The following is a 55,609-nucleotide window of genomic DNA, read 5'->3' on the forward strand; positions in this document are numbered from 1 at the left end:
GACGCCGACGGCCATCGCATCGAGGCTGGTGGCAATGGCGGTGGTCACCAACAGCCAGAAACCGTGGCGACGCTGCGGCTCTTCATCTTCATCACCGTTATCACGGAAACCTTCGATTATCATTCGTCCACCGAGAAAAATCAGCAGGATGAAGGCAATCCAGTGGTTCCACTCGAGTACGAATTTACTCGCCAGCATGCCCATACCCCAACCAATCAGCGGGGTCAGCGTTTCGACAGCGCCGAAAATTAAGCCAGTGCGCAGAGCTTCAGAGAATTTAGGTTTGTGTAGCGTAGCACCTTTACCAATTGATGCGGCGAATGCATCCATCGACATGCCGAAAGCGAGAAGAACAGTAGCGGTGAGATTCATAACAGCGTCCTGACCGGGGTATCCATTAAACACATCACTGCCCCCAGTAACCATGCACGCCCGAACACGCAGTTCAGGAGACATGCATTGCAGTTGATGTGTCTATGGTCTCGCCTGACTGTATGTTTACAGTCCGTACGCGCCACGCCTTGCGACGAGTATGTTGACACGTACATTTCCGGAGTCTGGAAATCGGCTACTCCCCAATGACGGGCGCAACCTTAACATATTTTGAGAATATAAAACAAGAAACGGGTGGATATTATTTGACTTCTAATTGAAAACGATTTTCATTTAGATTTAATTGTCGATAATGCGTTAAATTAAATAACAAAAAGAGAACGTGAATATAGCCTGTGCTATGTTTGTTATACGTCAATATACAAATAACATAGTTCAGGCTATGTTTCTATATCATTGATTTGATATGAGAAGTTTATATATTCTCTCAAGGTCGTCTATATTTCGTACGCGGATCAGCAATCGCCGATGTTCTAATTGCATCACCAGTACGCCATCTTCCGACAAATTCATCTCTTTAATCCGGCTATATTCCACCCAAACATTGGCGAAGAAAAACCCTTTCTGTTTAAAGATGATTTTTGGCGTGCGGATCCAGAACAAATATATTCCCATCAATATCAGCGCACACAATAACCAGGTAGTGAATTGCGCCCCATGGCTGGTGACGTTGTTGTAGATGAGAATCGCGATCAATCCAATGAAGATAACGCTATCGACACGACTACGGGGCAGCAGGGGAACAGCAAGCAGAGTAGGGCCATTACGGCGGGGCATGATGAACTGATCGTAGATGGCAAACGCCAGCAGCGACAGGATAAAAAGAACCAGCACCAGGTCCGTGATAGTCATGAATCCTTAACCCTCTAAATAGAAAAACCGGGAGCAGAGCCCCCGGTATGGTATAGCAGTCTTACAGGCCGAGCAGGCCGACAGCGTAACCCGCGATACCGATGACGAAGAAGCCAACGATAATCCACAGAGCGTTCACTTTCTTACGCAGCAGCCACATACAGGCGAAGGTCAGCAGCAGCGGTACCAGGCCCGGCATCAGCTGGTCAAGGATGGTCTGCACGGTGGTTACGCGAGTCTGACCATCCTGACCGGTGATGGTGGAAACCACCAGCGGGATGTTCACGTGCGTCCACTTATTCACCAAGGCCCCCATGACAAACAGGCCAAGGATTGACGCCCCCTCAGTCAGTTTCTGTAGGAAGCCGCCGCCCATATCTTTAACGATATCGACACCTTTACGATAACCGTAGGCCACACCGTAGTAGCGTGTTGCCAGACGTACCGCGTTGAACAAGATGAAGAACAACAGTGGGCCTAGCAGGCTGCCACTCATCGCGATACCCGCACCGAGGGCGGCAAATACCGGACGCACGGTACCCCAGAAGATCGGGTCACCTACGCCTGCCAGCGGACCCATCAGACCGACTTTGATACCGTTGATGGCACCATCGTCAATCTCTGCACCGTTAGCACGCTGTTCTTCCATCGCCAGCGTTACGCCAAGAACCGGTGCCGCAACATAAGGATGGGTGTTAAAGAATTCCAGGTGACGCTTAATAGCCTGCTTACGCGCGTCGTTGTTCTCCGGGTACAAACGGCGAATTGCCGGTATCATGGAGAAGCAAAAACCCAGCGCCTGCATACGTTCGAAGTTCCATGAACCCTGGAACAGGTTAGAACGAAGGAACACGCCACGAATGTCACTCGGAGTGAGTTTTTTCTCGGTGGTAGTTTTAGTCATATCAACCATTTCGCTCACCTGCTAGTCCAGTTCGTTATCAAGGTCATTGTTGCCAGCAGCTTGCGCTGGCGCACCCGCTACGCGGTTATATTTCGGGCTCAGCTGAATGTAGAGGATGGCCATAACTGCGCCAATCACACCCAGTGCAACCAGGTTAAAGTTGGTAAATGCCGCGGTGACGAAACCGAGGTAGAAGAACGGCATCAGGTAGCCTGCGCGCATCATGTTGATGACCATCGCATAACCCACGACGACGATCATACCGCCCGCGATGTTCAGGCCGCCGGTGACCACTTCAGGGATGGCGTTGAGCAGGCCCTGGACTTCACTGGTGCCGACAGAAATCGCCACGATAACCGCAGGGATCGCGATACGCATTGCTTGCAGGAACAGCGAGGACACATGCAGCCAGGAGAGCGCCGTCAAGTTGCCGCTCTCAGCAGCCTTATCCGCAGCGTGCTGGAAGGCGACGGTGATGGTACGAACGATGATAGTCAGAACCTGGCCAGCTGCTGCCAGCGGGATAGCCAGCGCGATACCGGCACCGATGCTTTGGTGACCTGCGATAACCAGAACGGTAGAAATAATTGAGGCCAGTGCGGCATCTGGTGCAACGGCGGCACCGATGTTCATCCAACCCAGCGCGATCATTTCCAGGGTACCACCGATGATAATACCGGTTTTCATGTCCCCGAGAACGGCGCCAATCAGCGTACAGGCCACCAACGGACGGTGGAACTGAAATTCATCGAGTACCGACTCCATACCCGCGATACATGCGACGATGAACACCAGCACAATCTGAAGAGTGGTAATCTCCATTGTACTTCTCCTATTGCTATACAGACTTAAGTGTGAAAACTAAGTAAATGCCAGCGGGTTATTTCGCTTTGGCAATCAAATCCATCATTTTCAGTTTCTGATCGGTAGAAACCTTACGGGCTTCGAGTTCAATGCCGCGTGCGTTGAGTTTCTTGAAGGCTTCGATGTCTTTTTCATCAACGGAAATCGCGTTGTTAACCTGCGTTTTACCCTGACGGAAAGCCATGCCACCAATGTTTACCGAGGTGATTTTTACGCCACCTTCCACGACACGTTCAACATCGGTCGGGTTGGTGAACAGCAGCATCACACGATCGCCTGCATATTTCGGGTTGTTGTAGACGCGGATCATTTTCGCGACATCCACCACGTGCGCCGTTACGCCTGGAGGCGCAACCTGCGTCAACAGCGTTTTACGCACCGTATCTGCGGCAACTTCATCGCTGACGACGATAATGCGCGTGACGTTGGTTTCTTTGGTCCAGCGGGTGGCTACCTGACCGTGGATTAAGCGGTCATCGATGCGTGCGAGGCCGATGTGCATATAATCGTTCGGACCCATCGGTTTAGCCGGTGCCGCTGCTTTTGCTGCAGCAACTGGGGCCGGAGCGGCTTTTTCTACCGGTTTTGCTTTCAGCGCTTTCACGCCTTCGCTACCGGTTTCTACTGCCAGTGCGACTAATTCATCAAAGCTTGGGTTGTCATCACGCGCCATAAAGGTTTCGACCAGCATGGGAATGTTCACGCCAGCGATCACTTCGTAATGCTCTTTGTCGACGACAATGCGGCTCGCAGCGTTGAACGGGCTGCCTCCCCATGTATCAACGAGAAATAGCACGCCTTTACTGGTATCGAGTTTTGCCAACTGAGCGTTGTACTTTTCGATCAGCGTTTCAGCATTTTCGCCTGGAACGAAATCGATCCAGCCGACGTTTTCCTGCTCGCCTAACAGCATTTCTGCTGTTTTAAGTAACTGCTCTGCAGCCCAACCATGTGTGCCTATTACAATAGCAATGGTCACTTGCTACCTCCTTTATTATCGTTAACACATCGACAACGAGATGTATTTTGAATCGTCGTCCGCAAGCGAATCGATTCAGATAAGGGTTACAATGAAAAACCTATGATTTTCGTGAATTATTTTAGATATCGAAAAAAATAATTTATGTGATGAAGATCCGTAATTTAACTTCCGATTAAAAGAAATTTCGAAGAGTAAAATATCTCCGACACAACTTATTGCAAAGGAAGGTAAATCTTTGCTAAAAACCGGTTGTGTCTGTTATGTTTAGCATATATTTAATTAATCAGGAGTATAGGGCAGTAGCCCACCGTATGGATCGTCACCGACGTCATTTCACCTCGAGGCCGCTTAGCGCCTGTCAGTTTGGCACTTTTTGCCACACACTTTATCTGCATATTGCTTCAACGCCTGAGATGTCCAGGGCGCAGTTTAGCCATTCTTTGAGCAGGAGCTTGTCATGGAATTCTTAATGGACCCGCAGATTTGGGTGGGTTTGCTCACGCTTGTTGTTCTCGAAATTGTTCTGGGTATTGATAACCTGGTCTTTATTGCGATTCTGGCCGATAAGCTGCCGCCTAAACAGCGGGATAAAGCGCGTCTGATCGGGTTGTCGCTGGCGCTGATTATGCGTTTGGCACTGCTGTCCGTGATCTCGTGGATGGTGACGCTGACGAAACCGCTGTTCACGGTGATGGACTATTCGTTCTCGGGGCGTGACCTGATTATGCTGCTGGGAGGTATCTTCCTGTTGTTCAAGGCTACCACCGAACTGCATGAGCGGCTGGAAAACCGTGAGCATGATACCGGCCAGTCAAAAGGCTATGCGAGCTTTTGGGTTGTCGTGACGCAGATTGTGATCCTCGATGCGGTCTTCTCCCTGGATGCGGTGATTACAGCCGTCGGTATGGTGAACCACCTGCCGGTAATGATGGCGGCGGTGGTGATTGCGATGGCGGTGATGCTGTTGGCGTCCAAGCCACTGACGCGATTCGTGAACCAACATCCGACGGTCGTGGTGCTGTGTCTGAGCTTCTTGTTGATGATCGGTTTGAGCCTGGTAGCCGAAGGGTTTGGCTTCCACATTCCGAAAGGTTATCTGTACGCTGCGATCGGCTTCTCGATTATTATCGAACTGTTTAACCAGATTGCTCGTCGTAACTTTATTCGCCACCAGTCGACGCTGCCGCTGCGTGCACGTACCGCCGAGGCCATTGTGCGCCTGATGGGCGGTAAACGTCAGGCCGGTGTGCAGATGGAGTCTGATAACCCGGTGCCGGTACCCGTTCCGGAAGGGGCATTTGTTGAAGAAGAACGCTATATGATCAACGGCGTGCTGTCGCTGGCCTCACGTTCTTTGCGCGGCATTATGACGCCGCGTGGCGAAATCAGCTGGGTGGATGCAGATCTGAGCGTGGCAGAAATTCGTGAACAGCTGCTCTCTTCCCCACACAGCCTGTTCCCGGTGTGTCGTGGTGAACTGGACGAAATTATCGGTATCGTGCGGGCAAAAGAACTGTTGGTGGCCCTCGAAGACGGCGTAGATGTGGCAGCAATTGCCTCAGCGTCACCGGCCATCGTGGTCCCAGAAACGCTGGATCCGATTAATCTGTTGGGCGTGTTGCGTCGTGCCCGTGGCAGCTTCGTTATCGTTACTAACGAATTTGGCGTTGTTCAGGGTCTGGTGACCCCGCTGGATGTTCTGGAAGCCATTGCCGGTGAGTTCCCGGATGCTGATGAAACACCGGAAATCATCGCCGATGCGGGTGGCTGGCTGGTTAAAGGCGGCACCGATCTGCACGCTCTGCAGCAGGCGCTTGACGTTGATACGCTGGTGGACGAAGACGAAGACATTGCGACGGTGGCGGGGCTGGTTATCGCGGCTAACGGTCACATTCCGCGTGTTGGCGATGTGATTGAGGTTGCACCGCTAAGCATCACCATTGTCGAAGCGAACGACTATCGTGTGGATCTCGTTCGTATTGTTAAAGAGCAATCCGCTCACCACGAAGACGAATAATTTGACCTACCGAAACGGCATAGCAGGCATGATATGCCCGTTATGCCGGGCGGGTGGTGGTGTACTACTGCCCGCCAGCCATTGAGGAAAATCGCGCAGCGGCATCGGCTTGGCATACAGAAATCCCTGCAATACATTCACGCCATGTCGCCGTAAATGCTGGGCCTGCGCCTGCGTTTCAACCCCTTCAGCTACCAGTTCAATATTCAGTTTTTTCCCCAGTGCGATGATGATGTCAGTAACGGTCGAATTGACGGCATCAGTCCCGATCGCAGAGGTAAAGGATTTATCAATCTTCAGTACATCCGGGCGCAACTTTTCCAGCCACGAGAGCGAGCTGTTGCCGGTACCGAAATCGTCAATGGCCAGTTTTACCCCCAGCCGGTGAAGTTCATGCACCAGTCGATAATCGACATCCAGTAGTGCGTCGCGCTCGGTCAGTTCAATCACCAGTTGCTGGATGGGATGCTGACTGAACCAGTACTGATTAAGGTCTTTTAACAACATACCGTCACGAAAATGGCTGGCGGCGACGTTGATACCGATATGAAACTGGCTGCTCATTGGGAAAACGTGCCGTTGCTGAATGGTTTCTGCGATGACGTGACGAGTCAGGGGGACAATCAGATTGTGCTCTTCCGCGATAGGGATGAACACTTCAGGTGAAATCCAGCCTTGGCGCGGGTTATTCCAGCGTAAGAGAATTTCAACGCCCGTACACTGCTGGGTGCTGGCGTTCAGTAGTGGCTGGCAAAATAGCTCAAACTCCCGCTCGGCGAGGGCCAGATTAATCTCCCAAGAAAAACTCATTCTGTTAGCGGTCGCCAGCCAGGCCAGATACCCGACTAATAAGCTGAGCATGACCGCTAACGGTAACTGGGTGGGCAGGTGTCTTAACGCCAGTTCGCTGGCTCCTGGTCCGCTGACGCTGATGGCAAAGGGGAAATGTTGTGATGAAAGTTGGTAGCGTTGTTCGCCGTCACTCTCCGGTAGCTTGTCGACGACGCCTTGTCCGTACAGCAGATGCCGCTTACCGATGGTTAAACTGGCATGTGTAATTTGCGGAGGCTGTGGTTCAAGCAGCATGCCCGACAATAATTCAATATTGACGATCTCCAGCACCCCATCTTCGCCATTGGCAGACGACGGATACCATTGCGTCAGAATAGGGCTACCCTTAATGAGCGAATGATCGGTGGATAACAGTAGCTGTGGCTCGCGGCTGGGCAATTCAGGTTGCAACTGCTTGATGGGCACATTGCGATAGCCAAATATACTCGAACAATAGAGGATGCCACCCTGAACCAGGTTAATAGAGCGCACGGTTTGCAGTCTGGCGGCATGCTTGCTCAGGGCTAAACGCGCCACCGAGCAGGGCAGGCCAATTAACGGCAGCAGCACATCGCGTCCGGTCCGCAACGGCAGCAGGATATCATCCAGCTGTTCTACAGCATGGTTAGCGAACGTGACGGTGGAGTGATGATTTAAATTACGCTCCGAAATAAATCGGACAGATAATGTAAGAATGAGCGTCAGTAGTGCACAAACTGTGCAGACGATTAAGCGATTACGGCGATAATTTTTGATGATCCGTTGTGCTGTTTGCATGCGGGCCGCCCGATAAGCCGTTGGTCACAGAAGCCAACAGCAACAGAGCAAGTGTAGTGGGGAAAATTACCGTAGACGAGGGAGGGGAAGCAAATTCGCCCATCCGTCGCAGATGGGCGAAAATTAAGTATTAGTCACACTGAACTTTGATCGCCAGGCCGCCGCGGGAGGTTTCGCGGTATTTGGCGTTCATGTCCTTGCCGGTTTCGTACATGGTCTCGATGACTTTATCCAGCGAGACGCGCGGGGCGCTGGTACGACGCATGGCCATACGTGCCGCGTTGATCGCCTTCACGGAAGCAATGGCGTTACGCTCAATGCACGGCACCTGGACCTGTCCGGCAACCGGATCGCAGGTTAAGCCGAGGTTGTGTTCCATACCGATTTCGGCAGCCACACATACCTGCTCCGGGCTCGCACCCAGTAACTCTGCCAGACCTGCTGCGGCCATAGAACATGCCACACCGACTTCGCCCTGGCAGCCCACTTCTGCGCCAGAGATAGAGGCATTCATTTTGTACAGCGCGCCAATTGCACCGGCCGCCAGGAAATAGCGGGTATAGATATCCGGGCTGACGGGCTCAATGAAGTGATCGTAATAAGCCAGAACCGCAGGCACGATGCCGCAAGCACCGTTGGTCGGCGCTGTCACAACGCGACCACCCGCAGCGTTCTCTTCGTTTACGGCCAGCGCAAACATGTTCACCCAGTCGATCACGTTCATCGGATCGTTGGAGAGTTTGTCGCTGGAGACCAGCATACGACGCAGGGCAGAGGCACGACGAGGCACGCGCAGCGGCCCCGGCAGAATGCCTTCGGTGTTCATCCCACGATCGATACAGGCCTGCATGGTTTGCCAGACGTTACCAAAATACTCTTCAATTTCTTTTTTGCTGTGCAGCGCAAGTTCGTTCTGCATCACCATGCCAGAAAGCGACAGACCGGTGCTGTTGCAGTACTCCAGCATTTCAGCGGCAGATTTGAACGGATAAGGTACGCTGACCTCATTCGCCGCGTCCTGACCAAAGTGTTCTTCATCAACGATGAAACCACCGCCAATGGAATAATATGTTTTGCTGTAAACAACGGTGTCACCGTTGTAGGCATGAATTTGCATACCGTTTTCATGCAGCGACAGGTTGCTGTTGCGAAAACGCATGCCGTCGTTTTGCGGGAAGTCGACTTCGTGTTGGCCCTGCGCAAGCAGCAGGCGTCCACGCGTTTCTACATCGCGAATAAATCCGGGAATGCTGTCGATGTCCACGGTCGCAGGCTCATAGCCTGCCAGACCCATAATAATGGCGATATCGGTGTGGTGACCTTTACCCGTGAGCGACAGTGAACCATACACGTCGACGGCGACACGAGTAACGTTGTCCAGTAATCCTTTTTCGACCAGGTCATCGACGAACTGTTTACCCGCCTTCATAGGCCCTACGGTATGGGAAGATGAGGGACCGATCCCCACCTTAAACATGTCGAATAGACTAATCACGATAATACTCCTACAGGGCGACTGGGCTTTCCAGTAACGATGTTATAACTGCGCATAGTGTAAGAGGGAACGCGGCGATCGGCTTAACTATTCACATGAATTAAACTAATAGATAACCGCGGTTTTACTAATGTTGTGACCGGCGTTTCAGGTTGTGTCTGCGGTGCGTAAAGATAAGTATAGTCAGGGCTTCACGCCAATTTGCAGCGCCAGCTCACGAATTATCCCGGCGGTCATTCCCCAGACGAAATAATGCTCATACCAGGAAAGCCAGACGCGATGCGAGTCACCCCGGCGGTAGATATCTAAGGGGTGATAACGACCCAGATGCAACGCCTGCGCCAGCGGCATTTCGAATACTGCAGAGACTTCATCTTCACTTGCACGATAGGGCAGATTAGGTGGGATAATACCCACCACTGGCGTGACCTGAAAACCGGTGACGCTATCCACCGGCGGCAGGACGCCAATCACCTCAACGCACGAAGGGGGAATGGCCACTTCCTCCTCGGCTTCTCGTAGCGCGGCGGCAACCAGCGACGCGTCGCTGCTGTCTACAGCTCCGCCCGGGAAGGCAACCTGTCCGGCGTGTTTACGCAAATGCACCGAGCGTTGGGTTAACAGCAATCCCGGCTGTGGGCGGCGAACGACCGGGATCAGCACGGCGGCCTGGCGCTGGTTTAACGCTTCATGATTGACCTGCGGGCGCAGGAGAAGAAAGCGCGATAAAAAGTCATCAAGCGTCAGGCTGCTGTTTTCCACGGTTCAGTTCTCCAGTTGGTGCAAAATACGGTTCACTTTATCAAACGTTTCCTGATATTCAGCGTCTTCCTGACTGTCCGCAACAACCCCACCGCCAGCCGAACAGTAAAGCTGTCCGTCGGTGGCCGTCAGGGTGCGGATGGTAATACTGGTATCCATATTGCCGCAAAAGCTCAGATAGCCGACGCTGCCGCACCAGGCGTTACGTCTGTGCGGTTCCAGTTCGTCAATAATTTCCATCGCCCGCACCTTTGGCGCGCCGGTAATGGAACCACCAGGGAAGGCGGCGCGCAGCAGATCCGTGGCGTGCAGCGATTCCGGCAAACGCGCCGTAATGGTGCTGACCAGATGGTGCACGGCAGGGAAGGGTTCGACAACAAACAGTTCGGGAACCTTGACCGAACCCGGCACGGCAACGCGACCAATGTCGTTACGCATCAGATCCACGATCATCAGGTTTTCAGCACGATCTTTAGGTGAGTTTGCCAGTCTTTGCGCCTGCTGACGATCTGCATCTGGCGAGTCCAGTCGCGGCAGGGTGCCCTTGATGGGACGCGTCTGGATCTGCCGATTTTCCAACTGAATAAACCGCTCTGGCGACAGGCTGAGGATTGCGCCTTCCTCAAGGCGGATAAACGCACTGAACGGGGCGCGGTTGGCCTGGTTGAGTCGCTCAAAGGCGAGCCACTCATCCCCCTGATACTGCGCCTGAAAACGCTGGGCAAGGTTGACCTGATAGCAGTCCCCGCTGTGCAGATAGCGCTGTACCTGGCGAAACTTTTCGCCGTACTGCGCGCGGCTCATATTGGATTGCCACGCTGACGTTAACATAAAAGGCTCACGTGTTGGCGCGCGCTGGCTTTCCAGCCAGTGGCGGCGGGCCTGCAGATCACCGTGGCTGAGCAGCGACACGGTTTGCCGCTGGTGGTCGACAATCAGTGCCCAATCGTAAATGCCAACCGCCATATCCGGCAGGGTGATATCACGTTCAGCGACATTTGGCAGCGCTTCGAAGCGTCGGCCCAAATCGTAGCCAAACAGGCCCAGCGCCCCTCCCTGGAAGGGAAGAACGGGATTATAATCGGGCCGTATTGCCAGTGAAGTTAGCGCCGAGCGTAACACCGTCATCGGGTCATCAGGCGTGTGCGTGATTCCGTCTTTGTCATGCACTGCGGTGTCTGCATCTCGCGTGACCAGCGTCATCACAGGATCGGCGACCAGAATATCAAAGCGATTATGCGGGTGGTCGGCGTGCCCCGAATGTAGCAGCATCGCCCACGGCAGATGGCTTAAGGTCGAGAAATAGCGTTCAGCGGCGTCCTGACGCCAGGGTAATGTAATTACTGCGGGAGATAACGTTTTCATCAGTCCTGACTCGTTACTACTTTACTGGCTTACTGCCCGGTAGCATGGGATAATTAGCGCAGACAATCTAGCAGGAGTTAACAATGTTTGCAGGTTTACCTTCACTCAGTCATGAACAGCAGCAAAAAGCAGTCGAGCGTATTCACGAACTGATGTCACAGGGGATGAGCAGCGGCGAAGCGATCACTCAGGTCGCGGCTGAAATTCGCGCCACTCATACCGGCGAACGGATCGTGGCGCGTTTTGAAGACGAGGACGAAGACGAGTAACGCTCGTTACACTGCGGCGATAATCTTGATCTCGACTTTGTATTTCGGGTTCATCAACCCGGCCTGTACGGTACAACGCACGGGCGCGTGACCGGCAACGACCCACGCGTCCCAGGCTTTGTTCATGGCGGCGAAGTCGCTTTTGTCCGTCAGGAAAATGGTCGCGTCAAGAATACGTGACTTGTTGCTGCCCTGTTTTTCCAGTACCGCATCAATTTGTGCCAGCGTGTTGGCCGTTTGTTCAAACGCGTCAGCATCCAGGTTTTCCGGTACGCCGGTGTAATACAACGTGTTGTTGTGAATCACCACGTCTGACCAACGATCCTCGGCATCAATGCGCACGATAGTCATAAATTATTCCTCATTTACGTTTTTATTTAATCGGTTTCTGCTGGCGACAAGACTGCCATAATGTTGTGCCCTCGTCACCTCTTCAACTGGCGAAAGACCCGCTGGCCTGACATAATCCCTGTTCAAATGAACAGGGGGTAGTGTGACGGACGATTTTGCAGCAGACGGTAAATTGGCTAAAGCGATACCGGGTTTTAAACCGCGTGAACCACAGCGACAGATGGCCGTCGCCGTCTCGCATGCCATTGAAAAATCACAGCCGCTTGTCGTCGAAGCCGGGACCGGGACCGGGAAAACTTACGCCTACCTTGCGCCTGCACTGCGCGCCGGTAAGAAAGTGATCATTTCTACCGGATCGAAAGCGCTGCAGGATCAACTCTACAGCCGCGATCTCCCTACCGTGGCAAAAGCGCTGAAATTTACCGGCAAACTGGCGTTGCTGAAAGGGCGCTCTAACTACCTGTGTCTGGAACGCCTTGAACAACAGGCGCTGGCGGGCGGTGACCTGCCGGTGCAAACCTTAAGCGACGTGATCCTGCTGCGCTCGTGGTCGAATCAAACCGTTGATGGCGATATCAGCACCTGCGTCAGCGTGGCGGAAGACTCGCACGCATGGCCGCTGGTGACCAGTACCAACGACAACTGTCTGGGCAGCGACTGCCCACTGTATAAAGACTGTTTTGTCGTTAAAGCGCGTAAAAAAGCCATGGATGCTGATGTGGTGGTAGTTAACCATCATCTGTTTCTTGCTGATATGGTGGTGAAAGAGAGCGGGTTCGGGGAGCTGATCCCGGAGGCAGACGTGATGATCTTCGATGAAGCCCATCAGCTACCGGATATCGCCAGCCAGTATTTTGGTCAGTCGCTTTCCAGTCGGCAACTGCTCGATCTGGCCAAAGACATTACCATTGCCTATCGCACCGAGCTAAAAGATACCCAGCAACTACAAAAGTGCGCTGACCGTCTGGCGCAAAGCGCGCAGGATTTCCGCCTGCAGCTGGGCGAGCCGGGCTATCGCGGTAACCTGCGTGAATTGCTGGCCGATCAGCGCGTCCAGCGGGCATTTTTGCTGCTCGATGACACGCTGGAACTGTGCTACGACGTAGCGAAGCTGTCGCTCGGACGTTCGGCGCTGCTGGATGCCGCGTTCGAGCGCGCCACTCTGTATCGCGCCCGCTTGAAACGCCTGAAGGAGATCAACCAACCGGGATTCAGCTACTGGTATGAATGCACTTCACGGCATTTTACGCTGGCGCTGACGCCACTCACCGTAGCGGATAAATTCAAAGAGGTGATGGACCAAAAGCCGGGCTGCTGGATTTTTACTTCCGCTACGCTGTCGGTCAACGACGATCTCCGCCACTTTACCGCGCGACTGGGCATTGAACAGGCTGAATCAATGTTGTTGCCGAGCCCCTTTGACTACACGCGACAGGCGCTGCTGTGCGTGCCACGCAATCTCCCGCAAACTAACCAGCCGGGGGCGGCGCGTCAGCTGGCCGCCATGTTGCGCCCCATTATTGAAGCTAACAATGGGCGCTGCTTTATGCTGTGTACCTCGCACGCAATGATGCGCGACCTGGCGGAACAGTTTCGTGCCACCATGACGCTCCCGGTCCTGCTGCAGGGGGAGACCAGCAAAGGGCAGCTATTGCAGCAGTTTGTCAGTGCGGGCAATGCCCTGCTGGTGGCGACCAGCAGCTTCTGGGAAGGTGTGGACGTACGAGGTGACACGCTATCGCTGGTTATTATCGACAAGCTGCCGTTTACCTCGCCGGACGATCCGCTGTTAAAAGCGCGTATGGAAGACTGCCGGCTGCGCGGCGGCGACCCGTTTGACGAAGTCCAGCTCCCGGATGCCGTGATCACGCTTAAGCAGGGGGTGGGGCGCTTGATTCGTGACGCTGACGATCGCGGCGTCCTGGTGATTTGTGATAACCGGCTGGTCATGCGACCTTACGGTGCGACATTCCTGGCCAGCCTACCACCGGCGCCTCGCACGCGTGACATTGCCCGCGCGGTTCGCTTTCTTGCCATACCAACGACTGAGTAATTTGTTACAGACTGTGCTAAGATACGCGCCAAATTTATTGATCTGATCACGAAGACCCATGCGAATTCTGGCTATCGATACCGCCACAGAGGCGTGCTCTGTCGCCCTGTGGAATGACGGTAATATCACATCTCATTTCGAGCTTTGCCCTCGAGAGCATACCCAACGCATCCTGCCGCTGGTTCAGGATATCCTGACTGCTGGCAATGTCACATTAACGGATATCGACGCTCTGGCGTTTGGCCGAGGTCCCGGTAGTTTCACCGGCGTGCGTATTGGTATTGGTATTGCTCAGGGGTTGGCGTTAGGGGCGAACTTGCCAATGATCGGCGTGTCCACGCTGGCAACTATGGCGCAGGGGGCCTGGCGCAAAAACGGCGCAACGCGCGTGCTGGCTGCAATTGATGCGCGCATGGGTGAAGTCTACTGGGCCGAATACCAGCGTGATGAGAACGGTATCTGGCACGGCGAAGACACCGAAGCGGTATTAACTCCGGAACAGGTTCATGAGCGACTGCTGCAGCTTTCCGGTGATTGGGTAACGGTCGGCACGGGCTGGCCTGCATGGCCTGAACTCGGTAAAGACAGTGGCCTGATGCTGCGCGATGGCGACGTTTTGCTTCCGGCTGCTGAAGATATGTTGCCTCTCGCCACCCAACTGTTCGCCTCTGGAAAGACGGTAGCGGTTGAACATGCTGAACCGGTTTATTTACGTAACACCGTGGCGTGGAAGAAACTTCCCGGAAAAGAATGAATCTTAGTAGTACATCCCCCGATGCTTTCAAACGGGCTCAACGCGATGAATGCGCAGCAGTTTGAAACTCACCGGGGACAGGCGCTGAGATAAGGGAGTCGCAACATGGCGGTTCAAAAATGGGTATTAAAAGGCGTGTTGACGGGCGCATTGGCGTTCATGCTAAGCGGTTGCGTTACCATTCCTGATGCGATTAAAGGTTCAAGCCCAACGCCGCAACAGGATCTGGTACGGGTCATGAATGCGCCGCAACTGTACGTCGGACAGGAAGCTCGCTTTGGCGGCAAAGTGGTGGACATTCAGAATCAGCAGGGGAAATCCCGACTGGAAATTGCCACCGTGCCTCTCGACAGCGGCGCGCGTCCGATTTTGGGTGAAGCCTCACGCGGGCGTATTTATGCCGATGTTAATGGCTTTCTCGATCCGGTGGATTTCCGCGGACAACTGGTCACCGTCGTAGGGTCTATTAGCGGCACGGTGGACGGTAAAATTGGCAGTACGCCGTATAAGTTCATGCTGATGCAGGTAACCGGTTATAAACGCTGGCATATTACTCAGCAGATCGTGATGCCTCCGCAGCCCATCGATCCCTGGTTCTACGGTGCGCGTGGCTGGCCATACGGCGGCTACGGCGGATGGGGATGGTACAATCCAGGTCCGGCACAGGTTCAGACGATAGTTACGGAATAACTCTTTGATTTATATGTAAAAGAAGCAGCGGCGTGTCCGCTGTTTCTGCATTTATGTGGCTATAAGAAAAATAAATAGTGACGTGCTTCGCAACCTTGTCGTTGTGTAATAAACAAACTGGTACGCTGAGTTAATATTATGTTAACAGTTTGTTTATTGTCTGGGGTTGTGATGACGACGAATACGCATTTTAGAGGTGATGTATTGAAAAAGGTTTGGCTTAACCGTTATCCCGCAGGTGTTCCCGCGGAGATCAATCCTGACCGTTATCAATCCCTGGTGGAACTGTTTGAACATTCAGTCAGGCGCTATGCCGATCAGCCCGCGTTTGTGAATATGGGGGAGGTGATGACCTTCCGCAAACTCGAAGAGCGTAGCCGCGCATTTGCGGCATATTTGCAAGAAGGGCTGGGGTTGAAAAAGGGCGATCGTGTCGCACTGATGATGCCGAACCTGCTGCAGTATCCGGTGGCGCTGTTTGGCATTCTGCGTGCCGGCATGATTGTGGTAAACGTGAACCCATTGTACACACCGCGTGAACTGGAGCATCAGCTTAATGACAGCGGCGCGGCAGCGATTGTGATCGTGTCCAACTTTGCCCACACGCTGGAGAAAGTGGTCGATAAAACATCGGTTCAGCACGTGATCCTGACGCGAATGGGCGATCAGCTCTCAACCGCCAAAGGAACGCTGGTTAACTTTGTTGTGAAGTACATTAAGCGGCTGGTACCGAAATATCACCTGCCTGATGCCATCTCGTTTCGCAGTGCGTTACAAAACGGGTATCGCATGCAGTATGTGAAGCCTGAAGTGGTCTCTGAAGATCTGGCCTTCCTGCAATACACCGGGGGGACAACCGGTGTGGCAAAAGGTGCAATGCTCACCCACCGCAATATGCTGGCGAACCTCGAGCAGGTCCATGCTACTTACGGTCCGTTGCTGCATCCGGGTAAAGAGCTGGTGATCACCGCGCTACCGCTGTATCACATTTTTGCTTTAACGATGAACTGCCTGCTGTTTATTGAGCTTGGCGGTCAAAACGTACTGATCACTAACCCACGAGATATTCCGGGCCTGGTAAAAGAGCTGGCGAAATACCCGTTTACCGCCATGACCGGCGTCAATACGCTGTTCAACGCCTTGTTGAATAACAAAGACTTCCAGCAACTGGATTTCTCGTCGCTGCATCTTTCTGCAGGGGGGGGTATGCCCGTCCAGCAGGCGGTTGCAGAACGTTGGGTGAAGCTGACCGGCCAATATCTGCTGGAAGGATATGGCCTGACCGAGTGTTCGCCGCTGGTGAGCGTCAATCCGCATGATATCGACTATCACAGCGGCAGTATTGGCCTGCCGGTTCCCTCCACTGAGGTTAAGCTGGTGGATGATGACGATAACGAAGTCCCGCCGGGCGAGCCGGGTGAACTGTGCGTGAAAGGCCCGCAGGTGATGCTGGGTTACTGGCAGCGCCCGGATGCGACCGATGAAATTGTTAAAGATGGTTGGCTGCACACCGGGGATATTGCGGTGATGGACGACGAAGGCTTCCTACGTATCGTCGATCGCAAAAAAGATATGATCCTGGTCTCCGGTTTTAACGTTTATCCGAACGAAATTGAAGATGTGGTGATGCAACATCCTGGCGTTCAGGAAGTAGCCGCGGTGGGCGTGCCCTCGGGCAGCAGCGGTGAAGCGGTGAAGATTTTTGTCGTGAAGAAAGACGCGTCACTCACCGATGAAGCGCTGATTACGTTCTGCCGCCGTCAGTTGACCGGCTACAAGGTCCCGAAGCTGGTGGAATTCCGTGATGAGTTACCAAAATCTAACGTCGGCAAAATTTTGCGACGAGAATTGCGTGACGAAGCCCGTAGCAAAGTGGACAATAAAGGCTGAGCGTTAAGTCAGTCATCAGAAAGCGCCGGTTAATCCGGCGTTTTTTTTGGCGCAAACCTGAGAGAGCACGATTTGAATTACCAAATGATTACCACGGACGACGCGTTGGCCACGCTGTGCGAAGCCGTTCGTGAGTTTCCGGCGATTGCCCTGGATACTGAATTTGTTCGCACGCGTACCTATTATCCGCAGCTGGGACTCATTCAGCTGTTTGACGGCAAACACGTTGCTCTGATTGATCCGCTGGGGATCACCGACTGGTCGCCGCTGCGCGACATTTTATGCGACACCACGATAACCAAATTCCTGCACGCGGGAAGTGAAGACCTGGAAGTGTTTCTCAACACCTTTGGCGAACTTCCGCAGCCGCTGATTGATACGCAAATTCTGGCCGCGTTTTGCGGTCGCCCGCTGTCGTGGGGATTTGCCGCGATGGTGGAAGAGTTTACGGGGGTGGCGCTGGACAAAAGCGAATCCCGTACGGACTGGCTGGCCCGACCGCTGACTGAGCGTCAGTGTGAGTATGCTGCCGCGGACGTCTGGTATTTATTACCGATCACCGCAAAACTGATGGCTGAAACCGATGCCTCTGGCTGGCTACCGGCCGCGCTGGATGAGTGTCGTTTAATGCAGCAGCGTCGCCAGGAAGTACTGGCGCCTGAGGACGCGTGGCGTGACATTACCAACGCCTGGCAGCTGCGTACCCGTCAGCTTGCCTGCCTGCAACTGCTGGCTGACTGGCGACTGCGTAAAGCGCGTGAACGCGATCTGGCGGTGAATTTCGTGGTACGCGAAGAGCACCTGTGGTCAGTGGCGCGCTATATGCCGGGTAGTCTGGGTGAGCTGGACAGCCTCGGTCTTTCCGGGAGCGAAATTCGCTTCCATGGCAAGACACTGATTTCATTGGTAGAAAAAGCGCAGGCCCTGCCGGAAGCATCGTTGCCTGAACCACTGCTGAACCTGATGGATATGCCGGGCTACCGTAAAGCCTTCAAAGCCATTAAGGCGTTGGTGGCTGACGTGAGCGCGGAACACAATCTCAGCGTGGAGCTGCTGGCCTCCCGCCGTCAGATAAATCAGTTGCTTAACTGGCACTGGAAATTAAAGCCGAAGTCTTCCTTGCCGGAGCTTATTTCCGGCTGGCGTGGCGAGCTGATGGCCGAGCGACTTAACGCCCTGTTGCTGGAATATCCACAATAAGCGAGTGTCTGGTGGTTATTCTGGAACCCTATCTACTGTTTACTCGGTAATAACGCTATTCAGGACGGGTCACTGAAAATAAAAAAGGCAGAATATTCTGCCTTTTTTCGACCACAACTTTTTTACCAAAGCGCTTATTTCGACTCTTCTGCTTCTGGTAATGTCACGTTAAGTTCGAGGATAGAAATATCGCCGTCTTTTTGTTCAAGTTGTACAGTGACCATCTCTGGATCGATTTGTACATACTTACAGATAACGTCGAGAATATCTTTCCTCAACTGCGGTAAATAATGCGGTTCGGCGTCACTACGACGACGTTCCGCAACAATGATCTGCAGTCGCTCTTTAGCGATGTTTGCTGTGCTCTTTTTCCGCGAGAGAAAAAAATCCAGTAATGCCATAACTTATCCTCCGAACAGGCGTTTGAGGAAACCTTTCTTCTCTTCTTCAACGAAGCGGAAAGGACGTTCTTCTCCCAACAGACGGTCTACGGTATCTGCATAAGCTTTGCCAGCATCCGCATTGATGTCGAGGATCACCGGCTCACCCTGGTTAGATGCGCGCAGGACTGACTGATCTTCCGGAATCACACCAACCAGTTTGATGCGCAGAATTTCCAGTACGTCTTCCATGCTGAGCATGTCGCCTCTGTTTACGCGGCCAGGGTTGTAGCGCGTAAGCAGCAGATGCTCTTTAATCGGATCTTCACCATTTTCCGCGCGACGAGATTTCGACGCCAGAATGCCCAGAATACGGTCAGAGTCACGTACTGAAGACACTTCCGGGTTGGTGGTAATAATCGCTTCATCGGCAAAATACAGTGCCATTAGCGCACCGGTTTCAATACCGGCCGGGGAGTCGCAGACGATGAAGTCGAAGTCCATCGATTTCAGATCATCCAGAACTTTTGCGACGCCTTCACGCGTCAGCGCGTCTTTATCGCGAGTCTGTGAGGCCGGAAGAATAAAGAGATTTTCAGTACGCTTATCTTTGATTAACGCCTGATTTAACGACGCATCGCCCTGAATAACGTTGACGAAGTCGTAAACGACGCGGCGTTCGCAACCCATGATTAAATCGAGGTTACGCAGGCCGATATCAAAATCAATAACGACAGTTTTCTTTCCCTTCTGGGCCAAACCTGTAGCGATGGCCGCGCTGGAGGTGGTTTTGCCAACGCCCCCTTTACCCGAAGTAACAACAATAATGCGTGCCATAGAAATTCCTTGTTAAAAAGGGATCAATTCAACGGTTGAACTGTCAAAGCGTTCTCTGCTAATTGCAGACGCGCCGCTTTGCCATAAAATTCTGCTGGGATTTTATCACTCAGCCAATAAACACCTGCGATAGACACCAGTTCTGCCGTCAGGTGGGTACAAAAAATCTGTGCTTCTCGATCGCCGCTTGCACCCGCCAGTGCACGGCCTCTCATCATGCCATAAACGTGAATATTGCCGTCAGCGATGAGTTCTGCGCCCGCGCTGACGTGGTTTGTAACAATCAGATCACATTGTGGTGCATAAATGCGCTGACCGGAACGAACCGGGACATTTATTAATCGTGTTTTTGTGATGGGAGTAACGTTTTGTACCGGCGCGGCAGGTGCGGGTTCAGCAATGGGGGCAGGGCGCAGCGCTTTTTCTTTACCTTCAGTCAGTAAAGGCAGGCCCATTTCGTCGATCTCTGCTTTGAGTCTGGCATCTTTGCAGCCGCTAACGCCGATAATGCGCAGACCGGTAGATGCGACAACTTTCTGCAGCGTTGGCCAGTTTACCGGGCTTTCAAGGCCACTGACGTTGATCACCACGGGAGCATGTTTTAAAAAAGCAGGAGCCTGCGCGATTTTGTCTTCCAACGCCTGACGAATAACCTCGGGTTCTGACTCGTGCAAGTGAACCACAGATAAGGTGAAGCTACTGCCTTTAAGCTCGATTGGCGTGTTTGACATCCTGGCCTTACTCAATTTGCTATTTATCATCCCCAGCGCGGGGTGATATTCCGAAGACTATAAGGCATGTTATAGTCAGTATTATATTGAGGCAAGCCACCATTCCGTGAATTCAGAGTAAAAGATATGTTTTGTGTGATCTACCGAAGCAGCAAACGTGACCAGACCTATTTATATGTCGAAAAAAAAGACGATTTCTCTCGCGTTCCTGAAGAACTGATGAAAGGTTTTGGTCAGCCGAAACTGGCAATGATTTTACCACTTGATGGTCGCAAGAAACTGGTGAACGCTGACCTTGAAAAAGTAAAACAGGCGTTAACCGAGCAGGGCTATTATTTACAAATCCCGCCACCGCCAGAAGATTTACTCAAACAGCATCTGTCTGTGGCAAAACAAAATATACCAGACGCTAAAGGTTAAACTGTATCCGGCAGCCGCATGTCCCGTCGATGCAGTTCCTGAAATCGAAGACGACGTTAGGGGAAAGTCATGTATCAACATCACAACTGGCATGGTGCTCTGCTGGATTACCCAGTGAGTAAAGTGGTTTGCGTGGGCAGTAATTACGCAAAGCACATTAAGGAGATGGGCAGCGCAACGCCAGATGAACCCGTGCTGTTTATCAAACCGGAAACGGCATTGTGCGACCTGCGCCAACCGCTGGTTATCCCGGCGGATATGGGGGCGGTGCACCACGAAGTTGAGCTGGCTGTGCTGATTGGCGCGACCCTGCGCCAGGCAACGGAAGATCATGTGCGTAAAGCCATTGCCGGTTATGGCGTGGCGCTGGATCTGACCCTGCGCGATATTCAGGGCAAAATGAAGAAAGCGGGGCAGCCGTGGGAAAAAGCGAAGGGATTTGATAATTCCTGTCCGCTGTCGGGCTTCATTCCGGTATCGGAGTTTAACGGCGATCCGCAAAATACGCTGCTCAGTCTGACGGTAAACGGTGAAACACGTCAGCACGGTTCTACGGCGGACATGATCCATCACATTATTCCGTTGATTGCCTACATGAGTCGTTTCTTCACCCTCAAAGCGGGGGATGTGGTATTGACAGGAACGCCAGAAGGCGTAGGGCCGTTACACAGTGGTGATGAGCTGGCGATCGGTTTTCACGGTCAAACGCTGACGACGAGAGTACTGTAATCTCTTCTTGCCGCCTTTTCGGGCGGCAAAACTTGCATCAACGTGCCAGACTGGTTATAAGGTGCAGCTTTATTGCAATAGCGGATACCCTGATGAGCGACATACCTTTCTGGCAAAGCAAAACCCTGGATGAAATGACCGATGCCGAGTGGGAGTCATTATGCGACGGATGTGGTCAATGCTGCCTGCATAAGCTGATGGATGAAGATACCGACGAAATCTATTTTACCAACGTCGCCTGTAAGCAGCTCAATATCAAAACCTGCCAGTGCCGTAACTACGAACGTCGTTTCGAATACGAGCCTGATTGCATCAAGCTGACGCGTGACAATTTGCCAACTTTTGAATGGCTACCGATGACCTGCGCGTATCGTCTGCTTGCGGAAGGGAAAGGGCTGCCGGACTGGCACCCGCTACTGACTGGCTCGAAAGCCGCGATGCACGGTGAGCGTATTTCAGTCCGTCATATTGCGGTGAAAGAATCAGAAGTACACGACTGGCAGGATCACATTTTGAACAAACCTTCATGGGCGGACTGAGCCGCCCATCGGTTAACAGGCGCTAAAGATTAAGATTTTTTCGCCTGATACATCTCATCTGAGTGGTTGTCATCTTCAACCCAGAAATTAATGTTGAACTGCGCGTCGTCGCTTAATTCAACACGATGCCAGTACTGCGGTGGGCTGGTCGCAAACTGACCGGCATTTATCACCACTTTAACTTCAGGTTCTTTCGCTTCTTCATTCGCAAAGCCGTAATACGTTACCGTACCTTCCATCACGCAAAGCTGTCCAAAGACGCCTGCTGCGGTGTTATGGTGGGAGAGCAGTGCGGCTGGGACAGTGTCTTTTGTGAAAAAGGGAGTAGAGCGTTTAACTTTCCAGTTTGCCGGGATGCGTAAATGGGACATGGGACATCTCCTTGGTGTGGCATCTATAAGATGTATTTAATATACATCTTATAGATGCCACCAAGCAATGACATTATGGCAAAAAAAAACGCTCCCGAAGGAGCGTCTCTGTTAGCGACCGAAGAGGTCGCGTTTTTTCGGTTTAAACGGTTGGGCAATGACCACCAGCACGGCGACCACCAGGTACGCAGCAAAGATCCCTAATAGCCACTGTGGCATTTCAAGGGTTAAAAAAGACCACTGACGCTCGGCGCAGTCGCCGGATGCCAGGAAAACCTGAGGCAGCCATTTGTCCAGCGGTAACCAGCTCGGAAAGCGCGCCGCAAAATCACAGGTCATGAACGGAGACGGGTGAAGCTGGATCATGGTGTGCTCATATGCTAACTGCAGACCGCGCCAGGCGCTGTAAATCCAGATAACCATCGCTACATAACGCAGCGGCGTTTTTGGCGCGATAGCACCCACCAGCCCGGCACCCATTACGCCGAATAACGCACTACGTTCGTAAATACACAACACGCAAGGTTTAAGCAGCATCACGTGCTGGAACCACAGCGCAACGAGTTCCAGCGCCAGGGCGGTTAGCGCCAACAATAACCATGCTCCGCGACCGCGGGAGCACTGGTTTAAAAATCGCAACATAATAAATTCCCTGCAACATGCGTAGAGAGCGCAGTTTAAACCAATTCAATTTATGCGCCACTAGCAGCTATTGAAATATTGTGTAATCGGATAATTATCATGCAAAAAGTCAAACCGGGCAGTGATTTGCCCGGTAAGTTGTTATGAAAGTGTAGCTAACCAGCCTATTTGCGTCATCCACTCGGTCACCGGGACGAGGGTGAATTCCACGCACAAAAGACCGACCAGCGTCAGTACGAGGGTATACGGCAGCGCCATCCATACCATGCGGCCATAGGAGAGGCGAATCAACGGTGCCAGTGCGGAAGTCAGCAGGAACAGGAATGCGGCCTGGCCATTCGGAGTTGCGACGGAAGGCAGGTTAGTCCCGGTATTAATCGCCACGGCTAACAGTTCGAACTGGTTCAGGCTGATGGTCCCGTGCTCCATCGCCGCTTTGGCTTCGTTAATGTAAATCGTGCCTACAAAGACGTTATCGGAGATAGAAGAAAGCAGACCGTTAAAGAGGTAGAACAGAGTGAGCTGGGCATGCTCTGAAGCCTGTAAAACAAAATGAATAATCGGAGCGAACAATTGCTGATCGATAATTACGGCCACAATTGAGAAGAACACGGTCAGCAGCGCGGTGAACGGCAGTGACTCGGTGAACGCCTTGCCGATAGCATGTTCATCAGTGACCCCCGTTAAGGACGTCGCCAGGATGATAACCGACAGGCCTATCAGTCCAACTTCGGCCAGATGCAGGGCCAGGGCGATAACCAGCCAGACGCCGATAATCGCCTGGACAATCAGTTTGATCTTGTCCTGGCGGGTACGCTGCTGGCGGCTTTGATCGTCATATTGCTGCAGAACGTCACGTACCTTTTCAGGCAATGTTTCACCATAGCCAAACCAACGTAATTTCTCGACCAGCATGCAGGTTAGCAGTCCGCAGATCAGCACCGGGACGGTGACCGGGGACATCCGCAGGAAGAAATCCCCGAAATGCCAGCCCGCCGCTTTGGCGATAATCAGGTTTTGCGGTTCACCAACCATGGTCATCACGCCGCCTAACGCCGTGCCGACGCCGGCATGCATCATCAGGCTGCGCAGAAAACCGCGGAACTGCTCGAGCACGGCTTTATTGTGCTGATCAATATGGCTGTCATCGAGCATATTATCTTCCCCACGGGAAGAGGCGATGCGGTGGTAAATGCCATAAAAACCGACCGCCACGCTTATCACGACGGCGACCACGGTCAATGCATCGAGGAACGCGGACAGGAAGGCGGCGGCTACGCAGAAGGACAGCGACAGCAGCATTTTAGAGCGAATGCTCAGCAGCAATCGGGTAAAAATAAACAGCAGTAACTGCTTCATAAAGTAGATGCCCGCCACCATAAACATCAGCAGCAATAACACCTCAAGATTGGCGGCAATCTCTTCACGCACGTGCGTGGCGCTGGTCATGCCAATGACGACGGCTTCAATCGCCAGCAGGCCACCCGGCAGCAGCGGATAACATTTGAGCGCCATTGCCAGCGTAAAAATGAACTCAGCCACCAGCAGCCACCCGGCAACGAACGGGTTGATGAAGAAAATAATCGGGTTAACGATTAAGAAGGATAATAATGCGAGTTTGTACCAGTCCGGCGACTGGCCTAAAAAGTTGCGCCACAGCGCGCGACCCCAGGATAGCTCCATGGCAGTTTCCCTTACCTGTAAAAATGAAATCATGTTTTTATGTTTGACGGCAAAGCTTAGCGGGAGGAGGGAACGCAGGCAAGCTCTTCACGTGCTTCGTCGCGCCAATTGCGCCCCAGCGTTATCTGGAAAATGAAGCCTTGATCCACTTTTTCTTCATTGCCTCAGCTATCAGCTATCAGACCCGTCTGGTATGATGTGTGTAACTATGTTTTGCTGTGTAATGGAATTATTACTATGGTCATTAAGGCGCAAAGCCCAGCGGGGTTCGCGGAAGAGTACATCATTGAAAGTATCTGGAATAACCGCTTCCCCCCAGGCACTATTTTGCCCGCTGAACGTGAACTCTCTGAACTTATCGGAGTAACACGCACCACGCTACGCGAAGTGTTACAGCGCCTGGCGCGGGACGGCTGGTTGACCATTCAGCACGGCAAACCGACGAAAGTGAATAATTTCTGGGAAACGTCAGGACTGAATATTCTTGAAACGCTGGCGCGCCTCGATCACGAGAGCGTTCCGCAGCTCATTGATAATCTGCTGTCGGTGCGTACCAACATCTCAACAATCTTCATTCGCACCGCATTCCGCCAACATCCGGACAAAGCGCAGGAAGTGCTGGCGACGGCAAATCAGGTAGCCGACCACGCTGACGCTTTTGCTGACCTGGACTACAACATTTTCCGCGGCCTGGCATTCGCGTCCGGCAATCCGATTTACGGCCTGATCCTCAACGGCATGAAGGGATTGTATACCCGTATTGGTCGTCATTATTTCGCCAATCCGGAAGCCCGCGGTCTGGCACTGAGCTTCTACCGTAAGCTGTCATTGCTCTGTGAGCAGGGCTCCCATGACCAGGTGTATGAAACGGTGCGCAGTTACGGTCACGACAGCGGCGAGATTTGGCATCGCATGCAGAAAAACCTGCCCGGCGATTTAGCCATTCAGGGCCGTTAATCGCTCAATGCCGGATGGCGGTGTGAACACCTTATCCGGCCTACGTGGATGTCTAGTGTAGGCCGGATAAGACGCTTTCGCGTCGCCACCCGGCAATAAGATTCACAGACCGTTCATTCTCGGCGGGCAACGTTCCAGCAATTCCACGCTGCCATCCTCATTTTGTTGCTCCAGCGTCACGTCAAAACCCCATAACCGATGGACGTGCTTCAGCACCTCTTTGCGGCCCTTATCCAGCGGGGCGCGATTATGCGGGATATAGCGCAGTGTGAGAGAGCGATCGCCGCGCAAATCGACATTCCATACCTGAATGTTTGGCTCCAGGTTGCTCAGGTTATACTGCGACGACAGCCGGTTACGAATTTCACGGTATCCCTCTTCGTTATGAATTGCTGAGATTTCCAGATAATTATGTCTGTCATCGTCCAACACGGTGAACAGGCGGAAATCACGCATCACCTTCGGTGACAGGAACTGGCTGATAAAGCTCTCATCTTTAAAATCACGCATCGCGAAGTGCAGGGTTTCCAGCCAGTCAGAACCGGCGATATCCGGGAACCAGTATTTATCTTCCTCGGTCGGAGACTGACAAATACGTTTGATGTCCTGGAACATGGCGAATCCGAGCGCATAGGGGTTTATCCCGCTATACCACGGGCTGTTGTACGGCGGCTGGAACACCACATTGGTATGGCTGTGTAGAAACTCCAGCATAAACCGCTCGGTGACTTTGCCTTCATCGTACAGGTGGTTAAGGATGGTGTAATGCCAGAACGTCGCCCAGCCTTCGTTCATCACCTGGGTCTGTTTCTGCGGATAAAAATACTGGCTCACTTTGCGCACGATACGCAGCACTTCACGCTGCCAGGACTCCAGCAGCGGGGCATTTTTTTCCATAAAGTACAGCAGGTTTTCCTGGGGTTCAGAAGGATAACGCCGCGCTTCAAACACGGTTTTCTCTTCCTCTTTTTTCGGCAAGGTACGCCACAGCATATTTACCTGACTTTGCAGATATTCTTCGCGGCTTTTTTGCCGCGCTTTCTCTTCCTGCAATGAAATTTTTTGCGGGCGTTTATAGCGATCGACACCGTAGTTCATCAGTGCATGGCAGGAATCGAGCAGTTTTTCGACTTCGTCGACGCCGTAGCGCTCTTCACACTGGGTAATGTAGTTTCGGGCAAAAATCAGATAATCAACAATGGAGCTGGCATCCGTCCAGCTACGGAAAAGGTAGTTGTTCTTGAAGAAGGAGTTATGCCCATAGCAGGCGTGTGCCATCACCAGCGCCTGCATGGTGATGGTGTTCTCCTCCATCAGATACGCGATACATGGGTTGGAGTTGATGACAATCTCATAAGCCAGCCCTTGCTGACCGTGCTTATACAGACGTTCGGTTTCAATAAATTTTTTACCAAACGACCAGTGGGTATAGTTAATCGGCATCCCGACGCTGGAGTAGGCGTCCATCATCTGCTCGGAGGTAATGACCTCGATTTGGTGCGGATAGGTCTCCAGTCGGTAGAGTTTTGCCACGCGGTCTATTTCCGCCAGATAGACATCCAGCAGATCAAACGTCCAGTCGGGTCCATCGCTCAACCGTGTGGTGTCCTTGTTCATGGAATCAATCGTAGCCATTCGCGCACCCTCATTGTTGGCGGCACTCTCTGTCTGGAGTACCTCATTTCAAGCATAGAACACGGTGTTAAAAAACGTGCTGCGGCAGAAAATTTTTCTTTGCGATATCACGTTAATCCAACATCGAAAAACAGGATGTTCACGAAATTTTATGCTGGATAAAAATGACGCACAGCAGGAGATCCTAAAGCAGAGACATCCCTGTCGTTACCGCTATGTGTGAGATACATCACCATAAAAAAGCCATATGTTGAATAATATTTTCAACTGAGTTATCAAGATGTAATTAGATGATTATTCTTTTACTGTTAACGGAGTGGCTATGCGAGTTGTCATACTGGGAAGTGGTGTCGTTGGCGTGACCAGCGCCTGGTATTTAAGTCAGGCTGGGCACGATGTCACCGTCATTGATCGTGAGCCCGGTCCGGCGCTGGAAACCAGTGCGGCGAATGCGGGGCAAATCTCTCCAGGCTATGCAGCACCGTGGGCGGCACCCGGCGTACCGCTAAAAGCGATTAAATGGATGTTTCAACGCCATGCGCCGTTGGCCGTTCGCCTTGACGGCACGCAGTTCCAACTGAAATGGATGTGGCAGATGCTACGCAACTGTGACACCAGTCATTACATGGAAAACAAAGGTCGTATGGTGCGTCTGGCGGAATATAGCCGTGATTGCCTGAAGGCGCTGCGAGCCACTACCGGCATTGAATATGAAGGTCGTCAGGGCGGGACGCTGCAGCTATTCCGTACTGCGCAGCAGTATGAGAACGCCACGCGCGACATCGCCGTTCTGGAAGATGCGGGTGTGCCATATCAACTGCTGGAAGCCCATCGCCTCGCGGAAGTGGAACCGGCGCTGGCCGAAGTGGCGCATAAGCTGACCGGCGGGCTGCGTCTACCGAATGACGAAACCGGCGACTGTCAGCTGTTTACCCAACGCCTGGCGCAAATGGCGGAGCTGGCAGGGGTTAAATTCCGCTTCAACACACCGGTTGATAAGCTGCTGAGCGATGGCGAGCAGATTTATGGCGTGCAGTGTGGCGAGGAAATTATCAAAGCCGATGCTTATGTGATGGCGTTTGGCTCTTACTCCACGGCTATGCTGAAAGGGATGGTCGATATCCCGGTTTACCCACTCAAAGGTTATTCGCTGACCATTCCGATCGCGGAGGACGACGGCGCGCCGGTGTCGACTATCCTTGATGAAACCTACAAAATTGCCATTACCCGTTTTGATAACCGTATCCGCGTGGGTGGCATGGCGGAGATCGTGGGCTTCAATACTGAATTATTACAGCCGCGACGTGAAACGCTGGAAATGGTGGTGCGCGATCTCTTTCCGCGCGGGGGGCATGTGGAGCAGGCCACCTTCTGGACCGGGCTGCGGCCGATGACGCCGGATGGCACGCCGGTAGTTGGGCGTACCCGTTTTAAGAACCTGCTGCTCAACACCGGTCACGGTACGCTGGGCTGGACTATGGCCTGCGGATCGGGACAGTTGCTGAGCGATATTCTTTCTGGTCGCACGCCCGCCATCCCTTACGATGACCTGAGCGTGGCGCGTTACAGCCCAGGATTTTCGCCGTCACGTCCACGACATTTACACGGCGCACATAGCTGAGAAGGACGCGAGATGACCCGCCCAATACTGGCCAGCATTGACCTGCAGGCGTTGAAACAAAATTTAGGCATTGCACGGCAGGCCGCACCGGACGCCCGCGTCTGGTCGGTGGTAAAAGCCAATGCTTATGGACATGGCATTGAGCGCGTCTGGAATGCGCTGGGGACCACCGACGGTTTCGCCATGCTGAATCTGGAAGAAGCGATAACGCTGCGCGAGCGTGGCTGGAAAGGCCCGATCTTAATGCTGGAAGGTTTTTTCCACGCCGACGATCTGACGGTGTATGACCAATATCGTTTAACCACCTGTGTACACAGCAACTGGCAGCTCAAAGCGTTACAAAATGCCCGACTGAACGCTCCGCTGGATGTATACCTGAAGGTTAACAGCGGCATGAACCGTCTGGGCTTTTTGCCTGAGCGGGTGGCAACCGTCTGGCAACAGCTGCGGGCGATGCCGAATGTGGGTGAAATGACGCTGATGTCGCACTTTGCTGATGCCGAACATCCGGACGGTATTCAGGACGCGATGGCGCGTATTGCACAGGCGACGGAAGGGCTTGAATGCCGACGTTCGCTGTCAAACTCCGCCGCCACGCTGTGGCACCCGGAAGCCCATTTCGACTGGGTACGACCGGGTATTATTTTGTACGGCGCCTCTCCGTCAGGGCAATGGCGGGACATCGCCAACACCGGTCTCAAACCGGTAATGAGCCTGAACAGCGAGGTCATCGGGGTGCAAACGCTGAAGGCCGGTGACAGGGTCGGCTACGGTGGGCGTTACACCGCACGCGGTGAACAACGTATCGGGATTGTGGCGACCGGCTATGCCGATGGATATCCGCGCCATGCACCGAGCGGCACGCCGGTGCTGGTGGACGGTGTCCGTACCGGGACGGTCGGCACGGTGTCGATGGATATGCTGGCAGTGGATCTGACGCCATGTCCTCAGGCAGGCATTGGTACGCCGGTAGAGCTGTGGGGCAAAGAGATCAAAATCGACGATGTGGCTACCGCGGCCGGTACGGTGGGGTACGAGCTGATGTGCTCGCTGGCGCTGCGCGTACCGGTTGTGACGGTGTAACTTTTGTAAAGTTGCCTGATGGCGCTGCGCTTATCAGGCCTACAATAGCAGTACATTTGTAAGCCGGGTAAGGCGCAGCCGCTACCCGGCAAAAACATCACTATTATTCATCCTCATCTTCTGCCACGCGAACGCCGACTTTCAGCACCGAATTATCTTCTTTCTCGGCCACAGTCCAGATCATCCCGGCAAATTCGACCTGGTCGCCGACCACCGGTGCGGCGCCTAACAATTGCTGGACGATCTCACCCAGTGTCTGCTGCTTATCGCGATATTCAGTGCCATCTTCCAGCCCGTATATCAGCGCCACGTCGGCGTATTTGGCGCTGGCTTCGAGAATAAAGTCACCAAAGAAACGCTGGTCTAACGCGACCGGCGGCGACTGGCTGAACAGCTTGCCTAATGCGGGAAGATCGCGCTCGCGACCAATAACGCACAGCACGTCACCTTCGCGCAGGCGGGTGCTGCCCGACGGATGAAACAGCACGTTGTCACGAAACAGCGCGGCAATTCGCGTCTCGTCTGGCATATGCAGGTCGCGTAGTGCGGCCCCCACACACCATTTATCGGCACTCAGTTGATAAACAAACTGCTCCCAGGGATTGTCAGGATGAATATCCAGACCAATGCGCGAAACGGGCCAGCCGACCGGTGGAACCACCACTTTGGCTTTTTTGGCAGCCCACGAGAGCGATGTCCCCTGAAACAACAGCGAAATCAGGACGACGAAGAACGCCACGTTAAAGAACAGACGGGCATTGTCCAGCCCGGCCATCATCGGGAAGACGGCGAGGATGATCGGCACCGCACCGCGCAAGCCGACCCAACTGATGAAAATGCGCTCACGCAGATTAAAACCCCGGAACGGCAGCAGCCCGGCGAACACCGACAGCGGGCGGGCAACGAAAATCATCCAGGCAGACAAAATCAGCGCCGGAATGGCAATGGGCAGCAGGTCGGACGGCGTCACTAGCAGACCCAGTACCAGGAACATGGCGATTTGCGCCAGCCAGGCCAGGCCGTCAAAGTTTTGTAGAATACCGAACCGGTTGCGAATGGGGCGATTACCCAACAGGAAGCCACACAGGTAGACCGCCAGAATACCGCTGCCTTCCAGCGCGGTGGTGAGGGCAAAAATCAGGATCCCGCCGCTTAACGCCAGCAGTGGATACAATCCGGCAGGCAGCGAAATCCGGTTAATCATTTGCTGGAGCAGATAACCGCCACCCAGACCCAGCGCAATACCCAGACCGAACTGTTGAATAATATGCACCGCGAACATCCAGCTTAAGCCGGTCTCGTGGTTTTGGATCATTTCAATTAGCGTGATGGTCAGAAACACCGCCATTGGGTCATTGCTGCCCGATTCTATTTCCAGCGTCGAGCCGACACGTTCGTTCAGACCCTTCCCACCGAGCAGGGAAAATACCGCCGCGGCGTCGGTTGAGCCAACAATCGCGCCAATCAATAAACCCTCGATGAGATCCAGATGAAACAGCCACGCGGCCATCATGCCGGTTAAGCCGGAGGTGATCAGCACGCCCACGGTCGCCAGTGATAATGCCGGACCGAGCGCTACGCGAAAGGAACTGGCCTGGGTACGCATCCCGCCATCAAGCAGGATAACCGCTAGCGCCAGGTTACTCACCATGTAGGCGAAAGGGTAGTTATCAAAAGGAATACCGCCAATGCCATCTACGCCCGCTAACATACCGATCGCGAGGAATATCACCAGGATCGGGATACCAAGACGTGATGAGAATGAACTGAGTAAGATACTGCAGGTGACGAGAACGGAACCCAAAATAAAAAGGCTAATAATTGCTGCGGCATCCAACGTTCGGTTACTCCTGAATTACGCTGTTTCGTATTAACAAACCCTAACATATTAGCGGCAGAAACAGCGTTTTACTTAGCCCTGTTAGCGGCTTTTTTTACGATTTCAGCACCGGATGCCCGGTTAAGGTGAGCTGGCTGCTATTTTTCACGTTTCGCAGCACCGCTTTTGCCCCGAGCGGGAGCGTGACGGTACGCTGTTCGTGACCAAAATCGAGACCGCTAATCAACGGTACCGACAGTCTGGCACGCAGCAATGTGCAGACTTCCTCCAGATTGTAGCCAGCGTCGTAATCGTTTGGTGCGCTGCCGCTAAAACTGCCGAGAATAATGGCGTTCTGACGGGCTAAAATGCCCGCGTGGTACAGCTGCAACAGCATGCGCTCGACGCGGAACGGATGCTCATTAATGTCTTCCAGCACCAGAATACCGTTATCAATGGCGGGCATATACGGGGTGCCAATCAGCGAAATGAGCATCGCCAGATTACCGCCCCACAGCGTGCCTTCGGTGGCGCAGTCCGGACCATCACCTTGCCAGTCGATAGTAAATTGCGCATTGCGTAATGCCTGCCAGAAATGGTGTTCGGTAAACGCGTTCATTTCTTCGGCACCAAAATTGGCCGCTAACATCGGGCCGCTGAAGGTAATGACGTTGCCTTGTGCCAGCAGGCCGCACTGGATTGCCGTAAAGTCGCTGTGTCCGCAAATGAGCAGTGGGTCGTGTTGCTGGCGGGCGGTCAGTGCCTGCCAGTCAATAGCATCCAGTAAACGGCTGGCGCCATAGCCGCCGCGCACCGCCAGTACAATGGTATCGGGCGTTTTCAGCTCAACCAATGCATTCACATCCGCCAACCGTTCGGTTTCCGTCCCGGCAAAACGCTGGTAGCGACGTGCAATAACCGCCGAGTTTGTGACCTGATGACCGGCCTCAGTAAGGCGCGAAAGCCCGCGCAATGCCGCTTGCTGGTTGATACAGTAGCCCGAGGGGGCAATTAAGTGAAACCGGGACATGGCATTTCCTTGCTACAACTAAAACCAAATGTATATCATGCCGCGTAGGTATGTCGTTGTCACCTCAGCGACAGGTTCCGGCTATAAGGATAGATGACGTGAAATTGAGATGGTTTGCTTTTTTGGTTGTATTACTTGCGGGCTGTAGTTCAAAACAGGATTACAAAAATCCGCCATGGAATGCTGAAGTTCCGGTTAAACGCGCAATGCAATGGATGCCGATCAGTGAAAAAGCCGGCGCGGCCTGGGGGGTAAGCCCACAATTGATTACGGCCATCATCGCCATTGAATCAGGCGGAAATCCGAATGCGGTCAGTAAATCTAACGCCGTTGGGCTGATGCAGCTCAAAGCCTCTACCTCCGGACGGGATGTCTACCGTCGGATGGGCTGGAGTGGCGAGCCGTCAACCAGTGAGCTGAAAAACCCTGAGCGCAACATCTCAATGGGTGCCGCGTACCTGAATATTCTCGAAACCGGACCATTGGCCGGCATCGAAGACCCACAGGTGATGCAATATGCGCTGGTGGTGTCATATGCCAACGGTGCGGGGGCGTTGCTGCGGACATTCTCCTCCGACAGGAAAAAAGCCATCAACAAAATCAACGATCTCAGTCCGGATGAGTTTATTGAGCATGTGGCTGATAATCATCCGGCGCCGCAGGCTCCGCGTTATATCTGGAAGCTTCAGCAAGCGCTGGATGTGATGTAGTTCGCGTGAGGTTACTCGCGTACCTTGTTGGATTTTTCCCGGGCCTCACGTTCGAGTGAAAAAATAATCCGCTGTAAGTTCCGCTCCACCGCCGGGCTGACGTTGAGAAAACGGAAGCTCAGGCGGGGAGTAGTGATGGTTTCATTTTTCCCGTCGATAACTTTGCGCTCGCTGATGGAAATAAGCTGGGCGTCAACGTGGTACATTCCCCATTGTTCCATGTTGATTTCAACCTGCGAAAAGCGCATGCCCTCCACCAGTCCTTCTGGTTTTGCCTCTTCTAACAGCGCGCCCATCCCGCCGAGCGATAAATCGAACAACCGAAAACGTAAAATGCTGTTGTCCGGCATTTTTGCCGTGCAGTGATAGGGCGGATGCAATGGGGCACCAATACGGAAATATTCCCGGCGCTGGACAAACCACAGCGCGGGCGGCAGCGACGAGATAAATGCCGGCAACCGTTGAAATTCCCCTTTTTTGAGCTGAGGCAGGGTGAACTCGACCTTGGCGCCCTGCGTTTCAGCGATGACAGAGACGTGGTTTGCCCTCTGAACGGCCTGGTTTTCATATTCCTGGCTGCCAAAATCCATAACTAATTCATCCGGGCTCACCGCGAGAATTTTGCTGATGAATTGCCCTCCTGACCAGGAGATTCGCAGGGGGATCTGCTGTGAATTTAAGTCGCGGAGAACGCCTAACACCGCCAATGGATTTTGCTTCAGGAACTGCTCATGGTAGTTGCTCACACCTAATGACTCCTGGATGCCTGGTTTGTCGTTGGATTATCGGCATCGCGCGACAGAACTTAATACAAATGGATGAAATTTTTTATTAAGTCAGCTGAACGCAAGCTGTAGAAAAACGCCGGGCGACGGCTTGCCTATACTTAACGTACTGGCGCAGGAATGGCTTGCGCGTGCGTTCATTGGAAAGAGGGCCTGAAAATGGGAATTATTGCCTGGATTATTTTTGGTCTGATTGCGGGCGTTATCGCCAAACTGATCATGCCGGGGCGTGATGGCGGCGGTTTTATCCTGACCTGCATTCTCGGTATTGTGGGTGCGGTGGTCGGCGGATGGCTGGCAACGATGTTTGGTATTGGTGGCGATATCAGCGGGTTTAATCTGCACAGTTTTCTGGTGGCCGTCGTCGGCGCGATCCTCGTGCTGGGTATTTTCCGCCTGGTACGGCGAGATTAATTGAGCGGCCCCTGCGGGGGCCGTCTCTCAAAAGGGCTCAGAACTGGTATTCAATCCCTGCCCAGAAATTTCGGCCTTCTTCGATAAATCCTTCGCTGTAGACATACTGCGTATCAAACAGGTTATTGACCGACGCGTTTACGCTAAACCCACGGCCAATGGCGTAGTCCGCGCGCAGATGGGTAATCGCAAACCCCGCTGCTTTCTGTGAGCCGTCGGTATTGCTGTAGCTTGACGAGCGGGCCTCTTCGGACAGCGTAATGCTGAGTGGGTCCGATGGTTTCAGCGTCATCCAGGCGGTGAGGGTTTGCGTGGGCAGATCGGTCGTTTTGCTGATGTCGTTACGTTTGATGTCTGCATGGATAAGCCCGTAGCTCAGCCCTACGTCGAGCATATCAAAGACCTTACCTTTGACACCGGCATCCAGCCCGGTGTAGTCCACCCGGCCGCTGTTTTGGTTCTGGATGGTGTCGGCGTCAATATTGTGCGCCAGTATCGCATCGGTTATGCGGTTGTAATACATGCTGGCTTCGAATCCCCAATCCTTGCTGAATGAACCGTTCCAGGTGAGATCGACGCTGCGGGCGCGCTCCGGTTTTAGCTGTGGGTTGACCAGCGCTATCTGGTTATAGGCCGGTTTTGAGGTGGTGTAACGTTCTTTCAACGTCGGGAAACGGGTTCTGTCAGAGTAGGACAGTGCTAACGTGTCGGCATTTTCAAAATGGTATTTGGTCATGACCTGCCAGTTAAAGGCTGACTGATTGTTATCGTCATAATGGGTGACGCTGCCGTTTTTCTCGTGCTTCATACCCTCGACGCTGTCGCGCCAGTCATAGCTTATCCCGGCCACCACATCGACATTGTCTGCAGCCGCCCACTGGTATTCACTGGCAACAGACCAGGTACGGTCTTCATAACGATCGTAAGCCGCATTTGGTGCGCCTTTTTCGCGGTGCACATCATCTTTCCAGTTGACGGCGAACGAGAGCAGATCGTTTTCGCGCATCTCGGCGGCGAGCTGCAATCCTGCGCCGTCGCTGTAGTCAGAATAGTGGCTGTAGCTGCCTTTCTTATTTTTCAGATCGGCCAGCGAGTTGTACATCATCAGCGTATTTTCGAAGGTGTCACGATACAGACGGCTTTTCAGGGTAAAACGGTCGCCCAGATGCGTGGTGCCCTGATAGTAATAACTCTCTTTATCGTATTGCGGCCATTGCCAGTAGCGCGACTTCTGGCTGCTGGTTCCGGCGTACGGCGGGTTATCTTTTTCGCCGTCCTGATTAATATAGGTCAGCACATATTCGTCATCGCCGCGTGGGGTAAATCCCAGTTTGACGATCCCGCGTTTATCATCGGCGGATGAGTTGGTCATCTTGCCGTTGCTGCCGGCCAGCGGATTATCCACACCGTGCGGCAAGCCGAGAAAATCCTGCTTTAGCTGGCTGTCGCTGAGCTGGATATATCCCAGATCGTTGCTGGCGCCAAAGGAGGCGTGCATATCGTGGGCATTGTCTTTGCTGCGACTCCAGCCCTGACGATAGCCAATGCTACCTTCGAGCGCTTTGGTGGGTTTCTTCGTTGTAATGTTGATAGCGCCGCCCATCTGGTTTGGGCCCTGCAACAGCGATGAATAGCCTTTGGAGACTTCAACCGAGGCGATATCGGAAGTGAGAAAACGGCCCAAATCGAGATTACCGTCGTAGGGGATATACACCGGCACACCGTCGAAAAAGACCGGCACCTGGCGGCTGTCAAACCCGCGTACTTTGACCTGTTGTTCATTGCGGTTGCCGGATTTTTGCAGCACCACGCCAGGGACCACGCTCAGCGCCTGGGCGACATTTTGTTTATCCAGTTTTTGTATTGTTTCCTGTCCCAGAACCGTGGTAGTTGCGGCGGAGGCCGGGCTTGACCAGACGGTCATGGTTTCGCTTTCCTGCCCAGCAAAAGCACTCTGCGCGAAAGCAAGCGACAGCGCTGTGTAAAGACAACTTTTGGTGAAATTCATTATTTTTAGTCCATTTATTAATGTTATATGCCACGTGCGTCCGGGCTCAGGCTTACTTTGATATCCGCAGGTGGGGCGTAGTAAGGCGCGGAGGTGATAAAGAGTCTGATGCCACAGTCGAGATAACTCGCTAGCGAGGTGAGGGTAATGCCGCCAGTCAGCGCCAGCGTGCAATGAGGGGCCAGAGAAGTGGCCAGACGAGCAATGTCTGCCGACTGCTCGGGGGTAAATTTGTCGAGTTGCAGTACATCGGGTGCGGCGCGTAGCGCGGCCAGGGCTTCATCCGGCGTGTCGGCTTCGACGACAATCTTTTTTTCTGGCGCATGGCGGCGTAACTGCGCGATAGTGCCTGCCCAGTCGTGCGGGTCAGGAAGAAAACGACGATGATTGGTAAATAGCAAGACGGTTTCGGCGCATCCTACCCGGTGAATAATGCCACCGGCGGCAAGGACTGCCTGGGTTGCCAGCAAGCGGGTGCCGGGGATCGCTTTGCGGGTACAGGCGATCTGTGCGTCAGGGTAGCGGGCGCGGGCAACGCTGAGCATCGCGTCGAGATAGTGCGAGACACCGCAACTCCACTCCAGCACATTTTGTACGGCCTTCCAGCCCTGATGCAGTGCTGCCGCGTTGCCATGGGCGCGAATGAGCTGCTGCCCGGGGGCTGCGTGTTCGCCATCAGCCCGCTGTTCGGTGACGGTCAAACCTAATGAACACAGCATTTGTCTGGCGACAGAGATGCCGCTCACGCAGCCCCCCTGGCGATGGCAGAAATCCATAACCCCTTGCTGTGCGCCAATGCCCAGCGCCCGGGTGGTCAGGTCGCCGCCCTGAATATCTTCCTGCAGCAGCGCATCGGTTTGCGCCTGCGAAAAGTAGATCATTGCAGTGCCTCCGGCGGCACGCTGTCCCACCAGATCAGCGCCCAGTCGCGGCTGGCGGGCGCAATGGTGCGAGGGTCCTGCTGTTGATACCAGTGTTCCAGTCGATCCATCTCGTCGACACTCAGCTCGCCCATGCTCCAGCGCACGTTTTCCAGAAAACGCGTCCAGGTGCTGTTGTCCTGCTGACAGTTGGGCCCGCGGATAAAATCAACGTGAGCGTGGATGCCCATCTGGTACAGGACATTCAGCGCGTAGATATAGTTGGGAAGTTCTATTACCTCGCGTCCCAGCGCGCGCTGAAGAGTCGGCGATACAAACGAGGAACTGACGAGGTGGGTGGTGTACACCCGTAACCGTGCCTGATTATTCAGCTTGGTCATCGCCTGGCGCATGTCGGTGACCAGCGTGGAACGCGAGGCGACGGCAATATCGCATCGGGGTAAGTCATCCCAGTGCTCTTCCCAGGCACGCTGTACCCACTGAACGTGGTGGGCATTCATCTGCCTGGCACGACGGGCGGCAACGCTCAGCATTCCCTGGCTGTAATCCACGCCGTAGATTATCGGCATCTTTTTAGCCAGCGCCAGTGATACCGTACCGGGCCCACAGCCCATATCAAACAGCGACTCTGCGCCTTTCAGGTCGATTTTCCCCAATAGCTGCAGCAGATAGCTGTCGGTTAATGAGGCGCAATTCTCGGCCATTTTTTCCGCACGCTTATCCCAGTGCTCGGGTTTTTTCTCGGTGCGATGCGCCAAACGCAGCTGTTTACGGTAAAGGTCGGCAAAATCAATGTCGTCAATGAGCATCGTTATTCCTTAATATTGTGAGCCAAAGAGGTGGTGAGCAATTTGTGACGGCGTAACGCGATACAGCGTGGCCAGTCGATCGGCAGCGAGCTGGTGTTCAGGAAGACCTTGCGACACCATGCCGTCCGGTTCGACGCGTACCACGCTGTCGGCTATAGCCTGCGCATGCAGCGGATGGTGGGTCGACATCAGCAGTGCCATGCCGGTATTTTTTAGCCTCACTAGCGTGTCGAGCAGGCGGATCTGATGACCAAAATCGAGGCTGGAGGCGGGTTCATCCAGCAGCAGCAGGCGCGGACGCTGCACCAGCGCGCGGGCAATCAGCACCAGCTGGCGCTCTCCGCCACTGAGGGTGTTCCAGCGACGTTGCGCCAGATGGCTGATTTCCAGCATCTCCAGTTGCTGATGCGCACTGTCGTGTTCTTTGGTGCCGGGAATGGCAAATGCCGCCATTTGTGGGGCCAGCCCCATCATCACCATGTCCAACGCAGTGAAGGCAAAAGCGCCGTCATGTGCCTGCGGTACCCAGGCGATGGCGCGGGCGCGTTCACGATCGCTGAGATGATTGGCTGCCACGCCGTCCAGTAAAATGTCACCCTGCAGGAGTGGGAGAACGCCAAGCAGGGTACGCATCAGCGTCGTTTTTCCGCTGCCGTTGGCGCCCAGCAGGCAGCAAATAGAACCTTCGTTGATGCTGAACGAAACGTGGCGTAATACGGGGCGTCGGGCGGAGTATCCCAGAGAGGCGCGTTGCACGGTCAGTAGCGTCATGAGCGATGTCCCCGTAGCAGCAGTACCAGGAAAAACGGTGCGCCAATAAACGCGGTCAGGATCCCCAGCGGAATTTCCGTGCTGCTCAGCGTTCGTGCGAGGGTGTCGGTCAGCAGCAGCAAAATGGCCCCGATACCCATGGAAACCGGCAGCAGTTGCTGATGATTGTTACCGCTGAGCAGGCGGCCAATATGCGGCACCACCAGTCCGATCCAGCCGATAATCCCGGCAATGGCGACGGTACAGGCGGTGATTAGCGTGGCGCAAACAATCAGCCCCAGCCGCAGTCGGGAAACGTTGATACCCAGCGAGCGGGCTTCATCATCTGAGAGCGTAAGAAGGTTCATGCGCCAGCGCAGCAGCAGCAGCGGGATCGAACCGGCTATAATCAGTGGCGCTGAAAACCACAGATCGTGCGCCGTGATAGTGGATAACCCGCCGAGCAGCCAGAAGGTAATTGACGGGAGCTGGGTATACGGATCGGCCAGCGTTTTGATCAGTGAAATACCGGCACCACACACCGTACCCAGCGCAATGCCGACCAGTACCAGCGTGAGTACCGGATCGTGGCGCTGCACCCGGCGGGTAATCAGCCACACGCCTGCAACTACCAGCAGGCCGCCGATAAACGCATACAGCTGAATAAACAGGATCGGTAAGCCCAGCAAGATGGCTGAGCAGGCGCCCAATCCTGCTCCGGCCGCCACGCCGAGAATGTCCGGCGAGACCAGCGGGTTACGGAACATCCCCTGATAGGTTGTTCCGGCTCCCGCCAGCGCTGCGCCCAGCAACAGCGCGGCCAGAATGCGCGGCAAGCGAATTTGCCAGAAGACAATTTTATCCTGCGCCAATACGCTATCCTGGCCCGTAATAAGCGCCATGACGTGCTGCGCATCCAGGCGATAAGCACCGGAAATTGCGGCGACCATTACGCACACGACGATGGCTGCCGTCAGCAGAACACTGAGGGTGGAGGTTCTCATCTGGCTGCCACCAACGTTTGGTACTGTGAATCACTGAGGGTGGTATGCCAGAACAGTTCCGCGTAGCGCTGCATATCGGATTTAAAGCGTGCCGCGACGTCAGGATCGAGCCAAGCGTGCAGGCGGCGTAAACCCAGCAAGCGGTTGATTCCGGGTGGCGCGTCCAGCCAGCCAAACGGCAGGCCGCTGAGAAACAGAATGCGTTTCCCGGCAACGGCTTTCACCCCTTGCCAGAGCGGATCTTCTCGCAGGTACTGCGCTGTCACCGCGTCCTGAACCAGGATGATGTCCGGCTGCCAGTTTAGTAGGTTCTCCATCGATACCTGTGCCAGGCCCTGTCGACCGGGAATTTGCGCCACATTTTCTAACCCCAGCAGCTCTGCGGCTTCGGTATGCAAAGAGCCTTGCAAACCGGTTTCAAGCCCTCTGGCCCCGCGCGCGGCATAGAAACGCAGTTTTGCGCCGGCAGAGTGCGAGAAAACGTCGGCTTCATCAATAAATTGGCGGGCAAGCCCGGCCTGCGCGGTGGTACGTGTGGCCGTGCCCAGCGCGTTACCGGCTGCAGTCAGCTGCGCCGGGGTTTGCCGAAGTTCACCGTTAATCAACAACCAGGGAATGTGTGTTTGCGCGCTAACCTGGCGTGCCTGAGAAAGCCAGGTTTCATCGGCGTTTCCGCAGTCAACCACCAGGTCGGGTTTGAGCGCCAGTAAGGCTTCCAGCGACAGGGTGCTGGCGCGTCCCGCCAGCCTTCCCAGTTTGGGTAATGCCCGGATGTCATCGGGAAAAGGAAGGGCGGCCTGGCGGGAAAAGTCAAAGGATGAAAACCCGACCAGTTTCTCTGGCGCAACGGCCAGCAGGAGCACATCGGCAGGCGCTCCTGCGCTCACCACGCGCTGAATAGCATCAGGCGGGGGCAGAATACCGACATCCATGGTGAGCGGCGTTTGGGCAAAAGCAGGAAGATGGCGTAACAGCAGCGTAGTGGCCACGAGTTGGGCAAACATCCGTCTTGTCAGTGGCATTATGCTTATCCTGAGCAGTGATAAAATCGCTATATATTTACATATATAACGAATAAAAACATGTTCAGAATCAATTTCTCATGGATGAAAACAGGGATACCCCATAAGGGCTAGGTGCAATAGAGACACCGGAATTACGCAGAAGAAAGGCAAAAAAATCCGCGACGAAGCGCGGATTGAGAGAAGAAAAACCGTACTGCTGGTGATGCTAAGGCGTGGGCTGTGCCTGCTTTTGAGGTTCCGCAGGTGCGGGGCTGGCAGGCGCAGGCCGCGAAGACGGGACACTATCACAGGGTTTTTCTTTGGCGCAAATCAGGTCGAGCATTTTTAAGGTGACGCCGTTGGTCCAGCCAAAGCCGTCCTGTAACGGGTACTCGCCACCGCCACCGCCGGTTCCTGTGCTGCTGACGTCGTATTTTTCAACCAGCTTTTTCTCCCGGTCATAGGTATGCTGCACGTTGGTCAGGAAGCGCCAGGTGACCTCCATGGCGACCTTATCCTGGCCGTAGTTTTGTAACCCGGACGCTGCAACCCACTGGAGTGGTGCCCAGCCGTTCGGGGCATCCCACTGTTGACCGCTTTTCACCGACGTTGTGGCCAGACCGCCGGGTTGCAGCAGATGCGCCTGGGTCGCCGCAGCCACCTTGCTGGCGCGATCGTTGGCCGCCGCATTGACATACAACGGGAACAGGGCGGCGGCGGTCAGTTGATTGCGTACTTTCTGACTTTTTAAATCGTAGTCGGCATACCAGCCCTCTTTATCGTTCCACAGGTAGCTTTCAATCCCTTTTTGTCGCGCATTAGCGAAGCCTTCGTACTGTGTAGCTTTGGCTTCATCCCCTGCGGCTTTGCTGGCAAGCGCAATCATTTTTTCCATCTTATACAGCAGCGCATTGAGATCGACAGGGACGATGCTGGTGGTGCGCAGGGTGCTTAACTGGTTCGGGTTGTCCATCCAACGTGAGCTAAAATCCCAGCCCGAGGCGGCGGCCGAACGCAGGTCGCGGTAAATGTCGGTGGCCGGACGGTTTGGATTGCTTTTGGCGGTGGCGATATCTTCAACCCAGGACTCGGGTCTTGGCGTATCACGGTCATCCCAGTAGCGGTTTAACACCGTGCCGTCAGCCAGTTTGACTACCCGTTTGTTCTGCTGACCTGGCTTAAGCGTTTCGACGCCCTCCATCCAGTAGCTGTACTCTTTCTGCATCTGCGGCAGGTATTTTTTCAGCGCATCATTACCGTCGTGCTGCGCCAGCAGTTCAACCATAAAGGCGAAGAACGGCGGCTGGGAGCGGCTCAGATAATAGCTGCGGTTACCGTTAGGAATGTGTCCCCAGGCATCAATCTCGTAAGCGAAGTTCGCCACCATGTCGGAGACCTTGTCCCAGTGGTTGCTCTCGGCAAGCCCCAGCATAGTGAAATAGCTGTCCCAGTAATAAATTTCGCGAAAACGTCCGCCGGGCACCACATACGGCTCCGGCAGCGGCAGCAATGAGTCCCATTTTTCCACGTCAGTCGTCGAGCGCGTTAGCACTGGCCACAGCCCGTCGATATGCTCACGCAGCGACTGCCCGGCGGGCGGTACGTATTTCTCACCCTCTTTGGGCAGCGTAAAATTCACACCGACGAAATGACGAAGATCGAAGCCGGACTGGTTTTTTTGCATCCGATAATCAGCAAGGATCATCAGCGGATCGCTATTGGGCACTGCATCGGCAAAGGTTTTCTGATCCGGGAACAGCTTGGCGGTTTGCACATCATTAAACAGAGGGCCGAGCAGGATATCAGGGGGCTGCGGCGTTGCGGCGGGCTGTTCCTCGGCGTGGGCGCCGAATGAAACAAGGGCCAAAAGGGTACTTGCGAGCGTGAGTTTTACTGTAACAGAGAGCAGGCCAGGATGGCGAATTGCTGGCGTTATCATCGGGTAATCTCCTTAGCGGCGTGCCGAAGTTGCGGCATTTACCATGAGAAAACCTTAGTCCAGGATCGACCGTTACGCGTTATAGGGACCCTATTTTGCGAACAAACAGACGTTTCTGCACGTGATGTGAAAGCTGCACGCCCTTTGTGATAACAGGACGTGCAGCGGCGTTTAGCCCACGCGGATGACCTGATGTGCCGCGCAGTCAAGGGTCAGGGTGTCCCCCATTTTGATGGCGTCGAGCGCCTCACCCTGCTGGCATACCCAGCCGATCCCCATCTCGCGGGCAATGATTGCCGAATGGGACGCATCGCTGCCCGCGCGCAAACAGATGCCTTTGATGGTCAGCGGATCCAACTGCAGTACGGTGGACGGGTAAATGACGTCTGCCACCAGGATTGTCGGGCGAATAAAGGTCGGGATTTGAGCGGGTATTCCGGTCAAATGCCGCAGCGAGCGGTACAGTAAATCGTCAATATCGATATACCGCGCCTGCAAATAAGGGTCGTCGAGCTGGAGATACTGCTGACTCAGGTCGCTCAATACCGTATGCCAGGCATGTTCGGCGCGACACTGTTTTTCGCGCATGATAGCGCAGGCCATGTCATATAACTCGGTATCGTCCAGCAGCGTGTGGTGGCCGGAGAAAATCGCGGCGATATCGGCGGAGTATTTCTCTTCGGCAAGCGCTGTTAAACAGTTCAGATCCTCCAGCGTATTGCGGATTGCCGCCTGTAACCGCTGCTGTTCGTACGGTAAATCGGTGGCAGGCTGCGGGGCTACCTCTGCGGCGACCGGCGTATAGCAAAAGGCCATCCCCGTTGCTTGTATCGGCGCTGAATTGGGGATGCCGCCGGTATGTGGTTGTTCAACGGACTCACCAAAGTTCTGCGCAGCCAGTTGTTTGAATGCCGCTAGCGCGTCGTCGGCCTGTTCACCTTTGGCAATTAAGCGCAGCGTGTCATTACAACGTACCTGCAGCAGCGCGATTTGGTTCAGGCTGTCCGGGACCACGCACTTACCGTTTTTCTCAAGCAGCATGTCGGCGCGAAAGCCAGACAGCGTGGAGACCAGCCGTGACGCCGGGCGAACGTGGATGCCGTTGGGGTTTTTGACCACCACGGCAACAGAGCGGGCCTCGTCATCAGCAGGGAGGCCTTCCGGCGAGGTCACGACCGGGGACGACGGTGGTAAACCCAGTTGCGCATATTTGGCATCGAGGGCGTTCATGGCATCACGAATGACGCGGTCGATATCGGCACCTGCTGCGGCGCTGACCGTTGCGGCCAGGGTACCTTCTACCAGCGGAGCTGCGCACAAGCGTACCTTCGCGGCGATCGTCGGATCGAGCAGTTCCAGGGCGGTTTCCGCACTTAATAACGCGCTGCCGATATCCATCATCACCAGCACGTGATCCGTGTCCGCAACGGACTCAATGGCTTCCATCACTTTAATCGGATCGGTGCCGATAGGATTATCGGGATCGTCAATGCCCGCGGCGATCGCGAGTTTGCACCCTTCGCCCATTAACATCTGTCGGGCTAACTCGCCGACGCCTGCGCCCAACTGCGCGCTATGAGACACAATAACCAGGTTTACCATCGCTTTATCCTTACTCTCTGGCGGCCTGAGCCAGCATTTGCATCATAAACATCACCGACGTTGCGCCGGGATCCTGATGCCCGATACTGCGCTCACCCAGATAGCTGGCACGACCTTTACGTGCCTGCATGGTGATGGTGCTTTGTGCAGCCGCTTCTGCTTGTTGACTCGCCGCGTCCAGCGCCGCCTGTACACTCAGTTTTTGTTCGCAGGACTGACGTAGCGACTCGACCACCGGTACCCAGACATCACACATGGTTTTGTCCCCGGGCTCGGCTTTACCTCGGCTAATCACGCCTTCTGCGCCATCGCGCATCATCTGATACAGCTCGTCCAGCGTCAGGCTCTGATGGGCCTGAGTCACCTGTGCGGCGCGGATGAAGAAGGTGCCGAACAGCGGACCGCTGGCCCCGCCGACGCTGGAAAGCAGCACCATGCCGGTGTTTTTCAAAATGAAACCGATGTCTTTATCCGCAATGGACGGCAGTTTTTCGACCACTTTACTGAAGCCACGGTGCATATTCAGGCCGTGGTCGGCGTCGCCAATTTCCCGGTCCAGACCGGTCAGAAAATCACTTTCGGTGGTAAATATTTCACCGCAGCGATAAAGCCAGTTAACGATTTGTGTTCTGTTGAGGGACATTATGAATCTCCTTATTTACCCCAGTTGAGAGCAGGGGTGTGCACCGGTGCATCCCACAGGTTCAGCGTTTCGTTATCGACCTTTAACAGGGTGATGGAGAAACCGGTCATATCCAGAGAGGTACAGTAAGAGCCAATCAGATTGCGTTCGATGATGATACCCGCATCCTGACAGCGGCTTTCAAGACGGTTATAGACGCCGAACAGCTCGGATAGCGTCGTTGCGCCAAGGTTATTGACCAGCGCAATGACGCGGTCGCCCTGTTGCAGCGCTTGTTTGGTTTCTTTACCTTCCTGCCAGGCACCCTGGATGTTGTCCCAGTGGCGCAGCGTACGGCTGTAATGACCGTTTTCCAGCAGGGTGTCGAACATTTCATCCACGGTCTGGTCGAGGGAAGAGAAGGCGCGTCGGTCGATCCCCGGCTCCCCATGAATGCCGACGCCAAACTCCATTTCGTTATCCTGCAGCGTAAACGAAGGTTGCCCTGCGGCCGGGACAGTACAGGCGCCGATAGCAATGCCGATAGAGTGACCGAGGTTATTCAGTTTGCGACCCAATGCGGCACACGCTTCCAGCGAGTCTCCGCGCTCGGCAGCCGCGCCGACCAGTTTTTCAATCAGCACGGTATTCGCAACACCGCGACGTCCGGCGGTATACAGGCTATCTTTTACCGCTACGTCGTCGTCAACAACCATGGTCGTGACCTTGACGCCGCTTTCGTGCAACAGCTCGGTAGCGGTTTCAAAATTCAGAATGTCACCGGTGTAATTTTTGATGATTAGCAGCACGCCTTCGCCACCGTCAATTTGCATGGCGCATTCGAACATTTTGTCCGGGGTTGGCGAGGTGAAAATCTCCCCCGGACAGGCACCGGAAAGCATGCCCTGACCAATATAGCCGCAGTGCATTGGTTCATGCCCGCTGCCGCCACCTGAAAGTAGCGCCACTTTACCCATCACCGGCGCGTCAGCACGAGTGACGTATACCGGGTCCTGATGCAGCGCCAGAGAAGGGTAGGCTTTTGCCAGCCCGGCGAGTTGTTCATTCAGTACGTCTTCAACACGGTTGATCAATTTTTTCATTTTTATGCTCCGTAGACAGTCCTGGGATGGCTGCAAAAAACGGCAGACATCTGGTGTAGGGTATCGGTGATGTACAGCGCCACGGCGACCTCTCGCTGCCGATAAGGTAATTTTGCATATGGGTTGTCAAAAGAAAATTGCCGTAATGAGCGTTTCAATACGGAACATCTTCGCTGATAAATGTTCCGTATTGAAACGTAGTGGTGCATAAAACAGCAGAAATGAGAGATGCGGCAGGTTTAGCGCAAAACGCCTCAGCGTGGGGAGGTGAAGTAAAAACCACCTGCATTGCAGGTGGTTTTGTTCGCAAGAGCGGAGTCCGGTCTTAGCCCGGATAGATACCACGATCTTTACGCGCCAGCAGAATACGTTCACAGGCGACAATGTAGGCGGCAGTACGCAGAGAGCAGGATTTCTCCGCGGCTTTTTCCCATACGTGGACCATTGCGTCGGTCATGATCTTATCCATGCGCGCGTTGATCTCTTCTTCGCTCCAGAAGAAGCTTGCCATGTCCTGCACCCATTCAAAGTAGCTGACGGTAACGCCACCGGCGTTACAGACCACGTCAGGTACCACAACGATACCGCGGCTGGCCAGTACGTCATCGGCATCCGGGTAGGTTGGGCCGTTTGCGCCTTCGAGCACCAGCTTACAGGTCAGCGTTTCCGCGCGACGACGGGTGATCTGGCCTTCAAGCGCAGCCGGGATCAGAATATCCATCTCCACGCTCCAGAACGCTTCGCTGGCGATGGTTTCAGCACCCGGGAAACCGGCAATTTGTTTGTGCTCTAACTGCCATGCAGTCAGCGCAATCATGTCGATCCCGGTGGTATTAAACAGGGTGGCGGTATGATCCTGAATAGCGACCACGCGTGCACCCGCACCGGCGAACAGGCGAGCTGCTTCACTCCCCACGTTACCAAAACCTTGCACTGCCACGCGAGCGCCTTCAACGGCGATGTTGGCACGGCGCGCTACTTCCAGACCGCTGACGAATACGCCGCGACCGGTGGCTTTATCACGACCCAGAGAGCCGCCAAGATGGATTGGTTTACCGGTGACCACGCTGGTCACGGTAGTGCCGTGGTTCATGGAGTAAGTATCCATCATCCACGCCATGACTTTCCCGTTGGTACCGACATCCGGGGCAGGAATATCTTTCTGCGGTCCGATGATAATGCCGATTTCACTGGTATAGCGGCGGGTCAAACGCTCCAGTTCGCCCTCAGACAACGAGAAAGGATCGACGCGAACGCCACCTTTCGCACCGCCATATGGCAGGTTAAGCGCGGCGCATTTGATGGTCATCCACGCAGAAAGAGCCATCACTTCGTTAAGATCAACATCAGGATGATAACGCACGCCGCCTTTACCTGGGCCTCGGGAGAGGTTGTGCTGCACGCGGTATCCTTCGAAATGGCGGATGGTACCGTCATCCATTTGCACCGGGATATCGACAATCAATGCGCGTTTTGGGTGACGCAGGGTATCCACCCAGTGGGAAAGTTCACCCAAGTACGGGGCCACACGCTCGATTTGTTGCAGGTAGGTATTCCAGGCAGATGTGCTGCTATCTGAAGCGTAAGATAACTTATCCATGATAAACCTTAGTTATAAAAGTAATATGTGCTTAATTTCGCCGTGGTATACAGTGGATCTCACCATATAAACGTAAATTTAACATTTTTTTCAAACAACGGCCTGCCTTCAGGGCACGGATTGTCATGTCTGTGGGTTAGGTTTTCAGTTGGAATGTGAATAATTATCTGGGATTTACAGGGTTTTTGGCGGTTTTTCTGATAATAAACCAATTGCATTGCATAAAATGTGCGGCTTGCTATTTGTCAGATTTATGACGCACCTCTAAAAGTAAAGAATATGATAATAAATTGTATTTTCCTTATTGCATTTCTGCTCTCAGTAGGTCACCGAGATGGTCACCGTATCGGCGTAGTTATCAGGGGTAAAATTGCTGCTCGGAACGGTGGCATACACCGGATAATCGCTGGTTAACCCCGTACCTGTGCCTGCTACTGCATTAAGCGACGTATTTCCCCAGATAGTCCCCGTCGGGCCAGGTGTTGAACTTAGCTGATACGGCACTTTATCCTGATTGGCCCCGGTTCCTTTCAATACACCATAACCTGATGTATTCCCATTGGAAGGCTGCAATCCAATGGTATAGGGAGTGTTATTGGTGCAGGCGACCCCGAGTGCACTGCTTGCCGTGACGTTGCGGTCAGTGGCTTTAGACGGGTTAAAGGTAATGTTATTGGCGTAGCCGATCGCACACTGTTTTGTGACGTTGGCCGAGACGGTGAAGGGTAGCCTGGCGGCGACGGTATCACCACAGGTCGTGGGTGGCAAAACCAGACCGGGATTGAGCGTCACCAGAGCTGTTGCCGTCGTATAGCTATCCTGATAGTTTCCCGGCACGGCGGTCGTTTGCGGGGTGTTGAGCTTCGCGTACACCGTCAGCGTACCGGTCACCGGTGTCAGGTTAAGTAAGTTGAGCTTTACCATCGGGAAGGTGGCGCCCGACTGATACTGACTTCCCCATATTTTGCTATGTCCCGCGTCCTGGTACAGCTGGTAGGTCAGCGTTCTGGCTGGCGTACCACTCAATGACATATTCCTGGTGGTGACCTGGCCGCTGACGCCGGAGATGCCAATATTAAAGCACAGATTAATCCCCGCCAGCACGTCACCCAGCTCTTTAGCACAGCTGTAGTTAAAGGTCATCGCGGATGTTACAGCTGACGTTGGCAGTGGATTGACGGCGCCAAAATTAACCGGCTGCACGTTGCTTACCGAACAGGTGACCGCGTAAACGAATCCTGGGTTTACGAGTAATCCGCTAATCAGGGTCAGATTTCTTAGCCACATAAAATTACTCCTGTTATCGGCATACCAGTGGGCCAATTTGCACGATGCCTCGCGCTGAGGCCGGGTAGTCAAATTTGACGCTGCAGGTACCGGTTTCTGTCTTAATACGCAGAGCGTTGTGCTGTTCCAACGTGTCGAACCAGGTCATCCCGTCAAACCCAACAAGTGATGACTGGCCCGCGCCAGTGGTGGCAATGGCCATGCTGCCTTCGGGGATAGCCTGCCCCTGTTCATCGATGAGGATCACCTGCGCGGCGCGTACTGGCGTAATGCCAAAACTGACCAGCGTGCCGGAACGGTCTGCAGGGGTGGCATTCGCCTCGACGTGGGTGATGCGCATATTGGCGGGCAGGTCCATCGGGTCAATGCTGATCTGGTTTTTTTGATAGCTGTTTAGGGAGGTAACCAGCAGCAGGCCATTGTCATCACTGCTGCCGATCACGTTGTTTTGTAGCTTGATGGGAACGTCGGGAATGCCGTCGGTCGACACCACGGCAAAGCCATTGCTAATTTCACGCGCGGCAAACAGGCCGCCGCCCATCATCACCACGGACCCGGTCGCACCGGCATAGCCATAGTGGTTATCCGGCAATTGGCTGAAGCCGGTGTACGCTTTCCCGTAACGACCTAAATAACCTACTTCCCCCTGGCCGCTTTGTTGAGATGCTTGCTGGCTGGCGGCGACGTTCCAGCCCCAGCCCCCGTCAGCTGGCGGCGTCTGGCTGGCATTCAACTGGTAGCCGGTTTCGTCATTCGTACGCTGGATGGTGCTGCTGACGCTCAGATTACGAGGAGTGGTGACGGTCACCATCAGGTAGACGCTGCGGTCGCGGTTGTCATCAACGTTCTGGTTGAACCCTGCGTTAAGGGACACGGTATCAGTAAGGGACTTGTACCAACTGGCGTTGGCATAGCGTACGGCGCTTTCATGCGGGTAGCGAAATTGCAGGTAGCTCAGGCTGATATTTCCGGCGGACGCCAGCGAATAGCCCACCACCGTGTTGCTGCTCAGCGTCGGTGGTGGTTCGCCATAATGGGTCGCCACATCACGATAATCGCCGGAGGTGGCGGTAGTACTGGTGCTGAAATTGAATTTCTCTCCGGACCAGCGGTATCCTACGCTGTATAAAAAACCGTTTTTCCCGGCGTCCGCACTTGCCGCCAATGCCGTAGAGAATGTGCCGCTGTGGATATCTGGGATCCAGTCGTTGCTGAAACCGGCATTAATCAGCCCGTCGCTGGTTTCGGCGTGCGCACCTGCGGTGAAGTTACTGCTGAATCCCCGACGCCATGTCCCGCTGATCGCCGGGGCGCTGGCATACTCAAATGAAGCGTACCCGTAGTTTTCGCGCACCACCCCAATCTCGGCTGACCACGAGGTCAGACCTTCGCGCAGCAGCTGTTGATCGTTGTAAAAAGAGAAATTTTGCACCGTCGTTCTGCCCAGCGCATCTGTCATCATCACTTGACCCGTCCCCGCACCGCTGATATTTGGCAAGGTGTTGATCTGAAAACTGCCCGCCGGGACTTCACCGTTGTAGTACCTGACCCCGTCGACATACAACTCTACGTTGGACGGCACCGTTGCGGAGCCGAGATACGCGGGAAGCGGGGTGGTTGGCATATACGGCTGCAAACCAAAATCGGTCCCAATTTGAATCCCGCCGATGCGGGTTGGGCGGGAGCCGGTGAGCGAACTGGTCAGCGTATCCCCCACGGTCAGTGCCAGCATCGTTTCCGGGAATGATGAGCGCCAGCTGGTATCCAGTCGGTAAAAGGCGTTATCGGCATCGGTTTCAGTGGAGTACTGGGTGAGTTGAGTGGTACTTAACACCCCTGAACCATTAAAAGCGCGCAGTTCGCTAAACGTATTAATGCTGCTGGCGTCACCCTGCTCTGCGTAAATATCATAATTGAGCAACGCGCCGCCCGCGGAGGAGGCCATCGGGGCAGTTTCTGCGGGTGGGTTAAGCTGGGTGGTGGCAAGGTCGAGTTCATTTAGTGGTACGGTTAGCGCCAGCGTTTGCAGTTGTTTATTGTAGTCAACGTTCAGCTGCGCAATATCATACAGCCCGACAGGCTGAGTAGTTTCCTCTGGTAGACGAAAACCCAGCGTGCGTAGGGTATTGGCACTGGCGTACAGCTTTTCGTTTTCATAGCCAAAATGAACCAATCCAGCGGCATTGCCGTTGACCGTCACGTCGAGATATAAATCGACTCCGGGCAAGGGGGACTCATCACGAATAATGCCCGTGTCCGTTGGGGTGTTTGTCTGTGCGTGCACGCAGGCCATTCCCGAGAGTAAGGCCCCATTAAGTACGCCATATTTCACCACAAGCCAGAGCCAGTCAGAGTTCTTGTACTGTTTTTTGGCCATTGACCGTGACTTCAACTTTTCCGCCGTAATGAGTATCACTGGCTGACGGGGAGACTATCCACCGCATCGTTGAACCTGGAAGAACGTAGCCTAGCAGTCCTGGACTGATCACTTTTTTCGCACCATTTCGTTGTATAAATGTGGCGGCGGATAATTGGGCATGAGCGTTTCCCTGATTACTGACTTCAAGAAAGTGTTTGCCGTCACGCTGTTGCAGTTTCCACTGTAATTTTGCCGCTGTGTCAGCCTGCGTTGTGGGTTGAATAAACACGGGCACGGAATAATGCATCACAAATTGCAGTTTATTTTTTTGTAATTTTGCAGGGGGTAATTCATCAATGGATAAGCGATAGGCCTCTTCAACAGACGACGATGGCGGCGCGGTTCGAATCACGCGGATGAGCTGGCGTTCACCCGGGGCTAACGCCAACATGGGTGGGCTGATGACCAGTCCCTGAGAGGGGGACAACGTATCGCCGTCTGCTCCCTGACGCCAGTGGAAAACGCGTACCTGTGCATTCAGCACGTTTTCACCTGCGTTGCTTAACCAGATACCGTCGGCATTTTGCGTCGCCTGCAGTGTCAGCGTAACCGGCGCTATTTGCAGCCCGCTTGCCGCCGCGATATTAATGCTCATGGCTATTCCTGACAGACACGCGAAGGCGCACCGCTGCACAGGCAGTTTCAATGTCATGGGTCGTCCTGAGGTTAGTAGTTAACGTTAACCGTTACGAGATCGGCATAGTCATCAGGCGTGAAGTTGGCGCTCGGAGCGGTGGCATACACAGTGAAGCTTTGTCCCAGCCCGGTTCCGGTCGAGGCCACCCCATTTCCCACGCTTTCCGCAGTGGCTGTATTACCCCAAACCGGACCCGTTGCAGACGTTTGGTTCAACTGGTACGGCACTTTATCCGTGTTGGTTGCTGCGTTGGCCACCGAGGACATTGCCCCTCTGCCCGTGGTATTCCCGCCGTTAGCGACCGAAGGCGCCAGACCTATAAAATAAGGTGTCGTCTTGGAGCAATTAATGGAAATGGTATTACTGGCTGATGTATTTGTCGCAGTGGCATTGACCGATCCCAGGGCAATATTTGACCCTGAACCTGCGGTAACGGTACAGGCTTTTTGAATCGTCATCAGCACCTGAAACGTGCCGTTTGCGGTGACAGCATCAGCCGCTGAAATGATGGAAAAGGCGCTGCAACAAAGAATTAAGCGAGTGACGATAACTGGAGCCATATTCTTTACCTTTTTCAAATAACCACATTTTTTACTTTAAAAATACAATAATGCGGCATATGGAGACATATTCTAACCCTAGGATAAGTATGAGTCGTGCGCCAGTTGGTCTAATGAATTTTACTTAGGAAAAAGGTGATGGCGTCGACAAAAAAATAGTACCAACAGGTGAGTATATTGTTTCATTTTATAGGCTACTTAAGCGTGTGTTGATGGCAGACTCTTTCGGTGGGTATAGCGATTGAAGAGCTATAACCACTGATTTCTGGTATTTGTTCTTGTTATTAATGTTTATTTTTATATGTTATTTGAATTGCGTTAAACTTTTTAATGTTTTTAAATAATTAATTTTTATCAAGATGATGTTTATAATTTTTTACCGAGGTGCGAATTTATTGGCCTGAGGCTTTGATTGTGAAATGTCAAAGCAAAAATATTTAAGTGCTTCTTGAAATTTGGCTGATTTGTTATTTTCTGCGTGTTACTATCTGTAAATATAAACTCGGGATGTGAATGACGGTGGCTTATGAAACATTAAAATAAGCTTGCTGTGACATTTTTTTGTCTTTCTCATTGGGTTTTTCTTGTAACTAATTGATATGCATTAATTTTGTGTTGAGGTGAAAGTTGCTGAGATGCAGGGTGATCTATTCCCTATTGTGTTTTATGAAAATCAATGAATACAGAGTTAGTCAATGTGAATGTATATGCAGTTGTATTTTGTTTGTGTCATAAAAAGACTTCATTTATCGAATGAACCGTGGAGCCATCTAAAAGATTAGCGCGCCAACTGTAACAGTCGGAACAGCATTATTTACCGCGCATTCAGCCGCGCAACGCTATTCACCAACAAACGCTTCGGTTGCTTGAAATAATCGATGTGCACATTTATGTGCTCTGTGGATGTGCACATCTATTGCTAAGAGCGACGATAACAACACCTCACAGGTAAAATAATGAATAAGACTTTATATATGATTCCCGCAGGCCGGGCCTATCGACAACACGGGAATATTACGCGATCCAGGAAATTTACGTGGCTGGGAGGGGTGTTTACCTTCATGTTCATCAGTACGCTGACGCTATCAGATGCTTATGCTGGAGGAAATGGTGCAACATCGGGTACCCCAGGGTCTGCAGGGAGTCAGGTCACGGGTGGCGGTGGTGGTGGCAGCGGTAGCGGTACGAATGATGGCGGTGATGGCAGCGTAACTGATGGAAAAGGCGCAGATGGACAAAACGGGAATTCTGCCGGGTTAGGGGGCGATCCTGGAATGCAGATAACGGCGTCACAGACGATCACTACCCGTGTCACCGGAGGAACGGGTGCTGACGATACCGGCGCTGCCGGTGGTGGCACCGGGATAATTGTGCGCAGTGGTGCATCGCTGACGCTCGACGGTGCAACGGTTACCGGAGGGAACGGTGGTACGGGGACGCCAAACAACCTGGACACTGGCAGCGGCGGCGGCGGCGCCGGCATGCTGACAGATGGGAATCTGATCTTGACCGGGAGTGGTACGTCCATCACAGGTGGCGCCGGGGGAACCGGGAGCAGTTCGGGCGGCGGCGGCGGTACGGCGGTTGTGTTGACCGGTGGAACGGCGACTCACCTGACCAATGAAAGCGGCACGATAACAGGAGGCGTCGGTGGTCGAGGACGCTCGGGCGGCGGTGGTGGTGGCGCCGTTGTGACCAATGCAAATGTGACCAACTTCGTCGGAGGTACGATCACTGGCGGTGATGGCGGCATTCGTCCTTCCGCCAGTATCACTGCAAGCGGTGGGGGTGGTGCGGGTATTTTGGTAGCGAATAATGGTCAAAATACGGTTTCTATTATCAACCAGGGCGTGATTTCAGGTGGTAACGGTGGCCCATCATTTGCGGCAGGCGGCAATGGGGAAGGCGGTGCGGGTGAAGGGGGCGCACAAGGCGGAAGCGCGTCAAATGGTCGGCTCGGCGATGGTGGGGCTGGGGTAAAAGGCGCATTCCTATCGATTATCAACGCTGGTGCTATTAATGGCGGAAAGAGTGGCGATCCGTTGTTTGGTGGACCGACATCACGACAGGCGAACGCCATTGAGTTTACCGGTGGTGACAATCGGTTGGAACTGCAGGCCGGATGGTCGTTTCTTGGCAAGGTCGTCGGTATGACCGGGTCAACAAATACGCTGGTGTTGGGTGGGGATACGACACAATCGCAGGGGACCGGGCCAACGGTCTTTGATGTTGCTCAACTTTCTGCCACCGGAGGTAATGGTCAGTTTCAGGGGTTCAGTACATTTCATAAAACCGGTACCAGCACGTGGCAGTTAACAGAGACCACCTCGCAGCTGACGCCGTGGACGGTAAGTAATGGCACTCTGTCGATTATCACTGATGAATCGCTGGGTGATGTGAGCGGCAATCTTACCCTGTTGAATAACGCCACGCTTGCCACCGGCGCCGATATTTCGACGGTGCGTAATGTGGTGTTGGGGCAAGGTGGAGGAAAGTTTGATGTTTCACCGTCCACAACACTTGCACTCGCGGGGATGATCTCGGGGCCT

50 protein-coding genes, 3 pseudogenes and 1 riboswitch (1 of these 54 running past the window's edge) are annotated in these 55,609 nt (G+C 53.8%); of the genes and pseudogenes, 18 read left to right on the forward strand and 35 right to left on the reverse strand.

Annotated features, from left to right (window positions below; all coding sequences use genetic code 11):
• The 5 genes from mntP to manX all read right to left on the reverse strand — a co-directional run.
• On the reverse strand, positions 1-372 hold the 5' portion of the coding sequence (mntP, locus tag FCH32_RS03510; protein WP_174360498.1) for a manganese efflux pump MntP. The gene continues 195 nt to the left of window position 1, outside the view; only the first 372 of its 567 coding nucleotides appear in the window; the start codon lies at positions 370-372; its stop codon lies beyond the left edge, outside the window.
• Positions 373-488: 116 nt separating this feature from the next.
• Positions 489-589, reverse strand: a riboswitch (yybP-ykoY riboswitch).
• 197 nt (positions 590-786) lie between these two features.
• Positions 787-1,245, reverse strand: a complete 459-nt coding sequence (locus FCH32_RS03515; protein WP_115258242.1) for a DUF986 family protein — start codon at positions 1,243-1,245, stop codon at positions 787-789.
• A 61-nt stretch (positions 1,246-1,306) separates the two neighbouring features.
• Positions 1,307-2,158: a PTS mannose transporter subunit IID gene (locus tag FCH32_RS03520; protein WP_096756708.1), complete on the reverse strand. Its 852-nt coding sequence runs from the start codon at positions 2,156-2,158 to the stop codon at positions 1,307-1,309.
• 12 nt (positions 2,159-2,170) lie between these two features.
• Positions 2,171-2,971: a PTS mannose/fructose/sorbose transporter subunit IIC gene (locus FCH32_RS03525; protein WP_096756709.1), complete on the reverse strand. Its 801-nt coding sequence runs from the start codon at positions 2,969-2,971 to the stop codon at positions 2,171-2,173.
• A gap of 58 nt (positions 2,972-3,029) precedes the next feature.
• Positions 3,030-3,992, reverse strand: a complete 963-nt coding sequence (gene manX, locus FCH32_RS03530; protein ID WP_096756710.1) for a PTS mannose transporter subunit IIAB — start codon at positions 3,990-3,992, stop codon at positions 3,030-3,032.
• Between the two features lie 314 nt (positions 3,993-4,306).
• On the opposite strand from manX, the gene FCH32_RS23405 reads away from it, so the two are divergent.
• Positions 4,307-4,465 (forward strand): protein YoaL, encoded by a 159-nt coding sequence (locus tag FCH32_RS23405; RefSeq protein WP_411509345.1) that lies wholly within the window; start codon positions 4,307-4,309, stop codon positions 4,463-4,465.
• On the forward strand, positions 4,453-6,012 hold the full coding sequence (gene yoaE, locus FCH32_RS03535; protein ID WP_096756712.1) for a CNNM family cation transport protein YoaE: 1,560 nt from the start codon (positions 4,453-4,455) through the stop codon (positions 6,010-6,012). The genes FCH32_RS23405 and yoaE overlap by 13 nt, the downstream gene beginning before the upstream one ends.
• 6 nt (positions 6,013-6,018) lie before the next feature.
• Here yoaE and FCH32_RS03540 read toward each other — a convergent pair whose 3' ends face one another.
• The 4 genes from FCH32_RS03540 to pabB form a co-directional block, all read right to left on the reverse strand.
• Positions 6,019-7,620, reverse strand: a complete 1,602-nt coding sequence (locus tag FCH32_RS03540; RefSeq protein WP_174360499.1) for an EAL domain-containing protein — start codon at positions 7,618-7,620, stop codon at positions 6,019-6,021.
• Between the two features lie 130 nt (positions 7,621-7,750).
• Entirely contained in the window at positions 7,751-9,115 is a 1,365-nt protein-coding gene (sdaA, locus tag FCH32_RS03545; protein WP_096756714.1) for an L-serine ammonia-lyase, read from the reverse strand.
• Between the two features lie 183 nt (positions 9,116-9,298).
• Positions 9,299-9,877 (reverse strand): CoA pyrophosphatase, encoded by a 579-nt coding sequence (locus tag FCH32_RS03550; RefSeq protein ID WP_117342931.1) that lies wholly within the window; start codon positions 9,875-9,877, stop codon positions 9,299-9,301.
• Positions 9,878-9,880: 3 nt separating this feature from the next.
• Entirely contained in the window at positions 9,881-11,242 is a 1,362-nt protein-coding gene (gene pabB / locus FCH32_RS03555; protein ID WP_174360500.1) for an aminodeoxychorismate synthase component 1, read from the reverse strand.
• An 83-nt stretch (positions 11,243-11,325) separates the two neighbouring features.
• Between pabB and FCH32_RS03560 the strand changes: the two genes are divergently transcribed.
• Positions 11,326-11,511 carry a YoaH family protein gene (locus tag FCH32_RS03560; protein ID WP_096756717.1) on the forward strand — a complete coding sequence of 62 codons (186 nt, stop codon included), beginning with the start codon at positions 11,326-11,328 and terminating at the stop codon, positions 11,509-11,511.
• Between the two features lie 6 nt (positions 11,512-11,517).
• Here the strand turns inward: FCH32_RS03560 and FCH32_RS03565 are convergent, their stop codons facing one another.
• Positions 11,518-11,862 (reverse strand): RidA family protein, encoded by a 345-nt coding sequence (locus FCH32_RS03565; RefSeq protein WP_096756718.1) that lies wholly within the window; start codon positions 11,860-11,862, stop codon positions 11,518-11,520.
• Positions 11,863-12,004: 142 nt separating this feature from the next.
• On the opposite strand from FCH32_RS03565, the gene FCH32_RS03570 reads away from it, so the two are divergent.
• The 5 genes from FCH32_RS03570 (at position 12,005) to rnd (ending at position 18,449) form a co-directional block, all read left to right on the forward strand.
• The gene (locus tag FCH32_RS03570) at positions 12,005-13,915 is read left to right on the forward strand and encodes a DNA repair helicase YoaA (protein WP_174360501.1); all 1,911 of its coding nucleotides are present in this window, start codon (positions 12,005-12,007) and stop codon (positions 13,913-13,915) included.
• A 58-nt stretch (positions 13,916-13,973) separates the two neighbouring features.
• Complete coding sequence (gene tsaB, locus FCH32_RS03575) at positions 13,974-14,669, forward strand: tRNA (adenosine(37)-N6)-threonylcarbamoyltransferase complex dimerization subunit type 1 TsaB (protein ID WP_115258249.1); 696 nt, start codon at positions 13,974-13,976, stop codon at positions 14,667-14,669.
• A 105-nt stretch (positions 14,670-14,774) separates the two neighbouring features.
• The gene (locus FCH32_RS03580; RefSeq protein WP_135911877.1) at positions 14,775-15,359 is read left to right on the forward strand and encodes a Slp family lipoprotein; all 585 of its coding nucleotides are present in this window, start codon (positions 14,775-14,777) and stop codon (positions 15,357-15,359) included.
• Positions 15,360-15,563: 204 nt separating this feature from the next.
• A complete protein-coding gene (gene fadD / locus FCH32_RS03585; RefSeq protein WP_135911878.1) occupies positions 15,564-17,249 on the forward strand; it encodes a long-chain-fatty-acid--CoA ligase FadD in 1,686 nt (561 codons plus the stop codon).
• Positions 17,250-17,333: 84 nt separating this feature from the next.
• Positions 17,334-18,449 carry a ribonuclease D gene (gene rnd, locus FCH32_RS03590; protein ID WP_174360502.1) on the forward strand — a complete coding sequence of 372 codons (1,116 nt, stop codon included), beginning with the start codon at positions 17,334-17,336 and terminating at the stop codon, positions 18,447-18,449.
• Between the two features lie 134 nt (positions 18,450-18,583).
• Here the strand turns inward: rnd and minE are convergent, their stop codons facing one another.
• Genes minE through minC form a run of 3 tightly spaced genes read right to left on the reverse strand, consistent with a single transcriptional unit; the run spans position 18,584 to position 20,397 of the window.
• A complete protein-coding gene (gene minE / locus FCH32_RS03595; protein WP_003833739.1) occupies positions 18,584-18,850 on the reverse strand; it encodes a cell division topological specificity factor MinE in 267 nt (88 codons plus the stop codon).
• Positions 18,851-18,853: 3 nt separating this feature from the next.
• A complete protein-coding gene (gene minD / locus FCH32_RS03600) occupies positions 18,854-19,666 on the reverse strand; it encodes a septum site-determining protein MinD (RefSeq protein ID WP_096756725.1) in 813 nt (270 codons plus the stop codon).
• A gap of 23 nt (positions 19,667-19,689) precedes the next feature.
• The gene (gene minC / locus FCH32_RS03605; RefSeq protein WP_096756726.1) at positions 19,690-20,397 is read right to left on the reverse strand and encodes a septum site-determining protein MinC; all 708 of its coding nucleotides are present in this window, start codon (positions 20,395-20,397) and stop codon (positions 19,690-19,692) included.
• Between the two features lie 126 nt (positions 20,398-20,523).
• Here minC and FCH32_RS03610 point away from each other — a divergent pair, with 126 nt between their 5' ends.
• The 3 genes from FCH32_RS03610 (at position 20,524) to FCH32_RS03620 (ending at position 22,085) form a co-directional block, all read left to right on the forward strand.
• Entirely contained in the window at positions 20,524-20,817 is a 294-nt protein-coding gene (locus tag FCH32_RS03610) for a YcgL domain-containing protein (protein WP_096756727.1), read from the forward strand.
• Positions 20,818-20,886: 69 nt separating this feature from the next.
• Positions 20,887-21,546 carry a fumarylacetoacetate hydrolase family protein gene (locus FCH32_RS03615; RefSeq protein ID WP_096756728.1) on the forward strand — a complete coding sequence of 220 codons (660 nt, stop codon included), beginning with the start codon at positions 20,887-20,889 and terminating at the stop codon, positions 21,544-21,546.
• Positions 21,547-21,638: 92 nt separating this feature from the next.
• A complete protein-coding gene (locus FCH32_RS03620) occupies positions 21,639-22,085 on the forward strand; it encodes a YcgN family cysteine cluster protein (protein ID WP_196209307.1) in 447 nt (148 codons plus the stop codon).
• 29 nt (positions 22,086-22,114) lie between these two features.
• Here the strand turns inward: FCH32_RS03620 and FCH32_RS03625 are convergent, their stop codons facing one another.
• The 3 genes from FCH32_RS03625 to nhaB all read right to left on the reverse strand — a co-directional run bounded on the left by FCH32_RS03625 (position 22,115) and on the right by nhaB (position 24,781).
• Positions 22,115-22,456: a TehB family protein gene (locus FCH32_RS03625; protein ID WP_096756729.1), complete on the reverse strand. Its 342-nt coding sequence runs from the start codon at positions 22,454-22,456 to the stop codon at positions 22,115-22,117.
• Positions 22,457-22,567: 111 nt separating this feature from the next.
• Positions 22,568-23,098: a disulfide bond formation protein DsbB gene (gene dsbB / locus FCH32_RS03630; RefSeq protein ID WP_096756730.1), complete on the reverse strand. Its 531-nt coding sequence runs from the start codon at positions 23,096-23,098 to the stop codon at positions 22,568-22,570.
• Positions 23,099-23,239: 141 nt separating this feature from the next.
• Positions 23,240-24,781, reverse strand: a complete 1,542-nt coding sequence (gene nhaB, locus FCH32_RS03635; protein WP_137399979.1) for a Na(+)/H(+) antiporter NhaB — start codon at positions 24,779-24,781, stop codon at positions 23,240-23,242.
• Between the two features lie 237 nt (positions 24,782-25,018).
• Between nhaB and fadR the strand changes: the two genes are divergently transcribed.
• Positions 25,019-25,738 (forward strand): fatty acid metabolism transcriptional regulator FadR, encoded by a 720-nt coding sequence (gene fadR / locus FCH32_RS03640; protein WP_096756732.1) that lies wholly within the window; start codon positions 25,019-25,021, stop codon positions 25,736-25,738.
• A 102-nt stretch (positions 25,739-25,840) separates the two neighbouring features.
• On the opposite strand, the gene FCH32_RS03645 is transcribed toward fadR, so the two are convergent.
• On the reverse strand, positions 25,841-27,373 hold the full coding sequence (locus tag FCH32_RS03645; RefSeq protein WP_096756733.1) for a SpoVR family protein: 1,533 nt from the start codon (positions 27,371-27,373) through the stop codon (positions 25,841-25,843).
• 322 nt (positions 27,374-27,695) lie between these two features.
• Between FCH32_RS03645 and FCH32_RS03650 the strand changes: the two genes are divergently transcribed.
• The 3 genes and pseudogenes from FCH32_RS03650 to FCH32_RS23410 all read left to right on the forward strand — a co-directional run.
• Entirely contained in the window at positions 27,696-28,994 is a 1,299-nt protein-coding gene (locus tag FCH32_RS03650) for a D-amino acid dehydrogenase (RefSeq protein ID WP_115258254.1), read from the forward strand.
• A gap of 12 nt (positions 28,995-29,006) precedes the next feature.
• Positions 29,007-30,077, forward strand: a complete 1,071-nt coding sequence (gene dadX, locus FCH32_RS03655; protein WP_135911881.1) for a catabolic alanine racemase DadX — start codon at positions 29,007-29,009, stop codon at positions 30,075-30,077.
• A gap of 115 nt (positions 30,078-30,192) precedes the next feature.
• A pseudogene (locus FCH32_RS23410) lies at positions 30,193-30,243 on the forward strand (hypothetical protein); the annotation flags it as partial.
• A gap of 3 nt (positions 30,244-30,246) precedes the next feature.
• On the opposite strand, the pseudogene FCH32_RS03660 reads toward FCH32_RS23410, so the two are convergent.
• Positions 30,247-31,914, reverse strand: a pseudogene (locus tag FCH32_RS03660) (potassium/proton antiporter); the annotation flags it as partial.
• A 97-nt stretch (positions 31,915-32,011) separates the two neighbouring features.
• The gene (ldcA, locus tag FCH32_RS03665) at positions 32,012-32,926 is read right to left on the reverse strand and encodes a muramoyltetrapeptide carboxypeptidase (RefSeq protein ID WP_174360503.1); all 915 of its coding nucleotides are present in this window, start codon (positions 32,924-32,926) and stop codon (positions 32,012-32,014) included.
• A gap of 98 nt (positions 32,927-33,024) precedes the next feature.
• Between ldcA and emtA the strand changes: the two genes are divergently transcribed.
• Positions 33,025-33,636: a membrane-bound lytic murein transglycosylase EmtA gene (emtA, locus tag FCH32_RS03670; protein ID WP_096756738.1), complete on the forward strand. Its 612-nt coding sequence runs from the start codon at positions 33,025-33,027 to the stop codon at positions 33,634-33,636.
• An 11-nt stretch (positions 33,637-33,647) separates the two neighbouring features.
• Here the strand turns inward: emtA and ycgR are convergent, their stop codons facing one another.
• Positions 33,648-34,382: a flagellar brake protein YcgR gene (gene ycgR / locus FCH32_RS03675; RefSeq protein ID WP_174360504.1), complete on the reverse strand. Its 735-nt coding sequence runs from the start codon at positions 34,380-34,382 to the stop codon at positions 33,648-33,650.
• Between the two features lie 198 nt (positions 34,383-34,580).
• On the opposite strand from ycgR, the gene FCH32_RS03680 reads away from it, so the two are divergent.
• Positions 34,581-34,835 (forward strand): GlsB/YeaQ/YmgE family stress response membrane protein, encoded by a 255-nt coding sequence (locus tag FCH32_RS03680; RefSeq protein ID WP_174360505.1) that lies wholly within the window; start codon positions 34,581-34,583, stop codon positions 34,833-34,835.
• 37 nt (positions 34,836-34,872) lie between these two features.
• On the opposite strand, the gene FCH32_RS03685 is transcribed toward FCH32_RS03680, so the two are convergent.
• From FCH32_RS03685 to FCH32_RS03755, 15 genes are all read right to left on the reverse strand, one after another.
• Positions 34,873-36,843, reverse strand: coding sequence for a TonB-dependent receptor plug domain-containing protein (locus tag FCH32_RS03685; RefSeq protein ID WP_174360506.1), 1,971 nt, complete (start codon positions 36,841-36,843; stop codon positions 34,873-34,875).
• A gap of 23 nt (positions 36,844-36,866) precedes the next feature.
• Positions 36,867-37,724 (reverse strand): ModD protein, encoded by an 858-nt coding sequence (modD, locus tag FCH32_RS03690; protein ID WP_115258260.1) that lies wholly within the window; start codon positions 37,722-37,724, stop codon positions 36,867-36,869.
• Positions 37,721-38,533: a class I SAM-dependent methyltransferase gene (locus tag FCH32_RS03695; RefSeq protein ID WP_115258261.1), complete on the reverse strand. Its 813-nt coding sequence runs from the start codon at positions 38,531-38,533 to the stop codon at positions 37,721-37,723. The genes modD and FCH32_RS03695 overlap by 4 nt, the downstream gene beginning before the upstream one ends.
• A gap of 9 nt (positions 38,534-38,542) precedes the next feature.
• On the reverse strand, positions 38,543-39,304 hold the full coding sequence (locus FCH32_RS03700) for an ABC transporter ATP-binding protein (protein ID WP_115258262.1): 762 nt from the start codon (positions 39,302-39,304) through the stop codon (positions 38,543-38,545).
• Positions 39,301-40,287: a FecCD family ABC transporter permease gene (locus FCH32_RS03705; RefSeq protein WP_115258263.1), complete on the reverse strand. Its 987-nt coding sequence runs from the start codon at positions 40,285-40,287 to the stop codon at positions 39,301-39,303. Before FCH32_RS03705 ends, FCH32_RS03700 begins: the two co-directional genes overlap by 4 nt.
• Complete coding sequence (locus FCH32_RS03710; protein WP_115258264.1) at positions 40,284-41,309, reverse strand: ABC transporter substrate-binding protein; 1,026 nt, start codon at positions 41,307-41,309, stop codon at positions 40,284-40,286. The genes FCH32_RS03705 and FCH32_RS03710 overlap by 4 nt, the downstream gene beginning before the upstream one ends.
• A gap of 208 nt (positions 41,310-41,517) precedes the next feature.
• A complete protein-coding gene (locus FCH32_RS03715; RefSeq protein WP_174360507.1) occupies positions 41,518-43,230 on the reverse strand; it encodes an alpha,alpha-trehalase in 1,713 nt (570 codons plus the stop codon).
• A gap of 171 nt (positions 43,231-43,401) precedes the next feature.
• Entirely contained in the window at positions 43,402-44,832 is a 1,431-nt protein-coding gene (dhaM, locus tag FCH32_RS03720) for a dihydroxyacetone kinase phosphoryl donor subunit DhaM (RefSeq protein WP_174360508.1), read from the reverse strand.
• A gap of 10 nt (positions 44,833-44,842) precedes the next feature.
• Positions 44,843-45,475: a dihydroxyacetone kinase subunit DhaL gene (dhaL, locus tag FCH32_RS03725; protein ID WP_096756742.1), complete on the reverse strand. Its 633-nt coding sequence runs from the start codon at positions 45,473-45,475 to the stop codon at positions 44,843-44,845.
• Between the two features lie 11 nt (positions 45,476-45,486).
• Positions 45,487-46,557, reverse strand: coding sequence for a dihydroxyacetone kinase subunit DhaK (gene dhaK / locus FCH32_RS03730; protein WP_174360509.1), 1,071 nt, complete (start codon positions 46,555-46,557; stop codon positions 45,487-45,489).
• Between the two features lie 325 nt (positions 46,558-46,882).
• Positions 46,883-48,157 carry a Glu/Leu/Phe/Val family dehydrogenase gene (locus FCH32_RS03735; RefSeq protein ID WP_174360510.1) on the reverse strand — a complete coding sequence of 425 codons (1,275 nt, stop codon included), beginning with the start codon at positions 48,155-48,157 and terminating at the stop codon, positions 46,883-46,885.
• A 318-nt stretch (positions 48,158-48,475) separates the two neighbouring features.
• Positions 48,476-49,444 (reverse strand): Csu type fimbrial protein, encoded by a 969-nt coding sequence (locus tag FCH32_RS03740; protein WP_174360511.1) that lies wholly within the window; start codon positions 49,442-49,444, stop codon positions 48,476-48,478.
• Positions 49,445-49,457: 13 nt separating this feature from the next.
• Positions 49,458-51,821, reverse strand: a complete 2,364-nt coding sequence (locus FCH32_RS03745; RefSeq protein ID WP_174360512.1) for a fimbria/pilus outer membrane usher protein — start codon at positions 51,819-51,821, stop codon at positions 49,458-49,460.
• Positions 51,793-52,515, reverse strand: coding sequence for a fimbrial biogenesis chaperone (locus FCH32_RS03750; protein ID WP_174360513.1), 723 nt, complete (start codon positions 52,513-52,515; stop codon positions 51,793-51,795). Before FCH32_RS03750 ends, FCH32_RS03745 begins: the two co-directional genes overlap by 29 nt.
• A gap of 14 nt (positions 52,516-52,529) precedes the next feature.
• A complete protein-coding gene (locus tag FCH32_RS03755) occupies positions 52,530-53,060 on the reverse strand; it encodes a Csu type fimbrial protein (RefSeq protein WP_096756748.1) in 531 nt (176 codons plus the stop codon).
• A 1,061-nt stretch (positions 53,061-54,121) separates the two neighbouring features.
• On the opposite strand from FCH32_RS03755, the pseudogene FCH32_RS23295 reads away from it, so the two are divergent.
• Positions 54,122-55,609: pseudogene (locus FCH32_RS23295) on the forward strand (hypothetical protein); the annotation flags it as partial.

This window comes from Citrobacter gillenii, from assembly GCF_013337685.1.
In the GTDB taxonomy this organism is placed as follows: Bacteria; Pseudomonadota; Gammaproteobacteria; order Enterobacterales; family Enterobacteriaceae; genus Citrobacter; species Citrobacter gillenii.

What these genes read in the sequence shown, in the direction of transcription:
- yoaE (WP_096756712.1), top strand. Translation starts at nt 4,453, where the DNA reads ATGGAATTCTTAATGGACCCGCAGATTTGGGTGGGTTTGCTCACGCTT.
- modD (WP_115258260.1), bottom strand. Translation starts at nt 37,724, where the DNA reads ATGATCTACTTTTCGCAGGCGCAAACCGATGCGCTGCTGCAGGAAGAT.
- FCH32_RS03625 (WP_096756729.1), bottom strand. Translation starts at nt 22,456, where the DNA reads ATGTCCCATTTACGCATCCCGGCAAACTGGAAAGTTAAACGCTCTACT.
- FCH32_RS03515 (WP_115258242.1), bottom strand. Translation starts at nt 1,245, where the DNA reads ATGACTATCACGGACCTGGTGCTGGTTCTTTTTATCCTGTCGCTGCTG.
- FCH32_RS03650 (WP_115258254.1), top strand. Translation starts at nt 27,696, where the DNA reads ATGCGAGTTGTCATACTGGGAAGTGGTGTCGTTGGCGTGACCAGCGCC.
- FCH32_RS03645 (WP_096756733.1), bottom strand. Translation starts at nt 27,373, where the DNA reads ATGGCTACGATTGATTCCATGAACAAGGACACCACACGGTTGAGCGAT.
- FCH32_RS03695 (WP_115258261.1), bottom strand. Translation starts at nt 38,533, where the DNA reads ATGCTCATTGACGACATTGATTTTGCCGACCTTTACCGTAAACAGCTG.
- dhaK (WP_174360509.1), bottom strand. Translation starts at nt 46,557, where the DNA reads ATGAAAAAATTGATCAACCGTGTTGAAGACGTACTGAATGAACAACTC.
- minC (WP_096756726.1), bottom strand. Translation starts at nt 20,397, where the DNA reads ATGTCAAACACGCCAATCGAGCTTAAAGGCAGTAGCTTCACCTTATCT.
- dhaL (WP_096756742.1), bottom strand. Translation starts at nt 45,475, where the DNA reads ATGTCCCTCAACAGAACACAAATCGTTAACTGGCTTTATCGCTGCGGT.
- FCH32_RS03620 (WP_196209307.1), top strand. Translation starts at nt 21,639, where the DNA reads ATGAGCGACATACCTTTCTGGCAAAGCAAAACCCTGGATGAAATGACC.
- tsaB (WP_115258249.1), top strand. Translation starts at nt 13,974, where the DNA reads ATGCGAATTCTGGCTATCGATACCGCCACAGAGGCGTGCTCTGTCGCC.
- dsbB (WP_096756730.1), bottom strand. Translation starts at nt 23,098, where the DNA reads ATGTTGCGATTTTTAAACCAGTGCTCCCGCGGTCGCGGAGCATGGTTA.
- pabB (WP_174360500.1), bottom strand. Translation starts at nt 11,242, where the DNA reads ATGAAAACGTTATCTCCCGCAGTAATTACATTACCCTGGCGTCAGGAC.
- minE (WP_003833739.1), bottom strand. Translation starts at nt 18,850, where the DNA reads ATGGCATTACTGGATTTTTTTCTCTCGCGGAAAAAGAGCACAGCAAAC.
- FCH32_RS03560 (WP_096756717.1), top strand. Translation starts at nt 11,326, where the DNA reads ATGTTTGCAGGTTTACCTTCACTCAGTCATGAACAGCAGCAAAAAGCA.
- FCH32_RS03700 (WP_115258262.1), bottom strand. Translation starts at nt 39,304, where the DNA reads ATGACGCTACTGACCGTGCAACGCGCCTCTCTGGGATACTCCGCCCGA.
- FCH32_RS03525 (WP_096756709.1), bottom strand. Translation starts at nt 2,971, where the DNA reads ATGGAGATTACCACTCTTCAGATTGTGCTGGTGTTCATCGTCGCATGT.
- FCH32_RS03750 (WP_174360513.1), bottom strand. Translation starts at nt 52,515, where the DNA reads ATGACATTGAAACTGCCTGTGCAGCGGTGCGCCTTCGCGTGTCTGTCA.
- FCH32_RS03520 (WP_096756708.1), bottom strand. Translation starts at nt 2,158, where the DNA reads ATGGTTGATATGACTAAAACTACCACCGAGAAAAAACTCACTCCGAGT.
- FCH32_RS03710 (WP_115258264.1), bottom strand. Translation starts at nt 41,309, where the DNA reads ATGCCACTGACAAGACGGATGTTTGCCCAACTCGTGGCCACTACGCTG.
- rnd (WP_174360502.1), top strand. Translation starts at nt 17,334, where the DNA reads ATGATTACCACGGACGACGCGTTGGCCACGCTGTGCGAAGCCGTTCGT.
- FCH32_RS23405 (WP_411509345.1), top strand. Translation starts at nt 4,307, where the DNA reads ATGGATCGTCACCGACGTCATTTCACCTCGAGGCCGCTTAGCGCCTGT.
- FCH32_RS03685 (WP_174360506.1), bottom strand. Translation starts at nt 36,843, where the DNA reads ATGAATTTCACCAAAAGTTGTCTTTACACAGCGCTGTCGCTTGCTTTC.
- FCH32_RS03745 (WP_174360512.1), bottom strand. Translation starts at nt 51,821, where the DNA reads ATGGCCAAAAAACAGTACAAGAACTCTGACTGGCTCTGGCTTGTGGTG.
- FCH32_RS03755 (WP_096756748.1), bottom strand. Translation starts at nt 53,060, where the DNA reads ATGGCTCCAGTTATCGTCACTCGCTTAATTCTTTGTTGCAGCGCCTTT.
- dhaM (WP_174360508.1), bottom strand. Translation starts at nt 44,832, where the DNA reads ATGGTAAACCTGGTTATTGTGTCTCATAGCGCGCAGTTGGGCGCAGGC.
- FCH32_RS03705 (WP_115258263.1), bottom strand. Translation starts at nt 40,287, where the DNA reads ATGAGAACCTCCACCCTCAGTGTTCTGCTGACGGCAGCCATCGTCGTG.
- ldcA (WP_174360503.1), bottom strand. Translation starts at nt 32,926, where the DNA reads ATGTCCCGGTTTCACTTAATTGCCCCCTCGGGCTACTGTATCAACCAG.
- FCH32_RS03740 (WP_174360511.1), bottom strand. Translation starts at nt 49,444, where the DNA reads ATGTGGCTAAGAAATCTGACCCTGATTAGCGGATTACTCGTAAACCCA.
- FCH32_RS03610 (WP_096756727.1), top strand. Translation starts at nt 20,524, where the DNA reads ATGTTTTGTGTGATCTACCGAAGCAGCAAACGTGACCAGACCTATTTA.
- fadR (WP_096756732.1), top strand. Translation starts at nt 25,019, where the DNA reads ATGGTCATTAAGGCGCAAAGCCCAGCGGGGTTCGCGGAAGAGTACATC.
- FCH32_RS03680 (WP_174360505.1), top strand. Translation starts at nt 34,581, where the DNA reads ATGGGAATTATTGCCTGGATTATTTTTGGTCTGATTGCGGGCGTTATC.
- dadX (WP_135911881.1), top strand. Translation starts at nt 29,007, where the DNA reads ATGACCCGCCCAATACTGGCCAGCATTGACCTGCAGGCGTTGAAACAA.
- FCH32_RS03540 (WP_174360499.1), bottom strand. Translation starts at nt 7,620, where the DNA reads ATGCAAACAGCACAACGGATCATCAAAAATTATCGCCGTAATCGCTTA.
- FCH32_RS03580 (WP_135911877.1), top strand. Translation starts at nt 14,775, where the DNA reads ATGGCGGTTCAAAAATGGGTATTAAAAGGCGTGTTGACGGGCGCATTG.
- FCH32_RS03735 (WP_174360510.1), bottom strand. Translation starts at nt 48,157, where the DNA reads ATGGATAAGTTATCTTACGCTTCAGATAGCAGCACATCTGCCTGGAAT.
- FCH32_RS03715 (WP_174360507.1), bottom strand. Translation starts at nt 43,230, where the DNA reads ATGATAACGCCAGCAATTCGCCATCCTGGCCTGCTCTCTGTTACAGTA.
- FCH32_RS03615 (WP_096756728.1), top strand. Translation starts at nt 20,887, where the DNA reads ATGTATCAACATCACAACTGGCATGGTGCTCTGCTGGATTACCCAGTG.
- FCH32_RS03565 (WP_096756718.1), bottom strand. Translation starts at nt 11,862, where the DNA reads ATGACTATCGTGCGCATTGATGCCGAGGATCGTTGGTCAGACGTGGTG.
- nhaB (WP_137399979.1), bottom strand. Translation starts at nt 24,781, where the DNA reads ATGGAGCTATCCTGGGGTCGCGCGCTGTGGCGCAACTTTTTAGGCCAG.
- minD (WP_096756725.1), bottom strand. Translation starts at nt 19,666, where the DNA reads ATGGCACGCATTATTGTTGTTACTTCGGGTAAAGGGGGCGTTGGCAAA.